Raw genomic sequence first — 47,469 nt, 5'->3', positions numbered from 1 at the left:
AAGCAGCAAGGTATCCCAACAGAGCAGATTCAAAAGAAAGTCATCAGTCAGGCGATCGTGCAGCGGGCGAAGCAAGACCCGGTGTTTCGGGAACAGTTGCTCGCGTGGGAAAAAACGGCGTCCGATCGCGTTCGCTGTTCGATGATGGGGGAAGCGGTGCGGTATGCTATCACCCTTTTGATCGATTATTAACAGTTAATTGTTAACACTTGAAGCCGGCGACCCGCTAAAGCCGGCATTTGCTCTTCTGCGTCGGAAATTGCAAGCATCGTGCAGCGGGGCAAGCAAGACCCGGTGTTTCGGGCACAGTTGCTCATATCATGTCCGATCAATTAACCATAATATTCCGGTCTGGGCGGGTTTTTGAGAGGGTCAATTATTGGCAGGTATTGTTGGTGAGGGGAGCCCCTACAAAAATCGCGGTCGCTCGACCGGACATGATATCACGTGGGAGAAAACGGCGTCCGATCGCGATCTTTGTTTGACAGGCAGGTCGGAAAAATCAACTCCAGCAAACTTACTACTTGGTGGCATTAACAGCTTTCCGACGATAGCGACGAGCGACAATCCGTTTAGCTAAATCTAAAGCAGCTTCATTTGCAACATAACCGCCACTCTTAAGGGCACGGGCAAGTTTCTGAACTTCGCTACCTGAGACTGGTTTGGAAACTGTATGGAGTAGGTACTTCATTACTAAATCTGATTAACTAATTCTATGGTAACTATCGCTAATTGTGCAAGAATCGCTCTCCCTGGTATTCGCAGAAAAAGCGTTCGTCTTCCCACTTCCTCTGCACCTATATTACCGCTGCGGAGGACTTTTTTGCGTTATTCTAAATTCTAATTGTTGCGAACCCCATCCTTTGTAATTCTTTTTCAAATTCGTCAAATTTTCTATCGATTGCACTTTTTTCTATCACCTCACCCTCAACGGTCACTAATTTATTTCGGAAAACTTTATCCTCCGCAATTAATCTATATTGAGCTTGGTTCACCAAAGATATAGAACCCACTACTGCCAGAAAAAATCTGATCGTCTTGCTTCCAATAGTTGTCATTACAGAAGAGGTACACGCCAATCGATCACCTTGCTCATACTCTTCCGGATTAGCAGCGAAATTTATGTGGACAGTTGTAGGATCTGCATCCAAAATTCGATAAAGATTCTCAAGAGAGTGTTGGGTCTGCATTAACTCACTAATACTTACTAAAACATCACTTTCTGAGATAGATAATTTTTCGCATATCGATGAAGCCATTTCAACAATATTATAAACATCAGACCAATCGTCTATCTCATCACTAACACTAATCTTGAAGGAAAAAGGGGTGCGTTTTTTTGCTTTATCACTAACTTCTAAAACTAAAGGATGAGATGCTTTTTTAAGTAAGGTCAACACCTTTAAGTAACTTTTTAGTTCATTAAGAGAATTTCGCCGCCGCACATCTGGGCAAGGAAATGAATATTTTCGTTCGCCATTTAACGGCTCAAGGATAAGTTCAAACATTGTAGACTTAACTCTAATCTTGCGATATTTCTCCGGCAACGACTTACCAAAAAAATCAGAAAGATATAAGTCAGCACTCAATACTAACTCGGGAGAAAAATCATCTTTTTTAAATTTAAGAACTCCTGGCTCTGGTTTAGCTTCGATACGTAGAATAGCTCCCTCAGAGCTTAACTTCTGATTTTCATACAAAATTCCAAATCTTTTATGATAACCAATACTCTTATCTATATTAACTTCCTGGCGAAGACCTAATGATAGATCAACCATTTCACCAACAGGATCGCTCCCAGACCTTGTAAAAGTAAATTCTCCTTTACCATCCTCAAAGCCAAGTGTATTTAATAATTCATTTTTATCTGATATATACTGGTTTAAAGTGCCTGGAAGAATATGTTTCTCAATGGCTTTCTTTAGGCTTTCGCCTGTTATTTCAGGCAATTGATTATCTATTCTATAGAAAATCTCTATTGTAGGTTTATTTAATCTCTCTGTCGGCTTTTGTTTATCTAATTTTCTAATTCTTTTTAAGGTTTTCTCAATGATATCTTTGCCAACATGAACCAAGTAAACTGCTTGCGCTTCATTCTTACCATCAAACTCAATAAAGCAAAAGAACACAGGGATTGGTGCCTTAATTAAGGTTGCCAAGTTTGATAATTTTATATCTTCTTTTTTGCTTTTGACATCGGTTGACTTGACTTGAATTTTGCACTCTATTGGTGTTGGTAGCATATCTCTTAGTAATACACTACTCGAATCACGAGGGAATTCTACAAAGAAATCCCATCCTCTCTCATCAACTTGGCAACTATTTGCTATCAATCCAACAGAGTCACACCAGTATTTAAAAATACTTTCTCCCATCCGACCAATGTTACGCATATTCTTTAAAGGATTTAAAGTAACTTCTTCATACAGCAGAATCCCGGCGTAGATGCACGCCCCGCAACTTCCAGAGTCACGCCCAAACGCTGAACATCTTTTTTACATTCTAAATTAACAAGGCTATCCGAATTCCACTTCATCAAATTCCGATCGAACTTTCGCTCAGCGTTACTCACCCACCGCAAAGCCTCCGTCGGCTCATGAGTCAAATAGACATCTCCAGAAAAAATGTAGACAAGGAAGGGCGATCGCACGCTAACTATTTAGCAAGGCTGGAAGATCACGCATGATTAATTTTCACCAGATGTCTAAAGGATTGTTTCTGTTTACCAGTCTTGGCTGCGCAGGTGGCGACCCGCTAAGGACCGCACTTGCTCGTCGGTGTCGGAGACTGCAAGCGATCGCAACAACGGCACAACTCCCGGATTTTCGGGATAATGTTCGATAATCGCTTCGAGTGCTGTAAACCTGGGATTGTAAGGAAAAGAACCGTTTTGACTGTCAACATCGCTCAAAGCTCGATCGCGCAAAAACTCAAACATTCCCGGCTCGTCTTTCCATCCCCGCATTAACTCTACCAGGGCGATCGCCCGCACCTGCGAATCTTCATCCTCTTGAGCTCTAATTTTCAGCCACTCGAAAGTTTGAGACTGATTTGTCGACCCCCGGGCTAACTTTTGCAAAGCGATTTGCCTGACAGCGGGACTCTCATCGCCCTGTGCTTTAGCCTCCAGCATCCTCCAAGTTTCAGCACCCGAAAGCCAGTTGCGAGCGACTTCCTGCACGGCAGCTTGCCGCACCAGCGCTTCCCCAGAATCAAGCTGAATTTTCAGCCACGGCAAGGTTTCCGGCTCGTCTAGCCATCGCCGCGCTATTTCCCGCACCAGCACGCTCAGCAAGTGAGAATCCTGCTCAGACTCGACCAGGCTTTTGAGGAAAGGCAGCGTCTCGCCCCGCTGAGACCAGCGTCTTGCTATCTCTTCCACGGCAGTTTCTCGGACGTTCAGGTGTCTGTCTGACTCGGCGAGATTTTGCAACCAGGCAAAGACTTCGAGACTTGCTGACGGCAGTGCGGCGACAGCTTCCACTACTACTTGCCGCACAGTCCAGTAATCCTCGGAATCAGCTATTTTTTGCAGCAGGGGCAGGGTTTCTGGGTGGTCGGGCCAACCTGCGGCTATCTGTTGTAGGGCTATTTCTCGCAGGTCGGCGTCGCGATCGCTCAATGCTATATTTTTCAAAAAAGTTAGAGTTTCGGGGTTCAAGGGCCAGCCAGAGGCAATTGCTTCCACTGCTGACCGCCGGACGCTGGAACTCTCGTCGGACTCGGCGAGATTTTTGAGCAGCGGGTAAATGTCTGGTTCGCCGGGCCAGTGAGAGGCTAATTCTTCTAAGGCTGCTGTCCGCACTTCTTTGCTGCTGTCGGATTCGGCTAGGGTTTTCAGCAGCAGGCAAACGTCTGCCGCGGCGGGCCAGCCCGCTGCCAACTCCCGCACCGCTACTGTTCGCAGGATAGAACTTCCTGTCTGGGCAAGGTTTTGGAGCAGGGACGCCGTGCCTAAAACGCTGTGCCAACGTCTGGCTATTTCTTGCCACGCTGCGACTCGCACTCCCAAATTTTCGTCGTATTCGGCGGCGGTTCTCAGCAACAGTAAGGTATCTGTGCGATCGGGCCAATTAGAGGCTAACTCTTCCAGTGCTGCGGTGCGGACTGCGGGACTTTGATCGAACTGAGCCAAGGCAGTCAGCAGCGGCAAGGTATCGCTCGTGTCTGGCCAACCACAAGCCATTTCTCGCACACAGGTCGATCGCACTGCCCAGCTTCGATCGGATTGGGCGAGGTTTTTGAGCATCAGGTAAATTTCTGGCTGGTCTGGCCAACCGCGGGCTATTGCTCCGACTGCTGTGGCCCGGACTTCGCCGCAATCGCTGGAGTGAGCGAGTATTTTCAGCCAGGGCAGAGTTTGCGGGTCGTTTTTCCAAGTTTGGGCGATCGCGGCGATCGATCGATCGCGAATTTGATAAGTTTCCTGCCATTCTTGAGCGCTTTGATAAAGAATCAGAAAACCCGTGCCGTATTGCGATAACTTTTTTAAAGCCTTTAACAGTTTTTTTTCTGTTGTTTTTTTTACGCCATTTTTAACTTTTAACAGGCATTGCGCTGCTAAAAACAAATTAATAAATTTTTCTTCTTGACCGTTTTGAGCTGTCAAATATTCTATAATTTCGCTGGCTGTTTCTTTGTCGAGCTTGGCTGCAATTTCTCTCAGAACTTCGTGCAAAGATTCGTCCCGCCAGTGCTGGCAGAAAACTTGTGTGTTGAGTTCGCTCCAAGTCAGTAGACCGATTTTGAGTTGCGCGTGGATTAACTCTGCCACTGTCTGGGGATTATTTTCGGAAACAAGTTTTTTTAAGAACATACCGATATCCTGCCCATCGAGTTTGTTTGCATTAAAAATCCGAAACCAGATCCAGTATTAGTTTAGAGTTTCTTAAGCTTTCCTGGAGTAGGTCGCCGATCGACTCCATTTTATACCAAAACTACTTGCTCGGTTGCATCCTCATGCAAAATCCGCCCCTACCCACAGGAATGTTAGGTATTGGCGGATGGCGATCGAAAAATTGAGCAGCGCAATCTAGCTAACAGCTACTTGGACGCGATCTGCTGCCACCCGAACCGTAAAAGTCGGAATTTTTACCGTTTCATCGTCCAAACACTGACCCGTAGCCAAGCTAAAATTCTGCTTGTAAATCGGAGAAGCAACTTTCAAAGTGCCGCTGCGATCGCCCACAAGTCCCCGCGACAACACAAAAGCTTTGCTAAACGGGTCGTAATTGCTAAGCGCATAAACTTCATCCCCGTTTCCCACTCGGAAAACTGCCACTTGTTCCCCTGCAACTAAAGCGCAAACTCCCGTATTCGGGGCGATCGCATCCAGAGAACACACATCTACCCAAGTAGTCACAGTATCCGAAACTTGTAATGATTGAACCATCTTCTTTTCCTGTTAATTTACTTTAATCTCGTTCCCAGTCTCCGGCTGGGAACGTAGGTTTCGAGGCTTTGCCTGACGGATCGAGGAGGCAGAGCCTCCGGGAATTCATTCCCCGGCAGAGCCTGGGAACGAGATTGAACGAGATTAAATTTTGCTCCCTCCCCTGATTCAAGGGCAGGGCTGGGGAGGGGTTATTCCGAAACTCCAGCCAGAGCCTTTTCATATTCGTAAGGAGGCCGCGTTTGTCCCCGTTCCGCAACACGAACAATACTCGGATCGGGCAAATCGGAATTCACAAAATGCTGGAACCGCTGCACCTTTTGTGGGTCTTCAATCGTCGTTTTCCACTCGCATTGATAAGTATTCACTAAATGTTCCATCTGCGCTTCCAGCTCAGCACAAATGCCCAGAGAATCCTCAACAATCACCTGTTTTAAGTATTCAATTCCGCCCTCAAGCTTGTTAAACCAAGTAGCAGTGCGTTCCAATCTGTCTGCCGTGCGGATGTAGAAAACCAAGAATCGATCGATATACTTAATCAAAGTTTCCTTATCGATATCCGTCGCCAGCAAAACCGCGTGCTGCGGCTTAATGCCGCCGTTGCCGCACACATACAAATTCCAACCATTCTCCGTCGCAATTATCCCAAAATCTTTGCTTTGAGCTTCCGCGCATTCGCGAGTGCAGCCAGAGACAGCAGATTTGAGCTTGTGGGGCGATCGCAAACCGCGATACCGCAATTCAACTTCGATCGCCAAACTCGTAGAATCCTGCACCCCAAAGCGGCACCAAGTGCTACCAACACAAGATTTTACAGTACGCAGAGCCTTACCGTAAGCGTGTCCCGACTCAAATCCCGCATCAATCAACCGACGCCAAATATGGGGCAATTGATCCACCCGAGCCCCAAACAAATCAATCCGTTGTCCGCCAGTAATCTTAGTATAAAGCCCAAAATCCTTAGCAACTTCCCCCAAAACAATCAACTTATCCGGCGTGATTTCTCCCCCCGGTATTCGGGGTACCACCGAATAAGTACCGTCTCGCTGAATGTTTGCCAAAAAGTAATCGTTCGTATCTTGCAAACCGACGTGATACTTCTCTAAAATATGGTCATTCCAAGTAGAAGCCAGCATCGAACCAACAGCAGGCTTGCAAATTTCGCAACCCTTACCTTTGCCGTGTCTTTCAATCAATTCCTCAAAGGTTTTAATCTCTTGAGAACGCACCAAATGGTACAATTCTTGACGGGAATATTCAAAATGTTCGCAGAGATGATTTTTGACGGTGAAGCCAGCTTTTTTCATCTCCGACTTGAAGATATCCGTCACCAAAGGCACGCAGCCGCCGCAGCCCGTACCAGCTTGAGTGCATTTTTTGACGCTGGGGACATCAGTTAAATTGCGATCGCGAATCGCTTCACAAATCTGCCTTTTACTGATATTATTGCAAGAACAAATTTGAGCCGAATCCGGCAAACTGTCCACACCCAAGCCAGTAGGTACTCCGCCCGATCGCGGTGGCATTAACAAATCTTCAGGATGTGGCGGCAGAGCAATTTCATTTTGCATGAATTGCAGCAAAGTGCCGTAAGCCGAGGCATCTCCTACGAGAATTCCGCCTAAAATGCGGCTGCCGTCTTGATTTAAAACTAATTTTTTGTAAATGCCTTGGAAAGTGTCAGCAACAACAATTTCTTTAGCATCTGCGGACTTAGCAAAAGCATCTCCAAAACTAGCAACATCCACCCCCAAAAGTTTGAGTTTAGTGGACATATCCGCACCTGTAAAATTGCTTGTGGGACGGGCATCTTGCCCGTCATCCGCTGCACGGCTCAAAATATCTGCCGCTACGCTTGCCATTGTATACCCAGGCGCAACTAAGCCGTATATACGATTTTGATAAAGCGCGCATTCTCCGATCGCATAAATGTCAGGATCGGAGGTTTGGCAGCTATCATTTATGACTATGCCACCGCGTTCTCCTACTTCTATACCGCAACTTATGGCAATTTCGTCACGGGGGCGAATGCCAGCAGAAAAGACAATCATATCTGTTGCTAATTCCGAACCGTCAGCAAACAGCATTTTAGTAACTCTGCCATCTTCGCTAACAATTTCTGTTGTAGATTTGCTGGTGTGAACCGAAACCCCCAACTCTTCTATTTTGCTGCGGAGAATCGCACCGCCAACCTCGTCAACTTGCACGGGCATCAGCCGCGATGCAAACTCAACAACGTGAGTTTTTAAGCCCATATTTTGGAGAGCGTTAGCACATTCTAGACCTAACAAACCGCCGCCAATTACTACACCAATTTTGCAATTTTTAGCGTAATCTGACATCGCTTCCAGGTCGTCAATTGTCCGGTAAACAAAAGTCCCTGTAGCGTCTTTGCCTTTAATGGGCGGTACAAATGGATAGGAACCGGTGGCCAGAACAATTTTGTCGTAGGGAACTTCTAAACCATTGGCTGAAGAGACTGTTTTTTGTTCCCGATTGATGGCTACTGCTTTGTCGCCGATGTGAAGCTTTATGTCATTTGTGTGATAAAATCCAGGTGCAACTAAAGATAAATCTCCCGCTGTTTTGCCAGAGAAAAATCCGCTGAGGTTTACGCGATCGTAAGCAACGCGCGGTTCTTCACAGAAAGTAATTAAATTCCAGTGTGTGGCAGCATCTGAGTTGACCATTAACTCTAGGAACTTGTGACCTACCATGCCATTGCCGATTACAATGAGGTTTTTTTTGGCTGTCATTAGAATCTCTTTTATCCCGTTTATCAGTCGTTGGGTTTATTAATATAAGACTTGATGGTAAAATTTTGTACTTATAGATACAAAAAAGGGATGTTTATGCAGTTGTCGAATAATCTCGATTGCATTTTTGCATGATCTCTGCGATCGGCTTAAGTAGGTGCGCCAGTCGATTTGAGATTTGAGATTTGAGATTTTAAATTTTAGATTTACTCCACAGTTAAGTAGGGTGCGTCAGTCGATTTGAGATTTGAGATTTGAGATTTGAGATTTGAGATTTACTGCGCAGTTAAGTAGGGTGCGTCAAGTAAGTGTTTTTTACAAAACGATTAACATCTTACTGTGACGCAGCTTACAGTTTTCTAATTTTTAATTATTATTTAAGCTCCCATGCCGGAATACTGCTTCAAACCCTGCCGCCAAAGCCAGCGATTCCACACAAAAAACACCGCACCCCAACCCAGCATCATCAACAAACCGCGGCCCACATCTACGGGTAATCCGATCAAGATGGAAGCGGGAAAATGAATCAAATAAGGAAACGGGGTCCACAAAACTACTTCGCGCACGGGTGCGGGAAACACTTCTAGCGGCGCGATAACTCCCGATAAAAACAGGTACATCAACTGCCAAAATTGTTCGATCGCACTTGCCCTTTCCAGCCAAAAAGCAAACAGCGCAAAGGTATACTGTATCAGGAACCGCAAGCAAAAAGCCAAAACGACAACCAACAAAAACAGCAAAAACCTGCCCAAACTCGGCAGCCAAAAAGCCTGCGGGTAAAGTGCAAAAAACAGCAGCACTAATCCGAATACAAACGGCAGCCTCGCAAACCTTTCGGAAACGTGAGATACAAAGTGGTGCCATACGGGATCGAGAGGCTGCAACAATCTATTAGATAGCCTGCCTTGCACTACTTCCTTTTCAAACTCCCAAATTACCCAAACTACATTTATTTGCCTGACAATGAAAGTGGCTAAAAAATAACGGGCAAAGTCGATCGCCTTCAGCCCAAATTGACCAGTTTCGGCCGCCTGCATCCAGACACCCATCAAGATAAATGGCAAAGCTCCCGACAGCGCCCACAACAACAATTCTGCCCGGTATTCGAGCATATAAGCGTAGTAGGTAACTAGCAAAGTTTTAGCAATTTTGATGAATCGTTTCATGTCAATCTTAGTTTTTTAATGGGTCAACATTAAGGTGCGCAATGCGCACCATACAAATAGAATTTATGCGTGAATTATGCTACACTTTTCCCGTGCGAAAAACTCGACCTATTACCTCTTCAATTGGCGGATCGGTAACAGTCAAATCTATCACGTCCAAGTCCGCCAAAATCTTCGCCACGCTCACCGTCAGCTCTTCCCTTTTGACCAAAAAACGTACTGAGTTTCCCTCAATTGATTCTACCTCCCCGTAACCAAAAGCGCTATCTTTTGACAGCGGATGGGCTAATTCTACCTGAACTTCTCGATAAGGTGCAAACCTGTCGAGCAATCCGTCCAAACTGCCATCATAAACTAATTGACCTTCATGGATTAACAAAACGCGCTTGCACAAAGCAGTAATGTCAGCCATGTAGTGGCTCGTCAACAGCACCGTTGCTTGATAGCGATCGTTATATTCTCGCAGAAATTGCCTGACGCTAAACTGTGCGTTTATATCCAAACCTAAAGTCGGTTCATCTAAAAATAATACCTCCGGCTGATGCAGCAGCGCCGCCATCAATTCAGCTTTCATGCGTTCGCCTAAAGAAAGCTTGCGCACCGCCTGATTTAACTTGCCTTCTAGCGACAGCATCTCTGTCAATTCTCCGACTCGCCGCCGATAATCTTTATCGGGAATGCCGTAGACAGCGGCATTGATTCGCAGAGAGTCAAGCACTGGTAAATCCCAAATTAACTGCTGTTTCTGTCCCATCACTAACGTGATTCTTTGGAGAAAATCTGCTTCGCGACGGAAAGGAGTACGATCGCACACTCTCACAGTACCAACAGACGGATAAATCAAACCAGTCAGCATTTTCAGCGTAGTAGTTTTGCCCGCACCGTTAGCGCCGAGAAACCCCACCACTTCCCCAGGTTCAATACTAAAAGAAACGCCCTCAACAGCTTTGACATTGCGGTAAGTGCGGTTAAAAAAGTGCCGCACTGTTCCTTTAAGTCCCGGTTCTTTAATCGCTACCGGATAAACTTTGCTCAAGTCTTCAACTAAGATAATTGGCATCGGCTCAAATTTTAACTTTTATTTTAATCTAGGATACTTCCATCAGGCTTGTGCCAAGATGAATCCATAGAGCTGTCTAGTAGGGTGCGCCAGCGATTGCTCGATCGCTCAGATAAAGTAACTGTGTTCTGGCACACCGTACTAAGCTGTAGAATATTGCAAAATATCCACCATCGCATCGCACAAACTTTACAACTATACAACTATGGTACTCACCCCAGATAATTCAGACATCTCTCGTTTGGTAGGAGACAATTCTTCTGAAAATATTACACTGGCACCAGGGCAACTTGCTAGTTTTCCTGGGGGAGTTTGGATGCTGGGCGGCAATGATACTGTCAGGGGATCGTCAGATGCAGAACGGATTTTCGGCAACGATGGTAAAGACAGTCTGTTAGGCGGTGTCGGCAGTGATTCTATTTACGGTGGCAAAGATGATGACGATGTGTTAGGAGAAACTGGCGAGGATTTCTTGACAGGAGATAGAAATAGCGATTTCCTTAATGGCGGTGCGGGAAATGATTTGCTGCGCGGTGGACAAGGTGTTGATTTGTTAGTTGGCGGTGAAGGCAGCGATACTTTAATTGGCGACAGAGAGGTGGATATTTACCAAGGTGGTGGGGGGAGCGATGTCTTTGTTGTTCGAGTCGATCAAGCGGGAAGCAGAGTAGCTGGAATAGAAGTTCCTGACGCGGTAATTGTGGATTTTGATAAGTCTAGCGATTCAATTGGAATTAGCGTGGCTTTTACCAGCAGCAATATCTCCTTAGAACAGGTAAGTTATAGCTTGAACGATCCGAGGCTGCTGCTGATCGATCCTGCAAATATATCGGGAGGAACGAGTTTGTTAGCCAAGGGCGGTATCTCGCAGCGAAGTCTCGATCCCGATGGCAATGGCCGCGTAGAAGCTACTAATATTAGATTCGGTTTTACTAATGCTTTGTTGGGTACTGTGTTGAACGTGACCCCAGCCGATTTAAACGGCCGTTTTATTAATGCTAATTCTTTGCTTTGAAGCAGCTAATTGATTAATTATCTCTTAATAACGGGCAAGATGCCCGTTCCACAAAAAAAACTCAGTTTTGGTGGAACAGGCATCTTGCCTGTTCTTCTGTTGCCCTTTTCCATTGCCCACTGCATCAAACCGGGGAACTACCAATAAGCTTCTGATGCCAACCAAAAAAGCAGGGCCGACGGTAACTTCTGCACGCTGATTTTTCACAGCATCCCAGATAGCTTGAGCAATATCTTCCGGCTGAGTTGCCCAGTCATATTTTAGCATTTGGCTCATTTATTGGCGGCGCAATTCGACTGCGGGTTCGTCTCGATCGCGAAATTGAGCTCTTTCTAAAAAATCGCTGTTAATCAAGCCCGGATACACGGCGCCAACGTGAATTCCTTGAGGCGCTAATTCCAATCGCAAAGTTTCTGTTAAACCAGTTACTGCATATTTGCTAGCGCAATAACCAGTCATTTGAGACAAAGGCATTTTGCAGCCAATGGAACCAACATTGACTATTGTCCCTGTTTTTCGTTCCAGAAAATGTGGCAAAATTTCTTGAATTGTGTTAACGTAGCCCCAAAAATTGGTATTAATTAATTGCTGCCAGTCTTCGGAGGTAGTTTCCTCGATCGCCCCCGCGAGACAAATGCCGGAATTGTTCACCAAAACATCAATGCTGCCGCAGGAATATAGGGCTTTTTGGACGATCGCGCGCACTTGTTGAATGTCGCCAACATCCCCCCCAATAGCAACAGCGGAAGTGCCTTCTCGCTGCACTTGAGCCGCTGCTGCTGCCAATCTTTCTGGCTGGCGGGCCACCATCACCACATCGTAACCTTTACTTGCAAATAAAATTGCTGTTACTTTGCCGCTTCCTTGAGAAGCGCCTGCAATCAAAACTGTAGGATCTATAGATAGTTATAAATTTTAAGTGGGGAAATCGTTTCCTGCGCTATTAAAACTATAACAGAGGTAAGGTGCTTTTTGGCTCACTATATATAGATAGTTTTTCTTAATTATACCAATTTTTAATAATACGCGATCGGGCTTTTTTAACGAACTGCTTTTGTCGCGTTAGCGAAGCGGCGCGTAAGCGCTCTTGTCGCGAAGGAAGAGAGAAGAGGAGAGAAAAAGAAGAGGATAGAAATTATTCATAATTTGTGCGAAAATTGCTTTGTTAATTTTCCCAATGCCCAATGCCCAATGCCCAATGCCTAAAAAATGAATCTTCCGAAACAAACGCCGAATTGGTCGATCGCCCTAGTGTTAATTATCGGCGTTTTAGCCGTCTCAACTTCCTCAATCTTAATTCGGCTGGCGAACATTTCAGCAGGTGCGGGCGGCTTCGGTTTCAGTCTGGTACTCGCCGCCTCTCGCCTGAGTTTATCTGCTTTAATTCTGCTTCCGGCTTGGCCGAAAATTCAGTGGAACGCCCTGCAACCGGGAGCTCGGCGCTATGCTGCTGCTGCGGGTTTGTGTCTCGCCCTGCACTTTGCCCTCTGGATAACCTCACTTTCTTATACTTCGATCGCCGCCTCGACTGCCCTCGTCACCACTAATCCTGTCTGGGTAGCGCTGTTGTCGCGCTTCTGGTTCGGCGAAAAACTCAGCAAAATGTCGATCGTTGGCATTACTATAGCCCTTGCTGGGGGAATGGCGATCGCCCTTGGAAGCGCGGGCGCAGCCTATGCCGGCAGCAGCCAACTGCTGGGCGATTTCCTGGCTCTGGCTGGTTCCTGGGCCGTCAGCTTGTATTTGCTGCTGGGCCGAGAAGCTCAGCGGCGGGGGCTAGGAATTGGTGGCTATATCGCGATCGCCTATACTGTTGCTGCGATCGTCCTGCTGCCTCTCCCCCTCGCCTTCGGCACCAGTTATACTAATTATTCGCACATTGTATATTTTTATATTTTGCTAACGGCCGCTTTGCCTCAATTAGTCGGCCACACCATTTTGAACTGGGCCGTAGTGCAAATTTCCCCAACTCTGGTAACTCTTGCGATCTTGTTTGAACCGGTTGGGGCGAGTTGTTTGGGTTATTTGCTCTTTGGGGAAGTGCCGGGGCCGACGGTACTCGCAGGTGCTGCGGTGCTGCTGTTGGGGGTAGCAACCGCTACCGTCGGAGCAAAAAAAATCACAGTCAACAGTTAAGAGTTAACATTTTTCAACATTGCCAGTACAGTGGCCGTGAGTCAGAATAAAACTGATTAGGCCTTAAAAACAAAAATAACTCATCATTTAAATATCGCTTCCAAACTATCAAATGTCTGAGTAATGACTAATAACTAATGACTAATGATACTCGGGGGTCTTTCGGAGAATAAAATTATGCTGCCAGAACAACTACAGCGCATCATCGGCTACTTTCTCGATGAAGCCACAGAATACATCCAAATCATCGAACAAGGCTTGCAGGGCCTGCAAAACACCGTGGCAGCTCCCCCCCAAAGGATACACCACCTGATCCGAGCCTCGCAGTCGATTAAAGAGGGAGCCGCTATGCTGGGATTTAGCAGCATTCAGCGAATTGCCCATCGCTTGGAGGATTATTTAAAACTGCTCCGAGAATGTCCGATCGCCGTTGATAGCAGGCTGCAATCGCTGTTAATCGAAGTTTTTGATATTTTAGCAGCGCTCGTGTCCAAGGTTTCCAAGGGTTTTGGGATCGACCACGAAGACGCAAACCAAATGCTCTCCCTCGCGGAACCGGTTTTTGACGAACTCGACGCTTACCTGAGAGTGCTCATTCCCACTCGTGTGACTGTCAGAGCTAGTACGGACGAACACATTCACGTTTTCTCCGGTTACTGCACTTCACTGGGCGAATTTTCCTCGGCTATTGCCTCGCGCGTCGGTTTGCTCGGAGGCATTATTACCCGCCACGAGCAGGCAGACTTGGGCATACGCCTTTATATTGACATTTACCTGCCGCTTAACAGCAGGATCGAAAACATCCGCCAAGCTGTCGAACTCTCAGGCGCTATAATCGGGACTGTTCAGACGCAGCGCGACTTTTCGCTGCTGGCGAATCGAGATTATCCGGTTTACCAAAGGGCGATCGAACCTCCCGCAATTTGCACCGGATGCCGCTATTATTACGGCAGAAGCGACGGTGGCTACCTGCTCAACTGCACGATCCATCCCCGCGGCCCGGAAACAGAAGATTGTCGCGATCGCGAACCGGAATAAGTAGTAAAAAATCTGGACTGTGAGCCCAGATTTGGAACCAGGGAAAACTTTCTTCTCAAACCAATATTCTCCCTGACATCTTTGACATTACCCCCGGCCAAATTCTTTTTGAGTTCCTAGATAACTAAATCCTTCTCTCCGAAATAACTAAATCCTTTTTCCTTCTGAAAGCTCCCCTAACAACTGATACCGCTAGTCGAATTAATTGCATCAGGCTTGCAGGATGAGCGATCGCCCAGATATTAATAGCCAGACAAGTAATTGCCATAACTAGCAAGATATATGTCGGAAGCATTACTACCCCGATGGCGAACCAGGTAAAAACGTGAAGTATCATTGCTGTAGCCCAAAGGCTTGCCACAATCACAGACGCCCAAACTTGCATTCGAGGTCGCTTTAGCCCTGTGAAAATCGCTGTCTGCAAAGTAGTCAGCAAGTTTGCCGGAACTAAAAAGGCACAGATAGCTATGCAGTAGGTATGAGAAAACTCAGTAACTGTATTGAAGTCGAGCATTAGTCTAATTGTCGGGCCTGTTGGATATACTTAAAGAGCTTAACGTGACTTGACTTTTAGATCGTGTCACCCTTACTTTAACTTAATATTTTCCTCAGTAGGCCGCTCTGGAGACTCATTTCTCTGCCCCTTTTCCTGCAGGTAAATTTTTACGACAAATATTAAATTTGTGAAAAATCATTAAAACTTCTTGAAGAATGGCAACAATTGCTGCGATAATTAACATCGGGGATCGATAGTATAGAAGAGCCAACTCCGTAGAATATCGTAAAATATATAGAATACCCGCACCGATCGAACAGGAATACAACGGTAGGCTGATTTTCGACTCCATCATTTTCGACTCGCTGATTCTCGGATGATTGCTAGCGTCACTCCAGGTTTCGAGCCGTTATGCGATCGAACAATATGAGATTATGGAAAAGCCAATTTGCCCTCAAATCTCTAATCAATAGAACCCTCTCAAAATTTTACAGCGGAAAATAAAGAAAATGGATCGACAAATCACAATTCCCGCACTCGAAGAAGTTGACTTGACAAATTGCGACAGAGAACCCATTCACCTATCGGGACACATTCAGCCGCACGGGGTGCTGCTTGTTGTACGAGAACCTCAACTAGAAATACTGCAAGCCAGCGAAAATACGCAAGATTTGTTAGGAGTAGATGCAGAAAGTGCGATCGGTCGAAATTTGAGCTTATTCTTCAATCGAGTTCAACTAAAAAAACTCAAGCTTTGTTTGTGTAATGAAAACTTAAAAACCGTTAATCCCATTAAACTCTCTGTCATAAACAAAGGTAAATATTTAGAATTTGACTGCATCCTCCACCGAGTAGAAGAAGTATTGATGGTCGAGTTGGAATTAGCCACCAGCCCAGAAAATCTTTCTGTTTTTAGTTTTTATCATTCAGTGAGAGCCACTATCAGCAAAATTCAAAGCGCCCCAAATCTCAAGGAATTATCTCAAATAACTGTAGAAGAAGTGAGAAAAATATCAGGTTTTGATAGAGTGATGGTCTATCAATTTGACCACGAAGGCAACGGCGCTGTAATCGCTGAAGACAAATCAGAAATGCTGAGTCCTTTCTTGGGATTAAACTACCCAAGTTCAGATATTCCCAAACAAGCCAGACAACTGTATTCGTTAAATTGGCTGAGGTTGATCCCAGATATTAATTATCAACCAGTCCCCCTTGTTACAGGAAAAAATGCTGTTACAAATCAGCCCCAAAACCTCAGTTTCAGCGTGTTGAGAAGCGTTTCACCCATTCACATAGAATACCTGCAAAATATGGGCGTTGTAGCTTCGATGTCAATCTCGTTAATCAAAGACAAAAAACTGTGGGGATTGATTGCTTGCCACCACTATACACCAAGATACCTCAACTATGAATTGCGTGCAGCCTGCGAATTTATCGGGCAAGTAATGTCCTTAGAACTGCAATCAAAAGAAGGAAACGAAGACTACGACTACAAATTACACTTAAAATCTATTCAAACCAAGATTTTTGAAGACATATCCACCTCCGAAAACTTGTCAGAAGTGTTAGTTAAATGTCAGCCTAATTTGCTGGAAGCAGTCAACGCCCAGGGAGCAGCAATAATATTTGGAGACAATTGCTATTCAGTCGGGAAAACACCTCAGAAAGAATCGCTCAAATACTTAACTAAGTGGGTGCAAGAGCATTTAAATAAAGAAATATTTTATACAGACTCGCTGACCAAATGCTATCCAGAAGCTGAGGAATTTAAAGACACGGCTAGCGGGTGTTTAGCCATAGCAATATCGCCGACTCAGAAAATATATGTTTTGTGGTTTCGCCCGGAAGTAATTAAGACAGTAAATTGGGCTGGCAACCCCAACAAACCAGTTCAAATAGAGGAAAATCGCAGCCAGAGACTATCTCCTCGGAAATCGTTTGAGCTGTGGAAAGAAAATGTAAGGTACAAATCGTTGCCTTGGAAAAAATGCGAAATAGACGCTGCATTGCAACTGAAAAAAGCAATGATTAATATAGTGCTGCGCCAAGTAGCCAAACTCGAAAAATTAAATATAGCACTAGAAGAATCAGTAGCCAGAGAACGCGAAAAAACTGCTCATCTAAAAACAGCGATGTCCGAGCTTAAGCGGGCGCAAACTCAATTGGTGCAAAGCGAAAGAATGTCAAGTTTGGGACAGTTGGTGTCGGCGGTAGCTTATGAAGTCACTAACCCGATTAACTTCATATACGGAAATCTTAGCTATGCCAACGAATACAGTCAAAAAATGATCAATTTATTGGAGCTTTACAACCAGCAATATCCGTCGCCTTCGCCAGAAATTCAAGCACAAATAGAAGCTGTTGAATTAGAGTTTATAGTTGAAGACTTACCGAAGTTGCTGGGTTCAATGAAAGTAGGAGCTAACCGCATCCGCGAGATAGTTCAGTCGCTGCGAAACTTCTCTAGAATTGACGAAGCAGAGATTAAACCCGTTGACATTCACGACGGATTGGACAGCGCTTTGCTGATTTTGAGCAACCGACTCAAACCGAAGCCCGATCGACCCTCAATTCATCTCATCAAAGAATACGGCTGTCTGCCTTTGGTTGAGTGTTACGCAGTTCAGATCAACCAAGTATTTATGAATGTACTGGCAAATGCAATTGATGCTCTAGAAGATGCTTTTGTCAACAAGAATCTATCGCCGCACTACGGAGGCGAACAAGAGTCCGTCAAGTGGGGACAAATTCGGATCGTGACAGAAGTTTGTCCGGGAGAAAAAGCAGTAGCAGTTCGGATCGAGGACAACGGTTGGGGCATGACCCAAACAGTTCGCCAGAAAATATTTGAGCCGTTTTTTACCACAAAACCGGTGGGCAAAGGTGCGGGGATAGGTTTGACGATTAGCCACGAAATTGCGGTGGAACAACACGGCGGCAAATTGACTTGCATTTCAGCCCCCGGAGAGGGAACCGAGTTGATTATTGAGATTCCCTTGAACCAAACTCATCCCAAACCCATTGTGAAGTGAAAAAAAGTCCGCGCTAGCGAAGCTATCCCGAAGGCTAAGGAATCCACCAAATTCAAAAATCGAAAATGCGATTAAAATACAAAAGCAGCTAAGTAGATTTGAGCCAATTCTGAGGAAGAGAGTATGACTGAAAAAAAAACCGCCCAATGGGATGCCGGCAGGTTTGTCAAAACCTTGGCTTATTTCGGCGTCATTCCCTTCATTGGCAGCATTAGCTGGCTGCAACAACTGTTCGGAAGCAGCAGCAACAGTAAAAAAGACCAACCCAAACTGATACTGGTAGCCGGTGCCACAGGCGGCGTCGGGAAGCGAGTTGTCAAGCGGCTGCAACAGCGGGGATATAAAGTACGCTGCCTCGTCAGAGATACCAAAAGAGCAACAGAAATTCTCGGCAAAAATGTCGAATTAGTCGAGGGAGATATCGCTCTCCCAGAGACGCTAACACCGCTAGTAACCGAGGGCGTAGAAGCAGTTATCTGCTGTACCGGCACCAAAGTTCAACCAGTAGAAGGAGACACCCCAACTCGGGAAAAATACTACCAAGGCATCAAATTTTATATGCCGGAAGTTGTGGATGTTCCCGAAATAGTCGAATACAAAGGCATCAATAATTTAGTCCAAGCTGTTCGCAGCCAGCTAATTAAAGCAGGCGACAAAACAATTTTTGACTTCACAAAACCCAGCCAAGATTTAAAAGAAACTTGGGGTGCCCTCGACGACATCGTGATGGGCGGCACCAGCGAAAGTTCGATCGTACTTACAGACAATACAGCTATCTTCACAGGGAATGTTTCTACTGCCAACTCGGGCGGCTTTGCTTCGGTGCGTACCCGCAACTTCGATCCTCCGCTTAATCTCGCAGGATTTAGCGGCCTCCAACTGCGCGTCAAAGGGGACGGCAAGCGCTACAAATTGATTGTTCGCAGCGAAGCTAAATGGGATGGAATTGGCTATTGCTATTCGTTTGATACTGTTTACAATATCTGGATTACTGTCACTGTTCCTTTTGATGAGTTAATTCCAGTATTCCGCGCCAAAACTGTTAAAGATGGCTCGAAATTTGATGCCAGCAGTATTTTTTCTTTTCAGTTAATGTTGAGCAAGTTTGAATATGACGGCGCGCTCAATCCGAAATTTACACCGGGTATTTTTCAACTGGAGTTAGAATCTATTAAAGCTGATGGCGGACAGACTTTGCCGCGATTTGTGATGGTGAGTTCGGCAGGAGTTACCCGCCCGGGCCGCCCGGGAATTAACTTGGAAGAAGAACCGCCTGCCGTCAGGATGAATGATATGTTGGGGGGGATTTTGACTTGGAAGTTGAAAGGGGAAGATTGCGTGCGATCGAGCGGCATACCTTATACTGTTGTCAGACCCTGCGCTTTGACTGAAGAACCGGGAGGCAAAGCTTTAATCTTCGAGCAAGGAGACAATATTAAGGGCAAAGTCAGTCGGGAAGATATTGCAGAATTGTGCGTGGAGGCTTTGGAACAACCGCAAGCTTGCAACGTTACTTTTGAGGTGAAAGAGGGGGAAAATGGCAGTTCTCCCGGAGACTGGCAGGCTTTGTTTTCTGGAGTTAAATAACAATTGTTTGTAGGGGCTGATTAGTTTCTTACCCTTATTAGTCGCCGGTTTAAACCGCGTCTGCACAAACGAAGTCTGCCTCCGCAGACAAGCGAGATTACTGGTTCCCAGGCTCGACCTGGGAACCAGTAATAACCAATAACTAATAACTAATAACCAATAACTAATAACTAATTTATGTCTGTGACTTTTTCCCGACGCTACTTGACGCCTTATTTGTTTTTGCTACCTGCTTTATTTATTTTGAGTTTGACTGTTTTGTGGCCGGCGGTGCAAGCTTTTTATTTGAGTTTTACCAACTACGAATATGATTTGACTCAAATGCCGCAGTGGGTGGGTTTGAAGAATTTTTACAGGTTGTGGGGCGATCGCACATTTTGGCAAACTTTGACGAATACGCTGCTGTATCTCACCTGCGTTGTGCCTGTATTGGTTGTTCTACCGTTGGGAATGGCGATTTTGTGCAACCAAAAACTTAAGGGGATGAACTGGTTTCGAGCCGCATACTACACGCCTGCGGTGATTTCAATGGTTGTCGCCGGGATTGCTTGGAAGTGGCTGTTTGCTGAGACTGGACTGCTGAATCAGTTGGGAGAATTGTTGGGTTTACCTCCTATTTCTTGGCTGGCTAATCCGAAGTTGGCAATCTTTAGCGTGATGGCGGTTACTATCTGGAAAGGATTGGGCTATTACATGGTGATTTATTTGGCAGGGCTGCAAGCTATTCCGGCTGAACTTTATGAGGCGGCTGCTATTGATGGTTCTGATGGTTTGGGAAAGCACTGGGATATTACTGTGCCGCTGATGAAGCCGTATTTAGTTTTAGTTGCGGTAATTTCGGCAATTTCTGCTACTAAGGTTTTTGAAGAAGTTTATATTATGACTCAGGGCGGGCCTCGCAATAGTTCTAAGACTGTTGTTTATTATCTTTACGAACGGGCTTTTAATGATTTGGAAATTGGCTACGCTTGTACGATCGGGCTGGTTTTGTTTTTGCTAATTTTGGGTTTGTCGATTTTGCAAGTTAGCCTTCAGGGTTTGACTCGCAATGATTAAGATTTATGACTGATTATGACGGACGCAATCGGGGCGTCATAAACTCGGTTTCTCGTTCTCACTCCTGTTGCTCCCAGGACTTTATTACATTCAGAAACCGGGTTTATTGCTCTAATTTCTACTAATTTTAGGCTGGAATGTCGAAGTAATGCGATCGCTCACGGCTTTGGGCAGGTCTTATTGGCGAAATCACAGCTATAAATATAGGGTTTCTGCCAGTTCAGAGGAATTTGTAATAAATCCCTGGTTCCGGTCATTCCCTGTCCAAGAAAGAGCAGCACAGCGATCGAGTTTAAGATCACATGGATAGTGCGCCAGCGATTTGAGCGGTCTTTGTAAATGTCTTGAATGATGGCAAGGGAGAAAACCATAATTAGCGCAGCGGTGATGCCAATGTAGTAGTGAGACCAATACCATTCATTGGTTAGCCGATAAACGCCATCTTGAGTGCCAAGAATCACCAAACCAGTACCTGTTAGGGTGGCAAATATGCCGCGCCATAAAGCGGGTGTAGCTCGGTAGAGCATCACTAAAGAGGCGATCGTAGCAACAAACATCAGAATGATGAAAATGACCTGAAACGAGTTTTTGCTCCAAACATCCTTGCTCAAAATATGCTCAAAAATCGGGTAGGCTAGACCCAACAACGTCACTCCTACCACAGAAGCTGACAAAATTCGACCTGCTTTGACGTGTTCTTGACCCACAACAGGTGGAATTTTGCTCTTGGTGTCGATCGCAATTTGCTTGCGACGCTGCATAGTTTGCCACGCCATATTGAGAACAATACCAAGCATAGGAAAAACAATCGCTACAGCTAAAATAGGATGCAGCAAAGCCAGAAAATCTTTAAATTCCATACAACACCTTTTTCTTGAAGAGGGTTGGCTTCATCAACCCGGTTTTTGCGATACATAATATCATATCCGGCGATCTAACCACCGTAATTTTGTAGTCAGGACTAATAGTAATTGTTCATCGGTCAAGAGAAAACAGAAGTCCTGACTACAAACACGCTTTATGAAGCGTAACTCACCGAATATGTTGATTGATAACAAGATATAGCAGTCGTCAATTGGGTGAGGTACAGCTTTCTCAATTACGCAATTACAATTACCTTGTTCTCAGGTAAATGAAAACTGCTGGCGGTAAGTAAGTGGTGGTTAGTGGCAACTAATTGCCTGCATCACTTTGAGCTTAGCGCAACAGTTCTTTGTTATTCAGAATAGCAGGCCAATTTTTGTTTGCTAAAGCAATGTGACCAGGGATATCCCCCATCCACTGTGCTTGTACTGTTTTATCGTAGTTGAGATAAAGCTTCCCATTAACGATTTTCCAGGCGTCAGGCTGAGTGACAACAAGATTCCCTTCACTGGTAGCCTGGGCGCAATATCCACCGTATTGAGGAGCGTACTTTTCAGGATTTTGAGCAAACATATCACGGTTTGCTGCACTAGCAAACATCCAAGTTGTTCCACCCCAATTATGTTTAAATTGGCTAACTCCCATAACTAATTTGCTTTGGGTAAAATAGGCTACGACATCCTGACCATCAAGAGCCATACCTTTTTCGGTGTAGAACTGAGGATGAAGGGTTGTTGTGCTGCTTTTACCAGCACAAGGATTGGCTTTACCAGCACAAGGATTGGCTTTACCCGCGCAAGGATTGGCTTTACCCGCGCAAGGATTGGCTTTACCAGCGCAAGGATTGGCTTTACCCGCGCAAGGATTGGCTTTACCCGCACAAGGATTGGATTGTGCAACCTGGGATGAAACGGTTGTAGAGTTTGAGTTTGTTGAAGCCTTGAAGTTGGCGTAGCTAACGTTAGTTGTTACCAAACCTAGAATGGTGGCAATGGCGATCGTGGTAATGTATTTTACTTTCATGTGTCTAATTTCCAGATAAATTGTTAGTAATTCCACGCCAGATGTTTGCTTGAGAGTTCTTGGTCTCTGGCAATTATGCTGGCTTTTTGTTGTCCTCAAGATTTGAGGTTATTTGCATTAACGCTCAATAAAATGAGTGCTAGATGAGGAAGAGATGGATGGGAGATAAAACTCTGAATACTTTATACGCCACTTTCTTCAGCAAAAATTCATCTGGAAATTAGGAACGCATCATCTAGTTGCCAGGAATCTCTTATAGAGTGGAGATTAACCCTGACTATCCTTTACAGGACTTATACACTCTTGGCTTAGAAAGCGGGTTTCTTTGTAGATACCTCGTTGCTAAACCCAAGATTCCTGATGAGAAACTTAGTAGTGCAGTAATTTAACCGCGAGTTGAGAAATTATGACAGGAAAAGACTGGTTAGTGACTGATGATGGACATTGCAATATTTTTGAGGCTACAAGTCAAATTGAAGATTTGACCCATCCCTACCGACTTTACCGCTTTTTAACTGACTTGGAAGATGTATTAGACCAAATTAGTGATGATTATTTACGACTCCAGGCAATTTGTCCCCTTGTCCGCAGGTTGTTAGATAGTTCTTCCTGGTTTCAAATTGCTCTCCTTGAGCCTGACTCTGAGACAGGCTGGGCAGTACAAACACTTTATGATGAACCATTTTTTCCTCTGACGGTGCAGTTGGTGGCTTGGGCTCCGGGTGCAGTTTCTCCGATTCACAATCATGCCAGTTGGGGATTGGTGGCGCTACTTGATGGACAGGAGAAAAATACTTTCTGGCAGCGATCGCCAACTCGCAAGTTTCCCGATAAAATCACAACAGTGGGCGATATTTTGCTTGCCCCTGGTGACGTTTTGTGCTTAATGCCAGATGCGATTCATCATGTGGAAGCACTGGGAGATCAACCAACCATTAGTTTTAATCTTTATGGTGTAACAGATTACGATCGACGGTTTGAGTTTAACCAAGTCAAAGGTACTGCGGAAAACTTTTAAGATAGCAGTCTGATGAAAGCAAATATCAACAAATATCAAAGATAACGGGCGATTTTCGCGGCTGCACCAACTTTCGTCGGTTCTACACGATACTAACTTTCTCTAGTTAAGTTTTGACTCATTTTAATGCTTAATTCTTATCACTCCCTGACTATAAAATGAATCTAATTCGCCAAGTCATAGCCGCTATCAACCCTCTCACGGGCAAGCGAATTTCCACCTCTTCTCTTCAGTTTCGCCTGACGCTGGAATTGCTGGTACTCTCGATTTTAGGACTTAGCAGTGTGGCATTTTGGGCGGGCTGGCAAAGGTCGCAAAATCTAGTCGGAGCCCATAAACAAACCCTGGAATACATTGGAATACGCTTTCCCGAACAGGTTGAGCTTTATAGTGAAATGGGTTCACTAGAAATTGGCTTAACCCGAAGCGTCCATAAAGCTTCCACAGGAGGAATCATGGTGTGGGTGAAGCGAAATGATGGGATGCTTTTGGTGAATTCACCTGATATGGATCTGCAATCTTCTAAGATTACGAAGATGATCTCGTTGACGGAAGTACCTGCACAGCCGACTTTTGTTCAGATGGGCGATCGCTATTTGGTGATCTGTAGCAGAACTCTGAGGATTAAAAATGAGTTACTGGGTACGGTATATTTCTCTCAAGATATCACTGATGAGCAACGTCAGTTAAATGATGGGATTCGGAGTCTAATAGTTGTCAGTATTGTAGTAATCTTAGTGTTAATGTTGGCGATCGCCAGTCGCATTCGTCATGCTCTCCATCCTTTGGAACATATGAGTCAGGTAGCTAGCACTTTGTCTGCTGATAATTTGCAGGCGGCAAAACTCCAACTGCATCAGGCTCCTGATGAGATTTTAGGACTAGCACAAACCTTTAATGAGATGTTGTTTCGATTGTCGGGTTCCTGGGAGCAACAACGCCAATTTGTCGGTAATGTTTCCCACGAATTACGCACTCCTCTGACGGTTGTAGTTGGTTATTTACAAAGTTTGCTGCGACGCAGCACTAACTTAAGTGACTATCAGCAACAAGCACTGGAAACAGCGGTTGGCGAAACTGAACGCACGATTCGGATGTTAGAAGATTTGCTCGATTTAGCACGGGCTGATAGTGGCAACTTGCACTTTCGTTTGAATCCGGTGATACTGAATACTCTGGTGGCTGAGGTGGCCGAGATGAGTCAAAAAGTTAGCAATCGGAAAATTATTTTGGTGTCAACTGATCGGGATGTTGTAGCCTGTGCGGATCAGGATCGTTTACAACAAGTGTTAATTAACTTAGTCGATAATGCAATCAAGTATTCTGCTCCCGAACAACCAGTTGAGTTAGTCTTAGAAAAGAGGGAACAGCAGGTGATGATTCATGTGGGCGATCGCGGAATTGGTATTTCTCTCCCCCATCAAAACCGAATTTTTGAGCGATTTTACCGGGTAGATGAGTCAATGACGCGCTCTAGAGACGGTACAGGGTTGGGATTGGCGATCGCCAAAAGCCTGATCGAAGGCATGGAAGGACGTATTACGCTCCGATCTAAACCGGGAGAAGGTAGTATTTTTACTATCACCTTACCTGTCTGGAATCCGCAGCTATGAGCGATCGCATTCTCCTTGTTGAAGATGACCCTAAACTGGCAAAGTTCATCGAATCTGAACTTAGTCTTGAAGGATATCACGTCACTGTCGCCCCAAATGGATTGGATGGATTAACGATCGCTCGTGATGCTCAACCGGATTTATTAATTTTAGATTGGATGCTTCCCGGTATCTCTGGATTAGACATCTGTTTAAGGTTGCGCTCGACTGGTGTTCAAGTACCAATAATTATGTTAACAGCAAAAGATGAAGTACCCGATCGCGTGACGGGATTAAATGCTGGAGCCGATGATTATGTTACTAAGCCTTTCAGTATGGAAGAACTCCTCGCGAGAGTCAAAGCCCGTCTGCGCCGAACTCAACAAAATGACGTGGATAACTTACAATTTGAAGACCTGATCTTGAACGGTTTAACCCGTGAAGTTTATCGAGGCAATCAACTGATTGAACTCACTGCCAAAGAGTTTGATTTGTTAGAATTTATGCTGCGAAATCACCGTCAAGTGATTAGCCGCGACCGAATTTTAGAAAAGGTCTGGGGTTACGATTTTATGGGCGAGTCAAACATTATTGAAGTGTATATTCGTGCGTTACGGATTAAGTTAGAAGCAAGTAACTCAAAACGCCTGCTGCATACGGTTAGGGGAGTTGGATACGTGCTGCGAGAGCAAAAGTGAGGAGGGGCGGATTTACAAATACTTGAGATATGAAGTATGGATACTGGTGAACCCGCTCCTATTCTACTACCTATTTTTTTGTACCAAATAGACCTAGAAATCCGGTCGTTCCTGATAATCTTCCGCAGAACTCGGGTCTAATTCCCACCGACTTTCATCTCGATGTTCAAGCATATTTGTTGTGTGCAACATAGCCCCATCGGGCATTTCTATGCCCGCAGCGGCTCCGAGTTCGTCAACCATATCCAGGTCTGGAGTAGGCGCGGTTCCGCCCACCGATTGCTCGCCAGTGGCACTTTCTTGTTCCGCAGCAGGATCGGCATCCTCGCCGCCGATTTGGGAACTGGTAGAAGAGTATTCCGAACTGCTGTCCTGCAGGGTTGTTATGTCGTCTTGGCTCAATCCCGGTTGATCGATGACGCCGGTACCGTAAGATTCGGTAATTTCTTGAGGCAATTCGCCCAAATTATCGCGTTCTGTTGTTGTTTTTTCGTTGCTTTTCTTTTGCTGTGCCACGATACTTGCTCCTGTTTGTTTTTGAACTCAATTAAATTAAAAATGTCCGAATTTGGTTTAAACTGAATTGTTTTTAGTAATTGCCGATGGCTATAATTAAGTGGTATCCTAATTGCTATTTAAGCTTTTAGCTTCTATCTCAGGAAATATATTGATTCGGCTCAGCTATTTCATTGGGAATACAAAAAGCGATCGCCCTTTTGAAACGGGCGATCGCTTTTTAATGGGGAGGCTAATTCTATTCGGGAAAATCAGGAATTACCCATTTGGGGGGTGCCATCCGTTTCCTTCTCACCGCTTCCTCTGCTATTTCTAGCATTTTATCCAGAGAAGTATTTTCAATAAAGTTGGACGTTGCTTCTGCGTATTCCCGCTTCGGGCACTTGTCGCCCAGAACGCAGCCATTGACGCAAGCTACAGCACAATCGACAGTGTTCTCCACCATAACTTTTTTCCTTTCACACTTCCAACAACTAATAGGCACGTACTCTGGGTGAATTTGTCAAGAGACAGCTCTATATCTTTATTTTACTTCACAAATTGTCATCAAAGGTCGATCGCCAGGGCAAAACTGTTATAAAATCAAAGCAACCTACCTAATCTGCCGATCGTGAGTAATTTTCTGCGGCGTTTAAAACTTTTACCTTGGCGAGAAATGCTGCAAATTGCCGCCCTCGTCAACTCAATCGTGATTGGACTAGAGCTATTTTTAGCCTGGGGTTTCACGCAATCGCGGCCAATCCGCAACGGGGTGACGCTTCTCTACGGTTCCTCCCTCGGGATATTGATACCTTTTGCAGCAGCAGTGGGAATGGGAGCTTTAGCAGTGTACTTTTTAGAGTATTGGCAACAACAATTTTTGCTCAACCGAATTAGTTTGTGGGTTTTAGTTTTGTGCCTGCTCTTGGGTTTGGTTTTAAAATCATTCCTACCCATACCTGCTTCTTTAGCAAGTTTATCAGAAACTGCACTAATAGGAATTACGGTGGGAGTTTTTTGGAAGGGCCGGCCTTATTGGCGATAGTCATGCCATTTTAGATTTTAGATTTTAGATTTTAGATTGGCTATGACTGATGAATATTCTGGTTTCGAGCTTGTCTACAGTTGCATTTTTTTGTGAAAATAGTATCATTAGTCATTGGTTATTGATTATTAGTCTATATGTAAGGTGCGCAATGCGCACCTTACCGCTTCAAGCAAGAAATTCCTTCTTCCTTCTTCCTGACATCCGTTAAATCCGTTACAGAATCCGTTGCCGAACTTCTTCCTTCTTATGGCAGCCAAAAATCGGGAATGAAAGTTTTAGTCAAACTGCGAGTAAACTGATTAATCTTTCTGCCGATTTGAATGTGCGGTTCGTCAGCTTCCACGGGAATAATTGCCGCTTTCTTCCCAAATCCGAAACGCGAAATTACCAAATTTGCTGCCTCCAAACCAGTAACATAAGCCTTTTCCTGCGACCAAGAACCGTGACGGGTCACAACCCAATCGCCGCTCATGAATACATTATCATAACTTGTTACTGCAGGCAACAAATACTGATAGCTGCCAGGGGCAAAATGCGTTACCGCCCGCGACAGCCGAATTGCGCTGCTGTCAATTACTTTTGCCTCCCGAAAAGCCGGAATGCAAGTCGCTAAATCCCGCTGAACTAGGGAAACTATTTCCTCATCTTTTATGGGAATTAATTGATTGGCGTGATAAAAGTCAGCTTCGACAACGGTTCCCGGTTCGGCTCGAAATTCGTCGTGCAAAGCATTCAAATCAAAAAACGTCCAACCTGTAGTTGAACTAAATCCAAAACAGGCATTAGAAGGCAGGGGAATGTCAATTTTTTTGTCAAACCACAGGCGAACAGCTAACACGTCCACTGCACCCAAATTCATTGCATCCCGAAACTCTTGGCGGCTTTGCAAAGCGGGGCTGCTGCTGATAATTTTTTGCATTCCCGTGACGCCAACTGCAAAAATAACTGCATCTGCATCGAAGGTTTTGTCGCCGCAAACAACGCCAGTTGCTTGATTTTTGCTGTCAACAATCAAATCAGTAACTCGTTGGTTTGTCAATACTTTTGCACCGAGTTTTTCCAGGCGTTCGACCCAGGGGCGAAAGATTTTTTCTCCGACTGTTCCGCGACACCAAACTACATCAAAATCCGGTTGGTGGGCTAAGATGAAATAATAAAGCATTCCCAAAGCTGCGGCGGCAGAACACTGTTCTCCTGGTGCAAATAAACCTACTAATAACATCGGTTCAAAAGCATCGCGGTACAGCCTTGCAGAAACGCCAAACTGTTTGAACAATTCGCGGGCCGTGACGCGATCGTACCTGCGCCACGCTTCGTCGGAATTGTCGAAATCTAGGACGGCGTAGAGTAAGGGCAAGGCTGAAAGCCGATCGACTAATGGCAGCCTTTTAAATCGGGTGTAAAGAAAGGTTCCTAACGGTGTGGGAAGTCGCGGTTCGTCCTGAAAAATCGGCGATTCTACTTCCAATCCGGCGGGTGAATACTGACAAGAACGAGTCCAAGGCGTGAAGGGATCTAGTCCTAATTCCTTGACTAAGGAAAATATGTTTTTGTAGGGATACCAGAAGCCATGAATCCCAGCTTCTACGGAACGGCCGCCGGCGGTTTTCCACCCTGCAACTAAGCCTCCCGGATAAGGGCCAGCTTCTAGCAGGGTGACATCATAGCCTTGCTGGGTTAGGTGATAGGTAGCGCCTAAACCGGCCCATCCTGCACCGACGACGACTATTTTTGGGGTTGACGATTCTGCTGACATTGCGTACCTCTTGATAATTTATTAATGATGACATAATTCATAAAATGCGGATTTGATATAAAATGTGTTGAATTATGTGCTAAATTTCGCTTGAGTGAATAATGAGTGTCAAAAACCGCCAGCAGACTAACTTGTTGCTGCTATTATTTCCCGCCACCGTATGGCTGATGGTTTTCTTCATTTTGCCCGTCCTAATTGTACTGTTGTACAGTTTCTTAGAACGCGGTACTTACGGCGGCGTTACTTGGATATTTACTCTCAGCAACTACCAGCGTTTGTTCAGCGGACTTTTCTTAGGAGTAATTGGGCGATCGCTCTGGCTGGCTTTTCTAACAACAGCCGCTTGCTTGTTAGTTGGCTATCCCCTAGCATTCTTCATCGCCACCCGTTCTCCCCGCTGGCGAAATGCTTTGCTTTTGCTGGTAATTATTCCATTTTGGACTAATTTTTTAGTGAGAACCTACGCCTGGATCATACTCCTGCGCAGCGAAGGAGTAGTTAACACAGCCTTGCAAAGCCTGCAAATTATTACCGAACCGTTAAACTTGCTTTTTACGCCTTTCGCTGTGGCGATCGGTCTGATTTACGGCTATTTACCTTTCATGGTTCTGCCTTTATATTCTAGCATAGAACGCTTTAATTTTTCATTGGTAGAAGCCGCTCACGATTTAGGGGCAAACGATCTCCGCACTTTATGGCGCGTATTTTTACCATTAACAAGTCGCGGCATTGTTGCAGGCTCTATTTTAGTTTTTGTTCCCGCCGTCGGCGCTTTCATCACACCAGATATATTGGGGGGATCTAAAACAGTTATGGTGGGAAATTTGATTCAAAATCAGTTTATGAAAGCCCGCGACTGGCCTTTTGGATCGGCGCTTTCTATGCTATTGACGGTCATCATATTGATTCCGGTTTTAATTTACTTCCGCGTGTCGGACGAAACTTAAACAGGTAGATTGAGATTTACAGTTGGGTGGGGGCGGGTTTATGAGATTATTGGTATTAGGCACAGATTGTCTGTAAAACCCGCCCCTACAGGCGAACCTATTTTTGACTAATGACTAAACTAGATTTACTCGTGCGGGCGATCGGCAAAAAGTGGCTTTGGGTACAAGCTGCACTAGCATTTGCCTTTCTTTACTTGCCCATTCTCATCTTAATTATTTACTCCTTTAACGCCTCCAGATTCAATGCCGTTTGGCGAGGCTTTACCCTCGATTGGTACGGCAGTTTGTTTGGCAATGCAGGCGGGACGATTGCTACGAGTAGTAGCGCCGGAATTGTGACAGCCCTTAACAACAGCTTGCTAATTGCAGCTATTTCGACTGTGTTAGCCACAATTTTTGGTACAATGATCGCGCTAGCACTCGAACGCTTTCATTTCCCAGGACGCAAAGCAGTAGAGGCTTTACTGTTTTTGCCGATTATCATGCCCGAAATTACGATCGGCATTTCGCTGCTAGTTTTCTTTACCCTAGTATTTCGGATCGTAGAAAATCTCACGGGAATTCGCCTCAATCTCGGCTTACCTACCGTAATTATCGGTCACGTTGTCTTTAATATTTCCTTTGTGACTATTACCGTCAGGGCGCGTTTGGCGGAACTCGATCCTCAATTAGAACAAGCAGCTTTTGACTTAGGCGCTAACGAATGGCGGGCTTTTTGGCGCATCACTCTACCTCTAATTTGGCCCGCTATTTTCAGCGCGGCACTCCTGGCTTTTACTCTGTCGCTGGACGATTTTGTCGTGACATTCTTTACCACGGGCGTCGGTTCGATGACGCTGCCGCTATTTGTTTACGGCATGATAAAATTTGCAGTGACGCCAGCGATTAATGCCATTTCAACTTTGATGTTGTTGGCTTCCTTATTGCTGGTTTTATCATCGTTTAAAGTTCAAAAAAGTTAAAAATTTTGCTTTCTGTGTCATAATTATTGTCGTCTGCAACTAACACAACCTATGAAACGCCTGCTGACTTTCCTAATTTTGTTTGTGATGAGTGCAACGGTGGCTTTCGGCTGTAGCCCCACAGGTGGCAACCAGCAGCAAGTGCTCAGCATTTACAATTATGCAAGTTATATCGCCCCAGAAGCGATCGCCCAATTCGAGAAAGAGAACAATGTTAAAATTCAATACGACACTTTCGAGAACAGCGACGCACTCTATGCCAAACTCAAACAGGGAAACCCCGGTTACGACTTAATATTTCCAGCCGATTACATGGTGAAAATCATGATCGCAGAAAATATAATTGAGCCGCTAAATTTAAACAGTATTTCCAACCAAAAAAACCTAGAACCTAAATTTATCAATCAAGCTTTTGACCCGGGGAATAAATATTCCCTGCCCTACCAGTGGGGAACGATGGGAATTGGCTACAACGTGAAAACCACCAAGAACGATATCAACAGTTGGGCGGCGATGTTCGACCCGAAATATACCGGAAAAGTCGCGTGGCAAGACGATGCCAGATACACATTTGCAGGAGTTTTAATGTATTTAGGATTTGATCCAAATACAACCAATCCCGAAGAGATTAACAAAGCCCGCGATTTGCTGATTAAAAGTAAAAATGTCATTGCCGCTTTTGTCCCCGACAACGGTCAAAATCTGCTCGATCAAGGAGAAGTAAATCTGACGATGGAATGGAGCGGCGATATTTTTCAGGTGATGACAGAAAATCCCAATCTCCGCTACGCTATTCCCAAAGAAGGAACAATTATCTTTTCTGACAACATGGCAATTCCCAAAGGTGCTCCCCAAAAAGAGTTAGCCGAGAAATTTATTAACTTTATTTTGCAGCCAGAAGTAGGGGCCCAAATTTCCAATTTTACCCACTTCGGCTCGCCCAACAAAGCAGCCATCGATCGAGGTTTAATCGACCCGAACGATTTGAAAAATCCTCAAATTTACCCGCCGGCTGAGGTGTTTGGCAAAATGAAATTATTGCAGGATGTCGGCAAAGCAACTGCATTGTACGATCGAGCTTGGACGGAAGTTAAAGCAGGGGCCGGAAAGTAAGCTATTCCACATTTAACTCTTGTGGGGCGTTGCTCAAAACCCACCCCACAAGAGTTAAATGATTTATTGAGAAGCAATTTAAATGCTGATTAGCTGAGATAGAATTCGGAGGGTGCGTCTGCTGCACAGCGTAATTTTCTAGATAAACTATAGGCTAATCCCTGAAGCACCCTAGCAGGATAGATAATAATGCACGCCGTCGAAGTTTTAGACGTTTCCAAAGTATTTAAAAGTGTCCGCAGTCAAGATTTCTTAGCTGTAGATAACATCAACCTGCAAATTTACGATCGAGAATTCTTTTCTTTACTCGGCCCTTCCGGCTGCGGCAAAACTACAACTTTGCGAATGATCGCGGGTTTTGAAATTCCCACAGCGGGCGAAATTTACATTCACGGTCAACCGATGCAAAATCGCCCGCCATTTCACCGCCCAGTAAATACGGTATTTCAAAATTATGCTTTATTTCCGCACATGACAGTAGCACAAAATGCCGCTTTTGGGTTGGAAATGGAGAATTTGCCTCAGAAAACAATTCGCGATCGCGTTGCTGAAGCCTTAGCATTAGTACAGTTAACCGATGTAGAAAAACGCTATCCCCGCCAACTGTCAGGGGGACAGCAGCAGCGAGTAGCGCTAGCAAGAGCATTAGTCAAACAGCCGTCTGTTTTGCTGTTGGATGAACCCCTAGGAGCGCTGGATTTAAAATTGCGCAAAGAGATGCAATTAGAATTAAAAAAAATGCAGCGAAAATTGGGAATTACGTTTATTTATGTAACTCACGACCAAGAAGAAGCGCTAACAATGTCGGACAGAATTGCAGTGATGGATGGAGGAAAGCTGCAACAAGTCGGGACGCCTGTTGATATTTATGAATATCCTAAAACGCGGTTTGTTGCTGATTTTATTGGCGATAGCAATTTTTTAAGCGGGCAAGTAGTAGAAAAGCAAAACGGTCAAATAATCGTGTTGGTTGACCAGCAGTTGCCCGTGTTAGTTGCGACAGCAGAAGATATGCCCGTTGGGAAAGTTGTCACCCTGGTGTTGCGACCAGAAAAAGCTGCTATTTTCCCGGCTAATTGTGATGTTGAAAATAGCTGGCCGGGAATAGTAGAAGAGGCTATTTATATTGGCACTGACACGCGCTATACGGTGCGGTTGACTGCTAAAAGTTCGATCGCCCTTCGCCGACAAAACTTGCACAGAGATGACTTGCAGCGACACCAAGTCGGCGACAGCGTTCGAGTTGCCGTGCCGCCGGAAAGTATCTGTATTTTATAGCAGCAGGAAGAAGGCAGACGCGACACGGATTTTCACACGAATGCACGTATTATAGCGGCACTCAGGAGTCATGAGTATAGCACTTACACATCAATACCAAAGAAAACGGATTTTTCAGTAGGTAAACCGATCTATTTCTACTGCTCCAAGTGCTTTTAGGGTTGATTTTTGAGCATCAGTTAGACCCGTAACACCTATAATATTCATACCTTCGTAAAGCCTGGGCGATCGCATTTTTTTTACACATTCTCCTGTCTCCATTTCCCACAGCTTAATAGTTCCATCGGCACTGCCACTGGCTATGGTTTTACCATCGAGAGAAATTGCGATCGCCCATATCTGAGACGAATCATTCTGTAACATTTTAACACATTCCCCGGAGCACACATCCCACAACCGGATCGTTTTATCGTGACTGCCACTGACCAAAATTCGCCCATCTGGACTAAACCGGACGCACCATACCAAAGCCTTGTGTCCCTCGAAGGTTTTCAGACATTCTCCCGACTCAATATCCCACAGTTTTATCGTTTTGTCGTCACTGCTGGTTGCTAAAATCTTTCCATCCGGACTGAAAGCAACCGAAAACAGCAAACTGGTATGACCTGAAAGGGTTTTGAAACATTCCCCAGAGCAAACATCCCACAATCTCACCAGCCTATCATCGCTGCCACTGGCTAAAATTGTGCCATCTGGACTGAAAGCAATTGACCAAGCACGACAACAATCTGACAAAATTTGGTAACATTCACCAGTCCGAACATTCCATAATCGGAGATTGTGAAAATTATCGCTACTTGCTAATGTGCGACCATCTGGACTGAAACTAACAGAAAATACAAAGTTGTTGGCAATGCTTTTACCTTGCTGCATTACCCGCAGCAATTGACCCGTAGCGACATCCCACAAACGGATAATGCCACGACTACTGCTGCTAGCAAGCACTTGACCATCTGGACTGAAGGCAACACACCAAACCCAATTTGTATGTCCTGGCAGTGTTTTGCTGCATTTACCAGATTGCACGTCCCATAATTTGAGCGTTGTGTCATCGCTACCGCTGGCTAAAAACTGCCCATCTGGACTAAAAACAAGCGATTTAATCCCAGCGCTGTAGCCATACAAAGTTCTCAATGATTCTCCTGTTTGCGTATTCCAGAGGGTAACGGTGCAATCTAAGCTACCACTTGCCAGAGTATGACCTTGCGGGTGAAATGCGATCGACCATATCCAACCGCAGTGTTTCTGCATAACTTGGCAACACCGTCCAGTCGCAACATCCCAGAGTCGCACTGTGCAATCATAGCTGGCACTGGCGATCGCACAACCATCTGGACTAAATGCGACTCCCACGACAGGATCGGTATGTGCCCGCAGAATCTTTAAACATTGTTTCGTAGAAATATCCCACAAACGAACCGTACAGTCCCAACTGCCGCTAACCAATGTTTGACCATCTGGACTAAAAGCGATCGATCGAATGATGTGTGTATGCCCTTCCAATGTGTTAATAATTTCCCCAGTTTCAAGCTGCCATAATTTGATAGTTTTGTCGTAACTACAACTCACCAAAAGCTTACCATCTGGACTAATAATTACCGTCGTTACAAAATTCGCGTGTCCCAGAAGCGTATTTAAACATTCACCAGTTGCCACATCCCACAACTTAATTGTGCAGTCCCAACTTCCAGTAGCTAAGGTTCGACCATCGGGACTAAATGCAACGGAACCTACCCATCCGGTATGCTCTGTTAATGTTTGAATACACTCACCCGTAGCCAAATCCCATAACTTGACGATGTGGTCAAAAGATGCACTTGCTAAAGTTTGATTGTTGGGACTAAAAGCGACACCAGCAATCCAACTGGTGTGTCCTTCACAGGTGAGAAAATCTCGATAATCTTGGGTGCGACAGACTCGAATTTTACTATCGAGGTTGCCAACTGCCAAAAAATTACCATCTGGGCTAAAGGCAACAGATATAGCTCCATTTGAATTACTGGTAAGGACGGATTTAGACAGATCGGAATTAGCAAAGTTAACTCCATGCAAGTTTGTACCAATGAGATAAGCTTGCCAAATGCTCAAGTTCGAGAAATCATAGCCGCTTAATTCTATTTTCTGTTGAAGTAACAGATTAATCAGATTTCCACCACCATATCCAACTGAATTAGGAAATTGCGCTCGCAGACAAAACAAAACTTGATTTAGTTGATATTCAAAATCTTTCTTAGAGCGTAATTCCCCCATTATTCGTTCAGCCAGTGGTGCTAAAATCAATCGAATTTGGCTTTCCCGAATGTAATCTTTTGCTTCTGCTTTGATTAGCGCATGGGTGACGAATAAATCGAGATTTTTCGACTTAATTTCCCGCTCAAATCCTTCGATTAACTGTTCGGTAACATACTCCATTACCACAGGTTGTAAGCTGAATTTTCCGGCATTCTTCTCGATTAGCGATCGCCTGCTCAGAGATGACAAAGCATCCAGCAGTTTAGATTGTGAGGGGATGGAAACAAAATCTGCCCGTAAGTCGGTTATAGACATCCATTCTCGATCGATTGCCAGCCAATACATCACCTGCTTTTCCAAGTCGGACAACCGCCGAAATTGTCCGTTGAGCAAAATATTGATATCTCCAAACGCGATCGCTCCATGCTCCAAAAAGTTGGTAATATTGCCATCAAATAAATCTAGAACAGTTGTCGAGACAATTTTGAGTACCAGTGGATTGCCACAATAATGTTGAGTTAAATTTATCCAATCGGTTGCTGTTTCGGAAAAACAGCTATTGGCTTGTAAAATTTCTTGCACTTCCAAGGAACTTAACCCGATTAAGGGTAAGGTTCGCACAGGTGAGGTTTCGCCTTCCAACAACATCAAAGCTGTGGGTTTTTCCCGACTTGTCAAGACAAGACAACTAGAATGGCATTCGCTTCCCACTCGTCTGAGAACTTCCTCGTAGCCCTCATAGCCTTCTCGGTATTGCCCTGCTTCGGATATTGCCCCATCCGCACCCCCTAGAATCGCATCAAAATTATCCAGGATCAAAAGACAGCGTGAGGAGCGTAAATACCCCATCAGTTGAGAGACTTGAGCCTCAAGCGATGTCGGGAGTGATATTTCTTGTTGGTTAGATAGAATTTGAATCAGCGTTGATAATACGTCCTCAAGCGGTGGTGCATTGCGCAAGGAATACCAGATGAGAAAGTCAAATTCATTTTGAAGTGCGATCGCTACTTTTGCAGCCAATGAGGTTTTGCCAATTCCACCCATTCCTACCAAGCCAACCAAACGACAGGAGTCGGTAACAATCCATTGTTGCAGTCGCACTAATTCCTGATTTCGACCGTAGAATGTGGAGACATCAACCATTTCTCCCCAGTGGCGGTGCGTTGCAATTTCTTGTTGTTGAACTTGCAGTTGCAGCGGTGGTATTTTTTCTATCTCTGTGTTCACTAATTCTACGGGTGTCTGACGCGATCGCCGTCCTATGACTGCTTGAAGATTGCTTTTAGTAACCTTTTCTCCAAGTTCAGCACTGAGTAGTTGCCATAACTTGTAACCCACATCCTTAATATAACTAGCGTCATAGCCAGCGCGATCTGCAATATCTAAATAAGATAGCCCTTCCCAAGATTCGCGAAATACAATCTCTTGGATGTTGCTGAGGGAAGTTGGGGCGATCGCTGTATCTAAAATTCTCAGCGCTTCTTCCACGGTCATAACTTTACAGCACCTCTAAATTAGTCTCCTGAGATCTTGCGGTTATTCGCGTGAGAAGGGTTAAGAGGGCCCATCACACAAGAAAAATTAACCTCTTGTGGAGTAGGCGTCTCCCCGGCTTAGTCTATGGATGCAAAATCTGAGTCTTCTTACTTTAACAAGACTTTTCTAGATTTTTCCGAAAATAGCACTCTCAACAGTTACAGCAGATTTCAGTGCAGAGATAGAGGACACCGCAGTGCCGTTTCCCTACAGCGATCGATTTCCGGGGTAAGTAACCCGGATTTAGTATTAGGCACCAATACCAAAGAAACCGGGTTTTTTATCCTTACTGCGGTTTGCAGCGAAGGATTTTCGTCCATCAACCCGGTTTGCGATCGCTCGTGCGAAAGTCGTATGACTTTTGCAGACTATTTTTTCCTGACTTTTTACGACTTTTTCTTGTCGTCGAACTGATACCGATTGTTTAACTTGGGTTTATAGCAAAACAAAGTCTTGCAATTTCAACAACAAGACTCGCTCAATTCCCAATCACCTATTTGGGTGATTGTCTTTAAACAACAGGAGAAAGTAACATGGCAACCATCACAGGTACCGAAGGAAATGACAAGCGGATCGGCACATTTGAGAATGACATAATGAGAGGCTTTGGAGGAAACGACACTCTTACAGGTGGCTTTGGTGATGACCTACTTTTGGGTGGGTCGGATAATGACCAACTGTTTGGTGAGAATGGTAATGACACACTGGATGGTAGCTCAGGCCAAGACCAACTGTTTGGTCTTGGTGGTAATGACCAACTGTTTGGTGGCTCAGGTAATGATGTACTGATTGGCATTGGACCTTTTTTTGAGAATGAATTTGACAGCCTGACCGGTGGCGGTGGGGCAGATATATTTGTCATTGGTATGGCCCAGGGCCCCTTTGGCTACAGCGGGCCTGACCATGCTATAATTCGCGATTTTTTCTCGTCAGACGGTGACAGAATTGCGGTCCAAGGTAGCGTCTCAGATTACCGATTTGTGTCTAACCAAAATGTTTCTGGTAATGCAGCAAACGATACGCAAATATTCAAAGGCAATGACCTATTTGCCATTGTTAACGACAGATTGGTGTCGAGTTCTAACTTGTTTACCAATACAGGCAATAACCTCTTCTAGGCTGGCGATCGCAAATCAATCAAAACCTTACTGATTGGATCGCAATCCTATTTGATAGGTGCATTACTCGCAGGCTAACTGGAACTTCTCCCTATGGGGGAAGTTCCGATTAAAAAGAGTCAAAAATTATCGATCGAAGATGTCGAACTACCGAGTCGGAGTTGAGAGCCTCCGCGCTTTTAGCCCGAGGGTGAAAACAAGAGAAAGACTTTTGTAGTTATGCACGTCCAACAAGTTCCCAAACTCGCAAACTTTTAAGGTGGGGGAATTTCCGGCGAGGGGGAAGGCGCGGGAATCTCCGCAGGAGTTGGTTCTGGCGACGGCGCGGGAATCTCCGCAGGAGTTGGTTCTGGCGACGGCGAGGGACTCTCATCACCGGGCGAGGGACTCTCAGCACCGGACGAGGGACTCTCAGCACCGGAGGAGGGAATATCGGCACCGGGGGAGGGAATATCCGCAGGAGTTGGGGCGGTAGTTTCCGGCGGTGGCGGCAGTTGTTCGGGATCGGGGTTCTGGTTTTGGAGGCTGCGCACCCACAAACCTAAACCCGCGAAGACTAGCATCAGCACCAACAGTCCCAACAATGGCCCCAAACGCTTGGGCTTCTGTTTTTGAACTGGTTCCGGGGCGGGGGCAGTTTCGGGGTACAGCAACTGTTTGGAGGATTCAGAAAGCTGAGATTCTGGCATCCTCCCGGTTTTCTGGAGGGATGCAGATCCTGACATCGGCAGCGACACCGAAGCTGCTGACACCGGCGCTGACACTGGCGCTGACGCCACCGCCGGATCGAACAGTACCAATCTCTCCGGCGACATCCGACAGTGAGTCGCCACCACCGAGGTGTTGTCGTAACCGTTTTTCTCGTTGGCGAGACGAATCCAAGACTGAACCGCGGCTTCCAAAGACATTTTGCCCTCAAGCACCTCTGGGCCGTAATTCTCCCAAGATTTCTCTACCCAGTCGTTGTCGCTCAAACCGTCGGAACACAGCAGCAGTAAGCCTTCCTCTTCGACAATAAATCGGTGAATCGTCGGGCGCAGGAAATCGGCGTCCCGCGTACCCAAAGCTTGAGTCAGGGCTCCTGCATCCGATCGCAGTTGAGTTTCCCAGTATAAACTGTGTCCTAGCTGTACTTCCCTTGAGGCTACGTCGTCGTCCACAGTCAGCCGCTGACAGTAATTTTTGCCAATCCAATAAGCGCGGCTGTCTCCAACATTGACTAAATAAAGTTCGTGGCTGTTATTCGAGGGCAAATCCTCGGAAATTTTCACTTTTTGAGGCAACTGGAGGGCCATCACCAAAGTCGTCCCCATCCGCTGCCGCAACTCTTTTCCCTGCTCGTTATTTTGAGCGGAAATTACATTATTCACAACTCTCACTATTTCTTCGAGTTGCTTGATGACCATTGTTGGGGTCATCAACTCTTCTTGTTGAGTGATTTCTGAGAGCAAATTTTGGATTAAAGCTTTCAGGGACTGCACGGCTAATTGACTGGCAACTTCTCCTCCTTCGTGGCCTCCAACCCCGTCGCAAACCATTGTCAAGTAAGGAATTAGTTTGTCGCCGCCTGAAGTTTTGCTAGATTGAAAATCAGCAGCAGTCGGATAGCAACTGTCTTCATTTTGGGAGCGCTGCGGCCCGGTATCGGTCATGCCGACTACTTCTAAGTGCAGAGGCAATTTAGCGGCTTGTTCTAATAGTAAATCGTTTAGTTCCAGGGCGATCGCGTCGAAATTCATGCTGCTGCGGCGCATAAACTGACAAATCTCTCCGAGTTTCGGCTGCACCTCGGGTTGCGCTGATTCCACCAAACCTGACCACACATCTCCCAAATCCCGCAGCGTCGGCACAAAATTGCCGGGGTGCAGTTCCAGCAGGCGTACCCGCCAACCTTCCACCCGCAAATTTTCCGGTACCAGCAAACTCGAAGCGACTCCCTGTTCCGACAGCGGTATCCACAGTTGGAGCATTTGCCACAGCCAGTAAACTTGGCGCGCGGCGCTTGTCCCAGACCAAGATTCTAAAATAGAAGGATACAGGCGACCGAAATTATTGATGGGTACATTTTCCAACAACAGCACCTCTGCCGCTTCCGGTGCTTCCCCCAAAGAACAAAAACCGTATACTTCAGGCGTATGCAGCCGTTGGGGATACAAATGCAGGTAAGGCATAATCGTATCCGGCAGTTGTTCCGGGACGCTCGGAGGCAAAGCTGGACGGCTGTCGAGCCATATTTGGGGTGCAATGACAAAGTATCGATCGGCTATTACCTTACCCGCCGGCACTTCCTCGGCTGCTTGCCCTACCGCCCACACATAGCGATAAATTAAATCGGTTTCGCAAGCTGCACAGTGCTGGCGGCCAAAGGTATTGCGCGGCTCGGCACAGCTAAGATTCGGGCAATAAATGGGTTCGGAGAAACTGCTGATCATATCGAAATAGTTTGTGTAAAAAGATTCTGAAGATATATGATTCGCTAGCCCAAATTCATGAGCTTGAGAATAAACTGATTTTAGCCCCTATCAATTTCTTAACTGCCTTTGGGCCCCTAGAAATTGTAGTTTCTGCCAGTCTGCACCGACTAAAATTGTAATTTAAGTTACTAAACTCTGACTTGGAGTAGGATGGAAGCCTCAACCTGTTACGGCTGCGCGACAAATCGCTCTGAGGGCCCGCAAGTGGCAAACCCTTGCACAGTCAGTTGTTGGCAATTCTTAAATTTTAAATTTCCAATCTAAGATCTAAATAGTATCACCTATTCTTTTTATGATCTGGACTCCCACGCTCCTTTGGCTGCTAGCTGGGTCTTTGCTCTGTTTGGCAGAGCTATTTCTCCCGACTGCTTTTGTCGCTTTTATGATGGGACTGAGCGCCTTCGCCGTAGCTGGATGCTCTCTAGTTCTACCTTACGTTAATTTACAAATATTTCTGTGGATGGTATTTTCGACAGTTTTTGTGCTGCTGTCCCGGCGGTTGATACCAAAAGGCAAGGCAAGGGCGATCGCAGATTCTCAGGAAGCAAAAACTTTAACAGAAATTCCCCCCGGAGAAGCCGGCCGAGTCATTTATGAGGGGAATTCTTGGCAAGCTCGCTGCGAAGACACCAAGGCCACCATTCCCCCCAACCAAAACGTAATTGTCGTGGGACGAAAAGGCACTACTCTGATAGTTTTGCCAGAACATTTATTGCATTCTTAAACAAAATGCGTAATTAATCACAGGCAATTAGTAGTTAGTCATTAGTTATTAGTCATTAGTCATTACTCCACAAACATTTAACAGTCAACAGTCAACATTTATAGGAGGCAACCGTGGAACAATTTTTTTTACTTGTATTTTTAGCACTAGGCGGGTCAGCCCTCGCAGGTTCCGTCAAGATTATCAATCAGGGAAATGAAGCGCTGGTGGAAACTTTAGGTAAATACAGCGGCAAAAAACTGGAACCAGGTTTGAATTTTGTCAAGCCGTTTCTCGATCGCGTCGTTTACGAGCAAACAATTCGGGAAAAAGTCTTAGATATTCCCCCGCAAGCTTGTATTACCCGGGATAACGTTTCTATCACAGTTGATGCTGTGGTTTACTGGCGGATTGTAGATTTGGAAAAAGCTTGTTACAAAGTAGAAAATCTCCAGTCAGCAATGGTAAATATGGTGCTGACTCAAATTCGCGCCGAAATGGGTCAACTGGATCTCGAACAAACCTTTACTGCTCGTTCTCAAATTAATGAAATATTGCTCAGAGATTTAGATATTGTTACCGATCCTTGGGGAGTAAAAGTAACGCGGGTAGAACTGCGCGATATTATCCCTTCTAAAACTGTACAGGAATCAATGGAATTGCAGATGGCAGCCGATCGGCGGAAGCGGGCGGCAATTCTGACATCCGAGGGCGAACGCGAGTCAGCAGTTAACAGCGCTAAAGGTAAAGCTGAAGCGCAAGTTCTGGATGCCGAAGCCCGCCAAAAAGCGACTATTTTGGAGGCGGAAGCTCAACAAAAGGCGATCGTTCTGAAAGCTCAAGCAGAACGCCAAAGTCAGGTTTTGAAAGCTCAAGCTACTTCGGAGGCTTTGCAAATTATCGGCAAAACTCTGCAAACTGACCCCAATGCCGGCGAAGCTTTACAATTTTTGTTAGCTCAAAACTATCTGGATATGGGTCAAAAAATTGGCACCAGCGACAGCAGCAAGGTGATGTTTATGGACCCGCGCAGCATTCCCGCTACGATGGAGGGATTGCGATCGATTGTTGGGGAAGGTAATAAGGCTGATTAGCCAGTTGGCAGTTGGCAGTTGACTGTTAACTGCTGACTGTTGTGATTACCTATTACCTCTTACCAAATTTAAGATTCTTGAGCCAAAGTACACCGATCGCACAATCCGAAAAACTCCAAAGTGTGATAATAAATCTTGAAAGAATGAGATTGTTGCAGTTGGCTTTCTAAGTGGTGAACCGGGCATTCGTCGATCGTAATTGACGCGCCGCATTCCAGACAAGTTAGGTGGTGTTGATCTTGGTGGGCGGCACCGTAGAGAGACTCGCCACTAGCGAGGGTTCTGACGTGAACGAACCCCTCTCGCTTTAAACCGTCGAGGGAGCGGTAAACGGTTGCTAAGCCCATGCTTTGGTCGCTGTTACGCAGTTCTAAGTAGATATCTTGCGCTGAGAGCGATCGATTCAGGACTTTGAGCAAGTTTAAAATACGCTCCTGACTGCGGGTGTGGTTGGTTCTCATAATTTTTTTCTCGAATCTGCTGGAATCAAATTTGTCCCTATTTCTAGGCTATCTCACTTGGGGGAGTTAAATGGCGATCGGCGCGCTGCTCGGTTGTAGAATAAAATGGCGCTAACTTTCACATCACCTACCGCAACATTCCCGTGACTCAGAAATATCTTGCCCAAATCTATGTTACCCTCCGCCCTTCGGTTTTAGACCCCGCCGGCACTGCCGTACAGTCTGGTTTGCAACACATGGGATACGACAATGTTGAGCGCGTGCGTATCGGGAAATACGTTGAATTGACGCTGACTGCTGCTGGTGAGTCGGAGGCCCGCGAACAACTCGATCGCGTTTGCGACCAACTTTTGGCGAATCCAGTTATTGAAAATTATCGCTTTGATTTGACTGAAATTCCTGTTGCTGTGGACACAGCGGCGACATAAATGCGATCGCCCCTAGGGTGTTTTTAAACCCGGAGATACCCCCTAAACCCCCTTAATAAGGGGGGGACAAGAGGGTTGTCAAAGTCTTTGTTAAAAAGCGGGGACAAGAGCATTCAAAGTCTCTGTTAAAAACGCGGGAACTCAGAATACTCAAAGTCCCCCTTTTTAAGGGATTTAGACTTTGATACAAGCGAGAGAAACATAAGATTTTAGTCTTAAGTTGACACCTCTTCCTTCTTCCTTCTTCCCTCTTCCTTCTTCCTTCTTCCTTCTTCCTTCTTCCCTCTTCCTTCTTCCTTCAGCTTATGAAATTTGGAGTTATTGTTTTTCCGGGCTCAAATTGCGATCGCGATGTGGTGTGGGTGACTCAAGGGTTACTCCACCAACCGACGCGGATGATTTGGCACGAAGATACGGATATTTCGGATATTGATGTCATTGTAATTCCCGGTGGTTTCAGTTACGGAGATTATTTGCGGTGCGGCGCGATCGCTCGTTTTTCTCCGGCGATGCGGGCTACTGCGGAACACGCGAAACAAGGAAAGCTTGTATTGGGCATCTGCAACGGTTTTCAGGTGTTGACTGAAGCTGGTTTATTGCCCGGTGCTCTGGTGCGGAATGCGGGATTGAATTTTATTTGCGATCGCGCTTCTTTGAAAGTTGTACGCGGTAATACTCGTTGGACTGCGGCTTATACTACGGGTGAAATCATCGATTTGCCGATCGCCCACGGCGAAGGAAACTATTATGCTGATGCGGATACATTAGCAGAGTTAGAAGATCACAATCAAGTGCTGTTTCGCTACTGCACAGAGGCCGGAAAAATTAGCGATGCTGGGAATCCCAACGGTTCGTTAAATAATATTGCCGGCATTTGCAATCGCCAAGGCAATGTATTAGGAATGATGCCGCATCCAGAACGGGCATCCGATCCTATGTTGGGCGAAACTGATGGGGTGAAACTGTTTCAAAGCTTGCTGATGGCAACTGTTGCTGCTGTTTTGTAGTTGATATTTATCTCTGATTTTATGAACAGGCAAGATGCCTGTTCCACAGTAGATTAAATTTGTTGTGGGGTGGGCATCTTGCCCGCTCAAAATGAACAGGCAAGATGCCTGTTCCACAATACATCAAGTTTGTTGTGGGGTGGGCATCTTGCCCGCCCCAAAAAAATACAATTTAGATGCGGGACAGCTTACCAACTTTTGAAAATAGGAATATTTATTTTATGCCACTAATGGACTTAGCTAATTTTAAAACTAGGGTTATTGGATGCAGTGCGGTGATGGCTGTCGGGCAACTTATTTCAAATGCGATCGCCAATCCGGCAACTCAAGCAGCAGCGGGTATGATGGGCGGCCCGATCGCAGTTGGGGGAGTTTCGATTTTGGCGGCGATTGCTACTGGTATAGCGGGGAATATCGCGGCTAATGACCTCGGAAATCGGATGACCGAACGGTTGAGCAAAAATCAGAAGATTCTCGACAATCACGATTTGATTAAGGCCGCGGGTGAGGCTATCGGCTATATTTTGAGAGAGGTTGCGAAGTCCGATCGCCTAATTGCGATCGCCGAAACCAAAAAATTGCCTTATCCAGAAACAGCACTCAGTCAATTAGCCGAGAAAACTCCTGAATACTGCCTGGATATTAACACGAATACAGCCGACTTGTCAAGGGGTTTAAATATTTCCGAAGACCAGTTAACCAAGATTTTTTCTGCGGATGCCGAGGAGTTCGATCGAGTTACCGGATTGACAACGGCAGATTGGGCAACTTTCGTCAACGAATTCGCGGCCAGCGAGGGGAAATCCTTCGATGCGGAAATTGTGGAATTTGTCGCGGATCAACTGTACGCAACTTTCCCGAAAGCGTACCGCGAAGTGCTGAAACTGGATGCGGCGAAGGGAGGAGAAAAGTTTGCGGCGATGCTGTTGAATCTGCACCAAATTGCTTTGGCAGAACTGAGAAATTTGGGGCTGCAAAATGGGGAAATTCTGCAAAAGTTGGAGGCCGTGGCAACTGGGCAGCAGATTTGTCAAGTGATGGGGAAATTGGAATCCATAGAAATTGGCATCCGATCCGATTTAGCGCAAGTTCAGAATTTGCTGGAACGATTTGTTGATACTTCCGCGCCCCGATTGCCGCTTCCCTACGAGTGCGAAACGATTATTGCAGACCGCACTCAAGACTTTATCGGCCGCCAATTTGTGTTTGAAGCAATTATCGAATTCTTGCAGAAAAAGCCTAAAGGATATTTTGTTTTAGAAGCAGATCCTGGTGTGGGGAAAAGTTCAATTATGGCAAAGTTAGTGCTGCTGATGAAGCGGCGCTGTGTTGTCCATTTTAACTCGCAATCTCAAGGCACTGTAAAGGCCAAGCAATTTCTGGAAAATGCCTGCACTCAGTTAATTCAAGCCTTTAAACTGGATTACCCAAAATTGCCAGAAAATGCAACTACAGATGGCAATTTTCTCAGTCGATTGTTGGGGGAAGTCAGTGCTAAACTGGGCGGAAAAAAGTTAGTTTTTGTTGTGGATGCCCTCGATGAAGTCGATATGAGCGATCATGGGCGTGGCAGCAATGTCCTCTATTTGCCAGATGCTTTGCCGGATAATGTTTATTTTATTGTCTCGAAGCGACCGGAATCTCTGCCTTTACCAAATCATCAGGTTTTTGATTTGATGCAGTACAGTGCAGAAAGTTTGGCGGATGTCAAGCTTTATATTGACAAACGCACCAGCAACAGCGCGTCAATTCAGAGTTGGATTAACCGTCAAAATTTGCAGCGAGAACAGTTTGTGGTGGCGGTGGCGGAAAAAAGCCAGAATAACTTTATGTACCTGCGCTATGTGCTGAATGATATCGATAGCGGCAAGTACAGCGATGTGACTTTGAAAGATTTGCCGAGGGAGTTGGAAGGATATTATGAGAAGCATTGGGCGCGGATGGAAATGGCGGTTAGAGATAGAGAATTGCGCCGCCGGAAGTTGAAGGTGATTTATTTGTTGACCAAAACTCGCAAGCCGGTTTCCTGCGATATTTTGGCGGATTTTGCTGAGGAAGATGCTTTAGATTTGCAGGAAGTTCTCGATGATTGGGAACAGTTTCTGCGCCGTAGCAGCGACACTCCGCCGGATTACAGTATCTATCACGCGAGTTTCCAAAGATTTCTGCATCGTAAAGATGTAGTGCAGAAAGCTGGGGTGTCGCTGCGGGATATCGAAACGGCGATTTCTGATAACTTGTGGGAGGATTTGTACGGCGATGAGTAAGTTTAAAGAACGGTTGGGGAAACTATCGCCGAAAAAGCGGCTTTATGCTTTGGAAACTCTGCCGGGGCATTTGGCGGAGAGTGTTCAAGGGGAACGGCTGCATCAGTTGTTGACGGATTTTGATTTTATTGAGGCGAAGTTGGATGCGGTGGGGGTGCAAGCGTTAATTGAGGATTATGATTTAGCGATAATTTCTGATGTTTTGCTGTCGCCGGAGCAAACTGAAACGCTGAAATTGATTCAAGGGGCAATTCGGAAGTCGGCGCACGTTTTGGAAAGGGATAAAACGCAACTAGCCGGGCATTTGTTGGGGAGGTTGCTACCTCATGAAGTGACTAGAGTTGTAGATGAATCTAAGTATTTTTGGGAGCATTTACCATTGATTGGTAGGTTGGCTCCACGTAAACCTGTCAAAAAAGTGACGGAAAAAATCTCGTCACCTGATGACATTCAAGCCATTCTCGAACAAGCAAAGCAGTCGAAAGATCGTCCTTGGCTGCGGCCTTTGAAGGCTAATTTAGAACGGGCAAATGAAGGGGCATTGCGGACACTTGTCGGTCATAGTGACTGGGTAACAGCAGTGGCGATCGCACCAGACGGAAAAACAGCGATTTCCGCTTC

Annotated in this window: 40 protein-coding genes and 2 pseudogenes; 23 read left to right on the top strand and 19 right to left on the bottom strand. The window is 45.5% G+C overall.

Translation table 11 applies throughout. The features are described from left to right. Positions 1-192: pseudogene (locus E5S67_RS01855) on the top strand (pentapeptide repeat-containing protein); the annotation flags it as partial. Between the two features lie 328 nt (positions 193-520). Here the strand turns inward: E5S67_RS01855 and E5S67_RS01850 are convergent. The 8 genes from E5S67_RS01850 to E5S67_RS01815 form a co-directional block, all read right to left on the bottom strand. After that, entirely contained in the window at positions 521-691 is a 171-nt protein-coding gene (locus E5S67_RS01850) for a hypothetical protein (RefSeq protein WP_172184919.1), read from the bottom strand. Positions 692-833: 142 nt separating this feature from the next. Beyond that, the gene (locus E5S67_RS01845) at positions 834-2,375 is read right to left on the bottom strand and encodes a hypothetical protein (RefSeq protein WP_172184917.1); all 1,542 of its coding nucleotides are present in this window, start codon (positions 2,373-2,375) and stop codon (positions 834-836) included. Between the two features lie 32 nt (positions 2,376-2,407). Next, complete coding sequence (locus E5S67_RS01840; RefSeq protein WP_339382855.1) at positions 2,408-2,650, bottom strand: DUF6753 family protein; 243 nt, start codon at positions 2,648-2,650, stop codon at positions 2,408-2,410. Between the two features lie 72 nt (positions 2,651-2,722). After that, a complete protein-coding gene (locus E5S67_RS01835; RefSeq protein ID WP_172184913.1) occupies positions 2,723-4,816 on the bottom strand; it encodes a HEAT repeat domain-containing protein in 2,094 nt (697 codons plus the stop codon). A gap of 216 nt (positions 4,817-5,032) precedes the next feature. Continuing rightward, the gene (gene nirD, locus E5S67_RS01830; RefSeq protein WP_172184911.1) at positions 5,033-5,392 is read right to left on the bottom strand and encodes a nitrite reductase small subunit NirD; all 360 of its coding nucleotides are present in this window, start codon (positions 5,390-5,392) and stop codon (positions 5,033-5,035) included. A gap of 191 nt (positions 5,393-5,583) precedes the next feature. Continuing rightward, positions 5,584-8,148, bottom strand: coding sequence for a nitrite reductase large subunit NirB (nirB, locus tag E5S67_RS01825; RefSeq protein WP_172184909.1), 2,565 nt, complete (start codon positions 8,146-8,148; stop codon positions 5,584-5,586). Between the two features lie 377 nt (positions 8,149-8,525). After that, positions 8,526-9,314 carry an ABC transporter permease gene (locus E5S67_RS01820; RefSeq protein WP_172184907.1) on the bottom strand — a complete coding sequence of 263 codons (789 nt, stop codon included), beginning with the start codon at positions 9,312-9,314 and terminating at the stop codon, positions 8,526-8,528. A gap of 79 nt (positions 9,315-9,393) precedes the next feature. After that, the gene (locus E5S67_RS01815; protein WP_172184905.1) at positions 9,394-10,374 is read right to left on the bottom strand and encodes an ABC transporter ATP-binding protein; all 981 of its coding nucleotides are present in this window, start codon (positions 10,372-10,374) and stop codon (positions 9,394-9,396) included. 205 nt (positions 10,375-10,579) lie between these two features. On the opposite strand from E5S67_RS01815, the gene E5S67_RS01810 reads away from it, so the two are divergent. Then, complete coding sequence (locus tag E5S67_RS01810) at positions 10,580-11,389, top strand: calcium-binding protein (RefSeq protein ID WP_172184903.1); 810 nt, start codon at positions 10,580-10,582, stop codon at positions 11,387-11,389. 24 nt (positions 11,390-11,413) lie between these two features. On the opposite strand, the gene E5S67_RS33050 is transcribed toward E5S67_RS01810, so the two are convergent. Then, on the bottom strand, positions 11,414-11,656 hold the full coding sequence (locus E5S67_RS33050) for a hypothetical protein (protein ID WP_246276582.1): 243 nt from the start codon (positions 11,654-11,656) through the stop codon (positions 11,414-11,416). Between the two features lie 9 nt (positions 11,657-11,665). Next, positions 11,666-12,274 carry an SDR family NAD(P)-dependent oxidoreductase gene (locus E5S67_RS01805; protein ID WP_246276581.1) on the bottom strand — a complete coding sequence of 203 codons (609 nt, stop codon included), beginning with the start codon at positions 12,272-12,274 and terminating at the stop codon, positions 11,666-11,668. 324 nt (positions 12,275-12,598) lie between these two features. Between E5S67_RS01805 and E5S67_RS01800 the strand changes: the two genes are divergently transcribed. After that, the gene (locus E5S67_RS01800; protein WP_172184901.1) at positions 12,599-13,525 is read left to right on the top strand and encodes a DMT family transporter; all 927 of its coding nucleotides are present in this window, start codon (positions 12,599-12,601) and stop codon (positions 13,523-13,525) included. Between the two features lie 177 nt (positions 13,526-13,702). Beyond that, the gene (locus tag E5S67_RS01795) at positions 13,703-14,563 is read left to right on the top strand and encodes an Hpt domain-containing protein (protein WP_172184899.1); all 861 of its coding nucleotides are present in this window, start codon (positions 13,703-13,705) and stop codon (positions 14,561-14,563) included. Positions 14,564-14,687: 124 nt separating this feature from the next. On the opposite strand, the gene E5S67_RS01790 is transcribed toward E5S67_RS01795, so the two are convergent. Beyond that, the gene (locus E5S67_RS01790; RefSeq protein WP_172184897.1) at positions 14,688-15,077 is read right to left on the bottom strand and encodes a hypothetical protein; all 390 of its coding nucleotides are present in this window, start codon (positions 15,075-15,077) and stop codon (positions 14,688-14,690) included. A 491-nt stretch (positions 15,078-15,568) separates the two neighbouring features. Between E5S67_RS01790 and E5S67_RS01785 the strand changes: the two genes are divergently transcribed. The 3 genes from E5S67_RS01785 to E5S67_RS01775 all read left to right on the top strand — a co-directional run bounded on the left by E5S67_RS01785 (position 15,569) and on the right by E5S67_RS01775 (position 20,734). Next, positions 15,569-18,091: an ATP-binding protein gene (locus E5S67_RS01785; protein ID WP_172184895.1), complete on the top strand. Its 2,523-nt coding sequence runs from the start codon at positions 15,569-15,571 to the stop codon at positions 18,089-18,091. A 123-nt stretch (positions 18,092-18,214) separates the two neighbouring features. Then, complete coding sequence (locus tag E5S67_RS01780; RefSeq protein ID WP_172184893.1) at positions 18,215-19,678, top strand: CIA30 family protein; 1,464 nt, start codon at positions 18,215-18,217, stop codon at positions 19,676-19,678. Positions 19,679-19,855: 177 nt separating this feature from the next. Then, entirely contained in the window at positions 19,856-20,734 is an 879-nt protein-coding gene (locus E5S67_RS01775; protein ID WP_172184891.1) for a carbohydrate ABC transporter permease, read from the top strand. A 158-nt stretch (positions 20,735-20,892) separates the two neighbouring features. Here the strand turns inward: E5S67_RS01775 and E5S67_RS01770 are convergent, their stop codons facing one another. Together E5S67_RS01770 and E5S67_RS01765 are read right to left on the bottom strand one after the other, a co-directional pair. Next, complete coding sequence (locus E5S67_RS01770) at positions 20,893-21,594, bottom strand: DUF4079 domain-containing protein (protein WP_172184889.1); 702 nt, start codon at positions 21,592-21,594, stop codon at positions 20,893-20,895. A 337-nt stretch (positions 21,595-21,931) separates the two neighbouring features. After that, on the bottom strand, positions 21,932-22,621 hold the full coding sequence (locus tag E5S67_RS01765; RefSeq protein WP_172184887.1) for a YHS domain-containing (seleno)protein: 690 nt from the start codon (positions 22,619-22,621) through the stop codon (positions 21,932-21,934). A 406-nt stretch (positions 22,622-23,027) separates the two neighbouring features. On the opposite strand from E5S67_RS01765, the gene E5S67_RS01760 reads away from it, so the two are divergent. The 3 genes from E5S67_RS01760 to E5S67_RS01750 all read left to right on the top strand — a co-directional run bounded on the left by E5S67_RS01760 (position 23,028) and on the right by E5S67_RS01750 (position 25,929). Next, entirely contained in the window at positions 23,028-23,639 is a 612-nt protein-coding gene (locus E5S67_RS01760; protein WP_172184886.1) for a cysteine dioxygenase family protein, read from the top strand. A gap of 158 nt (positions 23,640-23,797) precedes the next feature. Next, the gene (locus E5S67_RS01755; protein ID WP_172184885.1) at positions 23,798-25,252 is read left to right on the top strand and encodes a sensor histidine kinase; all 1,455 of its coding nucleotides are present in this window, start codon (positions 23,798-23,800) and stop codon (positions 25,250-25,252) included. After that, the gene (locus E5S67_RS01750; protein ID WP_172184884.1) at positions 25,249-25,929 is read left to right on the top strand and encodes a response regulator transcription factor; all 681 of its coding nucleotides are present in this window, start codon (positions 25,249-25,251) and stop codon (positions 25,927-25,929) included. The genes E5S67_RS01755 and E5S67_RS01750 overlap by 4 nt, the downstream gene beginning before the upstream one ends. Positions 25,930-26,022: 93 nt before the next feature. On the opposite strand, the gene E5S67_RS01745 is transcribed toward E5S67_RS01750, so the two are convergent. Both E5S67_RS01745 and E5S67_RS01740 read right to left on the bottom strand, forming a co-directional pair. Continuing rightward, on the bottom strand, positions 26,023-26,445 hold the full coding sequence (locus E5S67_RS01745; protein ID WP_172184883.1) for a DUF6335 family protein: 423 nt from the start codon (positions 26,443-26,445) through the stop codon (positions 26,023-26,025). A gap of 238 nt (positions 26,446-26,683) precedes the next feature. Next, positions 26,684-26,890 carry a hypothetical protein gene (locus E5S67_RS01740; protein ID WP_172184882.1) on the bottom strand — a complete coding sequence of 69 codons (207 nt, stop codon included), beginning with the start codon at positions 26,888-26,890 and terminating at the stop codon, positions 26,684-26,686. A gap of 165 nt (positions 26,891-27,055) precedes the next feature. On the opposite strand from E5S67_RS01740, the gene E5S67_RS01735 reads away from it, so the two are divergent. Beyond that, the gene (locus tag E5S67_RS01735) at positions 27,056-27,469 is read left to right on the top strand and encodes a peptide chain release factor 1 (protein WP_172184881.1); all 414 of its coding nucleotides are present in this window, start codon (positions 27,056-27,058) and stop codon (positions 27,467-27,469) included. A gap of 247 nt (positions 27,470-27,716) precedes the next feature. On the opposite strand, the gene E5S67_RS01730 is transcribed toward E5S67_RS01735, so the two are convergent. Then, positions 27,717-29,228 carry a hydroxysqualene dehydroxylase gene (locus tag E5S67_RS01730; protein WP_172184880.1) on the bottom strand — a complete coding sequence of 504 codons (1,512 nt, stop codon included), beginning with the start codon at positions 29,226-29,228 and terminating at the stop codon, positions 27,717-27,719. A gap of 101 nt (positions 29,229-29,329) precedes the next feature. Between E5S67_RS01730 and E5S67_RS01725 the strand changes: the two genes are divergently transcribed. From E5S67_RS01725 to E5S67_RS01710, 4 genes are all read left to right on the top strand, one after another. Then, the gene (locus tag E5S67_RS01725; RefSeq protein WP_172184879.1) at positions 29,330-30,175 is read left to right on the top strand and encodes an ABC transporter permease; all 846 of its coding nucleotides are present in this window, start codon (positions 29,330-29,332) and stop codon (positions 30,173-30,175) included. Between the two features lie 110 nt (positions 30,176-30,285). Beyond that, positions 30,286-31,137 (top strand): ABC transporter permease, encoded by an 852-nt coding sequence (locus E5S67_RS01720; protein WP_172184878.1) that lies wholly within the window; start codon positions 30,286-30,288, stop codon positions 31,135-31,137. Between the two features lie 51 nt (positions 31,138-31,188). After that, positions 31,189-32,250 carry an ABC transporter substrate-binding protein gene (locus E5S67_RS01715; RefSeq protein WP_172184877.1) on the top strand — a complete coding sequence of 354 codons (1,062 nt, stop codon included), beginning with the start codon at positions 31,189-31,191 and terminating at the stop codon, positions 32,248-32,250. Between the two features lie 189 nt (positions 32,251-32,439). Further along, on the top strand, positions 32,440-33,528 hold the full coding sequence (locus E5S67_RS01710) for an ABC transporter ATP-binding protein (RefSeq protein ID WP_172184876.1): 1,089 nt from the start codon (positions 32,440-32,442) through the stop codon (positions 33,526-33,528). Positions 33,529-33,642: 114 nt separating this feature from the next. Here E5S67_RS01710 and E5S67_RS01705 read toward each other — a convergent pair whose 3' ends face one another. Further along, positions 33,643-37,254 (bottom strand): WD40 repeat domain-containing protein, encoded by a 3,612-nt coding sequence (locus E5S67_RS01705; protein ID WP_172184874.1) that lies wholly within the window; start codon positions 37,252-37,254, stop codon positions 33,643-33,645. Between the two features lie 126 nt (positions 37,255-37,380). On the opposite strand from E5S67_RS01705, the gene E5S67_RS01700 reads away from it, so the two are divergent. Next, positions 37,381-37,710 carry a hypothetical protein gene (locus E5S67_RS01700; protein WP_172184872.1) on the top strand — a complete coding sequence of 110 codons (330 nt, stop codon included), beginning with the start codon at positions 37,381-37,383 and terminating at the stop codon, positions 37,708-37,710. Positions 37,711-37,829: 119 nt separating this feature from the next. Next, entirely contained in the window at positions 37,830-38,414 is a 585-nt protein-coding gene (locus tag E5S67_RS01695; RefSeq protein WP_172184870.1) for a calcium-binding protein, read from the top strand. 254 nt (positions 38,415-38,668) lie between these two features. On the opposite strand, the gene E5S67_RS33910 is transcribed toward E5S67_RS01695, so the two are convergent. Then, entirely contained in the window at positions 38,669-40,846 is a 2,178-nt protein-coding gene (locus E5S67_RS33910) for a protein phosphatase 2C domain-containing protein (protein ID WP_172184868.1), read from the bottom strand. Positions 40,847-41,180: 334 nt separating this feature from the next. Between E5S67_RS33910 and E5S67_RS01685 the strand changes: the two genes are divergently transcribed. Further along, the gene (locus E5S67_RS01685; protein WP_172184866.1) at positions 41,181-41,612 is read left to right on the top strand and encodes an NfeD family protein; all 432 of its coding nucleotides are present in this window, start codon (positions 41,181-41,183) and stop codon (positions 41,610-41,612) included. Between the two features lie 113 nt (positions 41,613-41,725). Beyond that, positions 41,726-42,685 (top strand): SPFH domain-containing protein, encoded by a 960-nt coding sequence (locus E5S67_RS01680; protein ID WP_172184864.1) that lies wholly within the window; start codon positions 41,726-41,728, stop codon positions 42,683-42,685. A gap of 68 nt (positions 42,686-42,753) precedes the next feature. Here the strand turns inward: E5S67_RS01680 and E5S67_RS01675 are convergent, their stop codons facing one another. After that, entirely contained in the window at positions 42,754-43,146 is a 393-nt protein-coding gene (locus E5S67_RS01675) for a Fur family transcriptional regulator (protein WP_172184862.1), read from the bottom strand. Positions 43,147-43,289: 143 nt separating this feature from the next. Between E5S67_RS01675 and purS the strand changes: the two genes are divergently transcribed. From purS to E5S67_RS01655, 4 genes and pseudogenes are all read left to right on the top strand, one after another. Continuing rightward, positions 43,290-43,574, top strand: a complete 285-nt coding sequence (gene purS / locus E5S67_RS01670; protein ID WP_172184860.1) for a phosphoribosylformylglycinamidine synthase subunit PurS — start codon at positions 43,290-43,292, stop codon at positions 43,572-43,574. Positions 43,575-43,879: 305 nt separating this feature from the next. Next, positions 43,880-44,581 (top strand): phosphoribosylformylglycinamidine synthase subunit PurQ, encoded by a 702-nt coding sequence (gene purQ / locus E5S67_RS01665; protein WP_172184858.1) that lies wholly within the window; start codon positions 43,880-43,882, stop codon positions 44,579-44,581. Between the two features lie 221 nt (positions 44,582-44,802). Then, on the top strand, positions 44,803-46,848 hold the full coding sequence (locus E5S67_RS01660) for a P-loop domain-containing protein (RefSeq protein ID WP_246276580.1): 2,046 nt from the start codon (positions 44,803-44,805) through the stop codon (positions 46,846-46,848). Then, positions 46,841-47,469, top strand: a pseudogene (locus tag E5S67_RS01655) (hypothetical protein); the annotation flags it as partial. The gene E5S67_RS01660 and the pseudogene E5S67_RS01655, both read left to right, overlap by 8 nt.

The sequence above is a fragment of the Microcoleus asticus IPMA8 genome (assembly GCF_013179805.1).
GTDB classification, from domain to species: domain Bacteria; phylum Cyanobacteriota; class Cyanobacteriia; order Cyanobacteriales; family Microcoleaceae; genus Microcoleus; species Microcoleus asticus.
This window is presented reverse-complemented; position numbering and strand designations above follow the sequence as displayed.

Coding starts and splice junctions, on each gene's coding strand:
- E5S67_RS01675 (WP_172184862.1), bottom strand. CDS start 43,146: ATGAGAACCAACCACACCCGCAGTCAGGAGCGTATTTTAAACTTGCTC.
- E5S67_RS01755 (WP_172184885.1), top strand. CDS start 23,798: ATGAATCTAATTCGCCAAGTCATAGCCGCTATCAACCCTCTCACGGGC.
- E5S67_RS01720 (WP_172184878.1), top strand. CDS start 30,286: ATGACTAAACTAGATTTACTCGTGCGGGCGATCGGCAAAAAGTGGCTT.
- E5S67_RS01725 (WP_172184879.1), top strand. CDS start 29,330: ATGAGTGTCAAAAACCGCCAGCAGACTAACTTGTTGCTGCTATTATTT.
- E5S67_RS33910 (WP_172184868.1), bottom strand. CDS start 40,846: ATGATCAGCAGTTTCTCCGAACCCATTTATTGCCCGAATCTTAGCTGT.
- E5S67_RS01785 (WP_172184895.1), top strand. CDS start 15,569: ATGGATCGACAAATCACAATTCCCGCACTCGAAGAAGTTGACTTGACA.
- E5S67_RS01660 (WP_246276580.1), top strand. CDS start 44,803: ATGCCACTAATGGACTTAGCTAATTTTAAAACTAGGGTTATTGGATGC.
- E5S67_RS01765 (WP_172184887.1), bottom strand. CDS start 22,621: ATGAAAGTAAAATACATTACCACGATCGCCATTGCCACCATTCTAGGT.
- E5S67_RS01705 (WP_172184874.1), bottom strand. CDS start 37,254: ATGACCGTGGAAGAAGCGCTGAGAATTTTAGATACAGCGATCGCCCCA.
- E5S67_RS01740 (WP_172184882.1), bottom strand. CDS start 26,890: ATGGTGGAGAACACTGTCGATTGTGCTGTAGCTTGCGTCAATGGCTGC.
- nirD (WP_172184911.1), bottom strand. CDS start 5,392: ATGGTTCAATCATTACAAGTTTCGGATACTGTGACTACTTGGGTAGAT.
- E5S67_RS01710 (WP_172184876.1), top strand. CDS start 32,440: ATGCACGCCGTCGAAGTTTTAGACGTTTCCAAAGTATTTAAAAGTGTC.
- E5S67_RS01795 (WP_172184899.1), top strand. CDS start 13,703: ATGCTGCCAGAACAACTACAGCGCATCATCGGCTACTTTCTCGATGAA.
- E5S67_RS33050 (WP_246276582.1), bottom strand. CDS start 11,656: ATGCTAAAATATGACTGGGCAACTCAGCCGGAAGATATTGCTCAAGCT.
- E5S67_RS01775 (WP_172184891.1), top strand. CDS start 19,856: ATGTCTGTGACTTTTTCCCGACGCTACTTGACGCCTTATTTGTTTTTG.
- E5S67_RS01800 (WP_172184901.1), top strand. CDS start 12,599: ATGAATCTTCCGAAACAAACGCCGAATTGGTCGATCGCCCTAGTGTTA.
- E5S67_RS01760 (WP_172184886.1), top strand. CDS start 23,028: ATGACAGGAAAAGACTGGTTAGTGACTGATGATGGACATTGCAATATT.
- E5S67_RS01810 (WP_172184903.1), top strand. CDS start 10,580: ATGGTACTCACCCCAGATAATTCAGACATCTCTCGTTTGGTAGGAGAC.
- E5S67_RS01845 (WP_172184917.1), bottom strand. CDS start 2,375: ATGGGAGAAAGTATTTTTAAATACTGGTGTGACTCTGTTGGATTGATA.
- E5S67_RS01730 (WP_172184880.1), bottom strand. CDS start 29,228: ATGTCAGCAGAATCGTCAACCCCAAAAATAGTCGTCGTCGGTGCAGGA.
- E5S67_RS01685 (WP_172184866.1), top strand. CDS start 41,181: ATGATCTGGACTCCCACGCTCCTTTGGCTGCTAGCTGGGTCTTTGCTC.
- E5S67_RS01815 (WP_172184905.1), bottom strand. CDS start 10,374: ATGCCAATTATCTTAGTTGAAGACTTGAGCAAAGTTTATCCGGTAGCG.
- E5S67_RS01790 (WP_172184897.1), bottom strand. CDS start 15,077: ATGCTCGACTTCAATACAGTTACTGAGTTTTCTCATACCTACTGCATA.
- E5S67_RS01750 (WP_172184884.1), top strand. CDS start 25,249: ATGAGCGATCGCATTCTCCTTGTTGAAGATGACCCTAAACTGGCAAAG.
- nirB (WP_172184909.1), bottom strand. CDS start 8,148: ATGACAGCCAAAAAAAACCTCATTGTAATCGGCAATGGCATGGTAGGT.
- E5S67_RS01715 (WP_172184877.1), top strand. CDS start 31,189: ATGAAACGCCTGCTGACTTTCCTAATTTTGTTTGTGATGAGTGCAACG.
- E5S67_RS01835 (WP_172184913.1), bottom strand. CDS start 4,816: ATGTTCTTAAAAAAACTTGTTTCCGAAAATAATCCCCAGACAGTGGCA.
- E5S67_RS01820 (WP_172184907.1), bottom strand. CDS start 9,314: ATGAAACGATTCATCAAAATTGCTAAAACTTTGCTAGTTACCTACTAC.
- E5S67_RS01850 (WP_172184919.1), bottom strand. CDS start 691: ATGAAGTACCTACTCCATACAGTTTCCAAACCAGTCTCAGGTAGCGAA.
- purQ (WP_172184858.1), top strand. CDS start 43,880: ATGAAATTTGGAGTTATTGTTTTTCCGGGCTCAAATTGCGATCGCGAT.
- E5S67_RS01780 (WP_172184893.1), top strand. CDS start 18,215: ATGACTGAAAAAAAAACCGCCCAATGGGATGCCGGCAGGTTTGTCAAA.
- E5S67_RS01700 (WP_172184872.1), top strand. CDS start 37,381: ATGGATGCAAAATCTGAGTCTTCTTACTTTAACAAGACTTTTCTAGAT.
- E5S67_RS01695 (WP_172184870.1), top strand. CDS start 37,830: ATGGCAACCATCACAGGTACCGAAGGAAATGACAAGCGGATCGGCACA.
- E5S67_RS01770 (WP_172184889.1), bottom strand. CDS start 21,594: ATGGAATTTAAAGATTTTCTGGCTTTGCTGCATCCTATTTTAGCTGTA.